We start from the raw sequence: 56,300 nt of genomic DNA on the forward strand, positions 1-56,300 counted from the left end.
TTGCGGCATGAAGCGGTCCTCATCCGCGAATGGCTGTTCACGCCCCCCGTTCAGAAAGAACGTGACATGGGGGTATTTCTCCGTCTCGGCCAGCCGGAACTGGGTTTTGCCCTGCGCTGCCACCCATTCGCCCAGGGTGTTCACGATGGATTGCTTGGGGAAGGCCGAGGCCATGTAACGGTCATGTTCAGACGAATAATCGACCATGCCGATCATGCCCGCCCAATTCACCGCACGGCGCGGCGCGGCCTCGAATGATCATCGGCGTCCTCGTGACGCGCGCCCGTTTCCGGCCTCGCCGTCGTTTCACCGAAAGCCCTTCCTCGCGATAGATGCGATACAGCTTCTTGTGGTTCATGATCATGCCCTTGCGTTCCAGCAGGACCCCGATCCGGCGATACCCGAACCGACGCCGCTTGCCGGCGATCTCCTGCATCTCTTGGCGGATATCGGCACTGTCCGGCGGGCGTTCACGCCGAACGGTCTTGGGATCGACACCAACCAGCCTACAGGCCCGGCGCTGCGAGATGTCATGATCCCGCATCACCCGGAGCGCCGCATCTCGCCGCTTCGTCAATGTCGTCAGTTCTTTCCCAGCAGGTCTTTCAACACGACATTGTCCAGCATGGTGTCCGCAAGCAGGCGCTTCAGCTTGGCATTCTCGTCCTCAAGGGCCTTTAGCCTGGCAGCCTCGGACACCTCCATGCCGCCATACTTGGCCTTCAGCTTGTAGAACGTCGCAGTGCTCAGCCCATGCCTACGGCACACTTCCGCAGTCGGCATCCCGGCCTCCTGCTCCTTGATCATTCCGATGATTTGCGCCTCGGTGAAACGGCTCTTTCGCATGTGTCTGCTCCTTCAGAGTTGGCGCAGACTCTACATTACGGTGAGGGATTTCGCGGGGGGCAGGTCAACAGCTTTTCACAGATTTTTCTGAAAGCTGGCGCGTGGATTTTCTCACATCTCTTAGGGATTTGGTTTACCTCCCTGAACTTCTGGATGCTGTGGAAAATGAAATCGTCGTTCAGAAGTCACTTTTGCGATCCGTAAGAATTGATGAAGTGAGGGATCAGTTTGCCAGTGTGTTGCGCGGCGACGTTCTTTTGACCAACTTCGACTTCGGGTTTTGTTTACCGCCGTCAGATAAATTTGCGGGCTTCGACCTACAGTTTGAAGTCAGAGCAAACTCCATGCCAAGCACCAACATGCATGCGTTGATAGGAAGAAATGGTGTTGGAAAAACAACTTATCTTAATGCAATGGTAAAGGCAGTATCACCACACGCGCTTACAGATGCATCGTTCTATACAACGAAATCGATTTTCGGCCGGCAGAAATTAGACCCCACAGGTTATTTCGGAAGTTTAATTTCTGTAGCTTTCAGCGCCTTTGATCCATTTGATCAGCCACCGCCGACTCAAATCCAAGATAGCGAGTTTCGCTATTCTTACATTGGCTTAACCGATCATACCCGAGATCGAGAAGTTCATTCGGGAAAGCATTTGAAAACAGATGAAATGCTTCACGAAGAGTTTGCCGAAGCTCTCAAAGTATGTTTTTCGGATGCGGACCGAAAAAATAGGTGGAAGCAGGCAATTAAAACGCTTGAAAGTGACCCAAATTTCTCTGATATGAAACTCCAAGATCTAGAGAATTTTGCTTTCGATCAGCTTAAAGATGCAGCACTTAAGCGTATAAGGAAGATGAGTTCTGGACATACAATTGTAATCCTTAGCTTGACACTTCTAGTTGCAAGGGTGGATGAAAAGACCCTCGTATTGTTTGATGAGCCGGAAAGTCACTTACAACCGCCCTTGTTGTCAGCTCTAATGCGAAGCTTGGCTCAGCTACTCAAAGCTAGAAATGCCGTAGCAATAATTGCCACACATTCGCCAGTAGTTTTGCAGGAAATACCTAGATCCTGCGTTTGGAAGGTATTTCGTTCAAAGCTCGCTTCGGAAAATATACGGCCGGAGATTGAGACATTTGGTGAAAACGTAGGCACTCTGACAAGAGACGTTTTTAGGCTAGACGTTGCGAAATCTGGCTTTCATCTTGTTTTAGAAGACCTAGTTAAAGCCGGGGGCACTTATGAAAAAATTATGGAGAGGCTAGGAGGCAGTCTAGGCTACGAAGCAAGAGGTATCCTGAAGGCTATGGTTGCCAATCGTGATGAACGAGGCGATCAATAATGAAGAAAATACAACCGCCGACCTGTAGCCCGTCCGAACTGTTCGACGATTGTGTGCTGGGAATTTCAGACCCGACCGTGCAGGCGCGTCTTATTGCGCACAAGGGTTTAATTGAAGATGCGAATGCTAATTATGCTGCCAGTTCTGCTACGCAGACGTGGTGCCATCTCCCACGAGCACGGCATGCAAATCCCGATCAATTTATAGTTGGCAACTTAACCAAAGGTGATCTCGTTTCACTATACACTGAGGGCATGGTTGGATCCAGTGGAGCCGCTAGGAAAAAGTATGATGAACTGAAGCTTCTTGCACATGATGAATGTCCTTATTGCGGAGGTTGCGGAGAAATGGTTGACGAGGAAGGAATTGGCACCATTGATCATTTTCTTCCGAAAGCGCGCTTTCCCATTTTCTCTATTCTTCCTATAAATCTCGTTCCTTCTTGCGCAACATGTAACGGCGGGATGGGGAGTAAGTTTCCAACCAGTCCTGAGCTTCAACCACTTCATCCATATTTTGATGCTCCACACTTCTTCGAAGAGAAGTGGACTACTGTTACTGTGTCTGAAGATGAACCGATCTTGGTAACCTTCGACGTCGCCGCTCCCGCCACGTGGAGTGAGAAAGACCGCCTACGTATCTTAGAACATTTTAAGTGCTGTAAACTTCGTGGGCGCTACCGAACAAAAGTTGCTTCCGATATTTCATCACTTGTCGAGCAAAGGAAGACCGTGCATCGTAATTTAACGCCCGAGGAGTTTCGGGAGGTGTTGAAAACGGTTGCAGATAACGGTGCTCTACCAATCAATGGTTGGAAGCGCAGTCTTTATCACGGGCTCGCAGAGTCTCTCTGGTTTTGCACAAATAATTTTGCAGCGTGAATCTGCGTAAAACCTAGTGCCTCGGCTGAAGTGAAATTTTTGACTAGTTGTTATTTATGGTCTGCGCGGTAGATCATCGGATCCCACCCGCGCAGGCCATGAACCCTCACTGTGCGGATCTGATCAAATGGCAGTATCGTTCGAAGGTTAAGCCGCTGCGCTGCCAATCGTCGGTTTTCCGTCCGGCGGCCCCGATCGGCCGCGATCTTGCGTCATCCTCCAGCACACGTGCAAACGGCAGCTTCGTCCCACGGGCCGCCCAGGATGGCGGCCCTTCGAAAATGTTACTCGCTTGCAGTCCGCTCCGGCAATCAAAGATCGATGGCCTCTGAGATGGCCAGCGCGTCATCCACCTCGATCCCGAGGTATCGAACGGTGCTGTCCATCTTCGTATGACCGAGGAGCAGTTGCACAGCACGTAGGTTGCCGGTCTTCTGATAGATCTGCGCGACCTTGGTCCTCCGCATCGAGTGCGTGCCATAGCTGCTGACCTCTGAGCCGATCGAACTGACCCACTCGCGAAGCAGCCGAGCATATTGCCGCGTCGACATATGCGGCCGGTCATGGAACCGGCTCGGCCACAGATACTGCATGCCGGTCATCGACGGACGGGCGATCCACTGCTTGAGGCAGGTGCGGGTGGTCTCGGTGATTTCGAACCTGACAGGGCGTCCGGTCTTCTGTTGAACAACCGACGCCCGTTCGCGGACCTGTCCGGCTGCGAACACATCGCGCACCTGAAGACGGACCAGATCACAGCCCCGCAGCTTGCTGTCGATCGCCATATTGAACAGCGCAAGATCCCGGAGGTCGCCGGACACCTCCAGCCGAATTCGGATGGACCACACGTGCTTCGGCTTCAGTGGTCGTTTCTGGCCGACGATGCGGCCCTTGTTCCAGGCGATGCGTGGTGGTGGTAGAGGGGTAGTGATAAGTTCGGTGGACATGGCAGTGCCTTCCGATCCACCGCTCCCGCCCGCCTTTCGGAATGATGCAGGCGAAGGATAGCACAAAAGGCCAGTCCCGTCGCGTCGAGCCCAGAGCGGGCTTTCGTGGCGGCCTTGCGCGAACCTTGAGGATGACGCGGACGTAGAGTGTCAGCCATGGAGGAAGGCGTGGGAATGCTTCGGATTTATATGCGATACCTCAACGCCTACCGGAAATGGGCATACAAGGATCGAAACTCGATTTTGGTATCGTTTTTCGCGATCATCGCCATGATCTCGCTTATGCTTGCATCCAATTATCTATCGGAGCAAGCCGAGACCATTCTTCGATATGTCTTGCTTACCCTGATAATCGCATTCTTCCCGTTTATTTTTGTGACTTGGCGCGGCAACCGGGGCTTCGGTTCGAAAAAGCACTGAGCCTACCGCCAAGGGCGGCCCCGCACTACAACCAGCTGGGAATGTCCGCATTGTCCCACTATCGTCGTTCGGAGCCCTAAGCCGCCATTGCCCACTCTTGGCTGTTCTCCTAAAGTTCTGATGAACAGCATGGAGGGTGCATGTCGGCATCAGCGAGGAACATATCCCACGACCGCATTCCTTTAGCCGTCGTCTCGATCATCCTGACGGTCTTGGCACTGTCTCTCGGGGATGCCCTGATAAAGATGACCAGCGGCAGCTTTGTCATCTGGCAAATCTTCGTCCTCCGATCACTGATCCTGCTTCCCGTCCTTGCGGGCATCGCCCTCATGCTGGGCATCCTTCGGATGCCAGCGGCTTGGGGTTGGGTCACACTGCGAAGCCTGATGCTGATAGCCATGTGGGTGTGCTATTATCTGTCCCTGCCAAAGCTTTCACTCTCGGCAGCGGCGGCGGCCTATTACACGCTCCCGATCTTCATTACCCTGTTCTCTGCTGTGTTCATTGGGGATCGCATATCGAGGACCGGCTGGTTCGCCGTTGTTCTCGGTTTCCTTGGCGTTCTGCTGATCCTTCGACCGAGAGCAGGTGATTTCAACGCCTATGCCCTTCTGCCGCTGATTTCCGCCATGCTGTATGCAGGGGCCATGATCGTGACGCGAACCCGGTGCCGCGATGAACATCCGTTGGGCCTGTCTTTAGCTCTGAACATCGGCTTCATCATCGTCGGAGGTGTTGCGGCCGCGATCATACTTCTCCTGCCGATGGAGCTTAGGCAGGGTTTTCTGCTCTCGCCTTGGACGCCAATGGGGAAAGCCGAGTGGATCTCGATGGGGCTTCTCGCCGCCGCGATCTTGATCGGCAGCATCGGCGCCGCCATTGCTTACCAGAACGGCTCGCCCGCGATGATCGGGGCCTTCGACTTCGCTTATGTCGGCTTCGCTGTCATCTGGGGCATCGTGTTCTTTGCTGAGACGCCCGACTTAATCGCGTCCATCGGTATGATCATAATCGTCGGGGCGGGGGTGCTGTCGTTGCGGCAATGAACGGCAGGAATGTCCCACGATCGACCTCACCGGCCATGCCGTAGACGACAGATGTGGCAAGGACCACGGTGTGCATGGTTTCATAAAGGCTGTCATCAATGGCCGTCCTTATCGGCGCGGCCGCGAGCCTGACGATCCCGCGCGTCCATCTCCCTGAGCCACTCGATATAGACCTGCAACCGGCGATCGATCTGCGCGCGGTCGGGCGGCAGGAACGGCGCAAGGTAGGGATGGCGGCGATGCACATATCCCTCGCGCGGGTGGTGGCGCCGGAGTCGATACCAGCTCGACACCGTCCGGGCCCAGCGGTCGTCGGGATCGAGGGCGATAACGGGCGACGTGATGATAGTATTGTTCCCTAATATGGGATGGCCGCGGACGTCACCTTCCAGCACCAACTCGCCGATGACAGTGATCTGCGGCCGCCAGAGATCGAGGTCCGGTGCGCTGTCTAGTTCCAGGGCAGATGGACCTGCCTCTGCGGCGGTGATCGAGATCAGGGCGCGGTCAAGCCACGCGCGCTTATAGGGCGACAAAATGGTCATGCCGTTCTCCTTTATTAACGGTGGTGTGCGTCGTTTTGAGTAAACCCGGGTTGCAAGACGGCGCGTGGGTTGGCTGTCTTGCACCATCGACACTCGGTCGACGGCGAAGAATTTTGCCTGGTGGATCCTCCCGGTCCTTTGNTTTTTTATTTTTGTTCTTTCTCGTCTTCTCTTCTTCGTGCCGGGGAATGGAGATGGGCGGCGGATGGGACCCGCCGCAAGAAGTGCCGTTTTTTGGTCTTGGGTTTTTGAGGGCGGCTCCGCCGCCTTTCTTCTTTGTTTTTGTCTTTTTTGTTCGGTGATGACGGGTTCGTGGACGCGAGTGATTGCCCGGGGCTGGCGCGGGTGTCTGTAGCTATCGGGATTGCTGGGCAAGGCGCGTGGGTGGGTCTTCATCCGGTGCCGTAGGGCGCAGGCGCGCGAGCCAGTTTTGGGCTTCGGCCTGATCCATGTCGCGCGACTTCATCAGGGTGCTGGCCATGTCTTCGAGTAACGGGCGGTGGGCTGCGAGGATTTGGGTTGCGCGTTGCTCGGCGTTCTCGAGCTCGCGTCTGACCCGGACCAGAGCATCAGGGTCGAGGACGATCATCGTCTTGGGATCCGTGCTCCAGACCGGCCCTTGGGCGCCAAGCCCATATCGCGTCTGGATCGATGTGGCGATCGTCGTCGCCTGTGCCAGATCGGAGTCCGGACTGCCGCCCGCGCCGGCCGAGACATCGCCGAGGATCAGGCGCTCGGCCGCGCGACCGGCCAGCATCTGCACCATTCTGTTCTGCATATCCGCCAGGACGCCATGTTTGGCAGTCGCCGTGAACAAAGTGCCGCCGCCACCGTCGCGATCCAGAAAGATACGGCGGACCGGACCGAGCTTGAGCGCAGCGCAGATGATGGCGTGGCCACATTCATGGAGGGCCACGCGGCGGTCGATCGAAGGGTCGTGCGTGATCCGAAATAGCTGGCGCAGGTCGTTGAGGGTCATGTCCCGCTTTTGCCCCCGCGCCATCGCACGCGTTTGGCGGATGACCGCGTCAATGTCCGCCGCCGAGCAGCCAACGGCTCGGGTCGCGAGATCGCGCAAGTCAGCTTCGTTCCAGTCGGGTAGGCAAGTGCGGAACACGCCGAACAAGGTGTCCGCATCCGGCAATGGCACGTTGATGTGCATGTCTAAACGTCCGGGCCGCCGCACAGCCGGATCGATCATGTCCCTGTGATTGCATGTGGCCACGACGATCACCCCTTCTTCCCGCGCGATACTGTCCATTTCGGCGAGGAAGCTGTTGATGACCTGTGTCCGATAAGACCGATTGTGCTGATCGCGATCTTCGCGTGAGCCGACCGCATCGATCTCGTCGATGATAAGCACCGACGGGGCTCTAGTGCGGGCCTCGGCAAAGCTTTTGCGCATCTCGCGCAGCATGTCGCCGAGATGACCCGCCGCCTGCCAAGCACCAAACGTTCCGGTGACGACGCTGAACCCGGCGCTGTTGCCCATGGCGCGGGCGATCCATGATTTGCCGGTGCCAGGCGGGCCGTAAAGCAGCAGCGTCCGCGTTAGGTCTGACCAGGCGACTGCGCCGGTCTTCCATCCGCGCAAATCACGCACGATCTGCCGCGCGGCGCGCAGCGCCGGTGTGTCGCCGTGAATGTCTTCCAGCCAGGGGCCGTCCTTGGCCACGCGCGGAACTTCTGTGAGGGCGGCGATCCGTTCGGCCACGGCTTTGGCGGTGGGCGCCCGCATCGCAAGGCTCAGGGACAAGGCATCAACGTCCATTAGTGCGGCGTCGTTGGCCAGCACCGCGCGCACCGCCGCCTCGTCGATCCGACCTGTGGCACTGTGTGTCGCGCGCAGCGCGGCGATCAGGATGTCCACGGATAAGGGCGCATAGGTCCGCTTTTGGATCGGCGCCTGCTGCGGGATTGGCAGGCCTTTCGACTCCTCGGGCAGCAGGACGAGAATCGGGGCGCGCATATCGACAGCCCGCGCGAGGTCATCGGTGAATGCAGACATCGCGCGTTCTGTCACTCTGCCGTTCATGGGCTCCGGGTTCAACACGAGCATATGCGGCTTATCCTTCGGGAGACGGCCCAGTGACATGGCCAGTGACCAGCCTGCCGGCACCAAGAGCGGCAGCAGCTTCTGCAGCATGTGGATCTCATCGCCCGGAACACGCCCGATCATGGTGATCGCACCGGGGGCCAGCATCGCATCGCGATCCGGAATATCGCCAATGCTTGCTACCAGGCGCAGGAGGGGAATGAGCTTGCCCGACGGCAGGCGAATGCGAGGCTGCCACGTGCCATCCGACGCCGTGGCGGCGGGATCGCCACCGGCTTCCTGGACGGCGTCGTAATCCTCCGGGCAGATGTTTTGCGCAGCCGGGCTTCGGTTCAGCCCGTTGAGTGCGGCGGACCCCGGAGGTGACATTGTGGTCACCAGGAGTTCGGGCAGATCCATATCCTCCGGGTCCAATGCGGGATCCCAGGCCGGCGTCAACCGGGCCGCCAGATCGTCCTGCAGGTTGTGGATGGCCTGATGTGCCAAGGGAAGCCAAGTCGGGGATTCAGGAAATCCGGAATGGGGTTCAGGGTTGCGGGGCGTGGTGGAGGGTGTCTGAGTCATGGCGGGATTCCGGGTGTGAGGGGGGGGGACCATCCGGCGTTCCGGATGGCGATCAGGGGTGCGCGGCGAGAGGTGCAAACCCACGTGGCGAAGGGCGGCGGCGGTGTCGTGTCCACGGCGAACGGACATCCGGAAGCCTCGTCGGATCCGCTTTATCGGGACCCGTGCAAGCCAGACTCCGGGACGTCGGCTGCAGGTTGCCTCGGCCGCCCGGTGTGCGGGTTTGTCCTCCGGATTGTAGAAGCATGCGGCTGCGACGCGGGTTCGCAGCGTCATCCGGATCCGCCGACACAAGGTCGGCCGTGATCCAGAACCACCGCGCTGCGTGGCGTTATCCGGGTCGGCCCGGATGGCGGCGCAGGATCGGAGATCGGTCCCTCGATATGGTTCTGGGCTGCGGTTTGCGCCGGGCGTGGGTTCGTGCCGAAAACCTGCGGGGCGATACGGTCGACGGACGTGAATCCGGGTCGTCCGGCATGATCTCCGGATCGGGGAGGCCCGCCGTTCGGGACAGCGGGGAGATCAGATCCGGAGTCCGGATGCGCGCCGCATCCACGATGTCCGCCTCGATCCGGTCGAGAGTTTCCTGGAGGAAGGGCAAGCTCTCCGGCCTGTAGACTTCGGACACGACATTCATCAGATCCGCGTAGTCCGGGTGCGGCACGATGGATTCCGGATGGGTGAGGCGAAGGTCCGCGTGGGCGGCCTTCTCGCGAGTGCAGGCGTCGTGGCCCGTCGGCATCGCCACAACCCGGAGCACCTCGACGAGCGCGTCTTTCGGTAACCCGAGCTGGTGTTTGTGTCTCTTTACCGGACGTGCCGAATATCCAATTTTGAGAACGTGACGACCGGTGCCAGAATGACGGATGTCGAGCAGGTAAATGTAGCTGGGCTTTGCCGTCCACGATTGCCCGCAGCCGGCGCAGTCGCATTGCCCCCACCGCACATTGGCAACCGCGATCCGCTGTTCATGTCCGCACGTGTGTCGGTAGAGGCGGTAGCTTGCGTTGCCCTGCGGATCGCGGCCAAGGCGCGACCAGCCGAACCGGGCGGCCTCGGCTTCCTCGCGTTGGACGAGACAAGCCGCGCAACGCACAGCGACGGCGCCAGCTGCGATCCGTTCGATGAAGGCGAACTGGCGCCGCACTTCATGGCCGCAAGCTAGGCGATAACGGCCATAATGGCGATGATCTTGATCCCGCCCGAGCCAGGTCAGATTGGCGGTCAAAGCCGTCTGGCGCCAACGGGCCTCGATGCAATGCGGACACAAGGGCTGCGCCGACATGACCACGGAATGGCGCGCAGTGTGGATCCCGCCGCAGGTCTGGCAGCGCAGCGCGACATGCAGGCGGTCCCGAACCCGGGCAATCAGGTCAAAGCCTTTAGTGCGCGCCGCCTGGGTCCAATGGTCGTGGATCGGGCCGGGGTAGATGACAAGGGGGAGATCGGACACGGCAAGCGGGGTGCGGATGTTGCGCGGAGACAGGATGGTCGTGGACATGGAAGGTCCTCCCGAAAAACAGGATGGGGGCAGCCACAGGCCGAGCTTGCGCACGCAAAGCGTGCCGCCCAGAGGCCGGAGGCAGAGGAAATTTGGTGAGACAGGGCAACGGGCCTGCGTCCGATGTCGGCTCGCGGGCGGCCAGCTGTCAGATCTGCGAAGGGGTCAGGCGGCTGGCGCCATCAAGTGACCAGGATCATCCTGCTCGGTCTCGGCGTGATCCGCCTCGATGGCATCCGTGAAATCCGGCAATGTGCGCAGTGCGTTCAAATGCTGCTGGAAGGCGGCGACCATCTGATTGGTGCGGCGCCCCATGGGGCTGGTATTTGCGCAGCGAAAAAGATCAGGAAAATAGCCCTGCAGCGCAAAGGTGTTCCGGAACGCTTCAGGCGTATCACTTTCGATCAGCATCTGTGCCATTTTGCTGAGGCGCTTCAACGGCTGATCTTCCCGACGTTCGAGTGGCGTGGCGTCAAGCTGGGCGAGGCTGTCCAGCGTCCTGGTCCGGGCCCGTTCGGCGTCGCGGATCCACGCATCGCAGGCGGGATCCCAACTCCCGCTATGCTCAAGGTCGCGCTCCGCTTCAACGTAGGCGGAGAGGTTACGCATCATGGCGCCAAACAGAACAGTGACGGGGGAAGGGCAAAACGATGGCACCGCTTCCGAATGGCACGGCGGGATGATAGGCGTGTGAATAGCCATGAGTGATCTCCTAAGGATCAGTTGTGGTTAGGACCGGGCAAGGGGGTAGGAGCCCTTGCCTGTGTCCGATTTATATGAAACCATTAAACCGTAAATCAAGCATAGATTCGGACAAATGGAAAAAAAACGCGGGCGCCCTCCAATCGACTCGGAGGCGGTAAACCTCCGCCTTCCGCGCGACCTTATAGAATCTATAGATAAGCGCCGCCGCGATGAGCCCGATCTACCCACACGCCCCGAAATGATCCGTCGCGCTCTGGTCGAGTGGCTAGAGATAACAAACCAAGAGAGCTAATCTGAATCGGGCACTCTGTATTTAATGCCTACGCGGCGACGTCCTCATGAATAAGCCGACCGATCTGGCCAACGGTCAAAAGCGGATCACCATTCGGATCGACGGTCAGACCAGCGTCGGGAATGATCGACGGCGTTGCCATGCAGTCGATGAGCCGCATCGCCGCCGCACGGTTTTTAGGATCGAGATGGCGCAATTCGAACGCCGGAATGGACCCGTTTTTGCGGTGGAGGGCACAAAGCAAGTCCGCCGCGATCCTGGCGGCCCCGGTGCTGTCGATCGCCAGCGGATACAGCCTGCGCACATCGTCGCCGTAAGTGCGCTTCAAGCGCGTCCAGCGATTGATCGCCTCCGCCTCCGCCACCATTTCCTCTGCCGCCGCGGCGGCGAGCTCTTCGTCCGTAATCGTGCAAGTCATCGTAATATCTCCGGTCTACGCTATGAAATTATAGTCTGAATTCCGAATTCTCGCTCCACAGAATGCGCTGCGGAATAGGGGTTATCCCCAAAAATCGCCCCCCTGAATGGGATCGGCACAGTTCACATCCCAGGGCGGTTTTCATCTTCGACAATAGGTGTCACACCCCCCGATAAGGCCGAGGCTGCGCGGACCAGAAGCCCCGCGAACTTGGCAACGACGCGTTGCATCGGCGAGCGCCGGTCGGCCGGTGTGCCGATGGCGTGTCCGACGAAGGCATGGATGCGACCGAGACGGAGGTTTCCGTCTTCAGCGGTCAGCATTCCTGTATCCAGCTGGTCAACCATGTCTTCCATGGCGGACGCGGCCTCTGCCACCTCAATTTGTTGATCAGCAACCTTCCGTTCGCGGGAATCCAGATCCGCCTGTCGGGCGGCGGCGTCGCGTCGGAATGCCTCCATCCTCATGGTCAGGTTCTGTTTCTGCTTCTCAAAAACTCTTTCCCTTTCCCTCATCGCCACTGCACGCTGTGACAACGTCCTGTCTGCTTCCTCCTGCACCTTCTCCTTTTTTCTCATGGAATCCTCCGCCGCCCCCAGGGCGGCATCCCTTCGCGCGATCTCATGTTCACGCTCCGCAAGAGCGTTTTCCGCCGCGTCCAATTCCGCGTGCTGATGCGCAAGAGCAGCTTTCTCCTCAACGATGCCGGTGGCATCGACGGTGATCTCAGCGCGCTCGGCCCTCTGCCGCGCGACCTGCGCCCGCATAGCGGCGTCGTGATCCGCGTCAACGCGGGCCTGCTTCTTGCGGGCGTCATATTGCTTGGTGGTCAAGCGCTCCGCACCGGGGCCGCTTCTCAAGAGGCCCGCGCGTTTGCCAACCGCGTCATGATACCGCGACTGAAATGCGGTCATTGCCGCCTCATAGGCTTCGACATCACCGGTCTTGGCCTTTCTGGCTTTCCGCAACACCCGCAGGTGCGCGTTGTTATCGATCTCCCACCTTTCCAGTGCCAAGGCATTCGCCTGCTCGACCCGATCGCACTCGGTCTCCCACTCGGCCAGCACCTCGGCGTGTTTCGCATCCCGTTTCCGCTGGGTCGCAGGGGTTTTGCTTGGCTTGGGTTTTTTCGGTTTCTTTGGCCGATCTTGAAGTTGGGGTTTCGGAAGCCCTGCCAAGGTGTCCGATGGGCCATGTGCCTGTCGCCATTCTTCGGCGGCAACCTTGCCGACATGCAACTTGTTCGCACTCAGCTTCGGATCATGCATATTCACGCCCAGGATGTGGATGTGAACATGCCCTTCGTCGAGGTGCAGAACAGCCGAGAACGCGACTCCCTCCGGCATGCGCCTGGAGAAATCAGAAACCGCAAACTTGGCCCACTGCTGAACACGAAGCTTTTCTTCACGGGGTGCGGCCTTGTAATCCTCCGCCGTCATCGGATGGGAATGGATTTCAGTGTAGAGTGTGGGCGCATCGGTCTTGAGCCGGCGCTGGTAGGTGCTGCCACCCGACAGGGTGACGGTTTCCCGGATTTGAGCGCGACGTTCGTCATGCATTTTCCGAAGCGCCGAAACCGGAATGGCGCCAAACGCCAGGATCGGAACAGGAGGTTCAGGGTCGGCAACATGGCTGGAATACCGAGGATCCCGGCCCACCTCGAGAAACACCTGATTGATGTCGTTATACTGATCCTTGGTGCCCTCGACCCTGGTCAGCTTGTCGCTGTAGGTCTGGATATGGACGAACTGATAAGCCATCTGGCATCCTCAATAAAGGGTATGCCTGTTCATTTATGCTGAGAATTGGACAATCCCGAGAGGGTGTTCTAAGTAATCCGGTTGGTTTATGTGGATAACCTAACTACAGGAATTACTTATCAATATAGTATTTCGCAAACCGGAATAGGAAAGCTAGATACAAAGACAGACTGTAGGTAGCTAAAGCTACCTCGTCTGCCCCTTACGCCGGGGAGGCGCTCCGTCAGCTCGATAATAACGCACGGCATTATTATCGAACCGACTGCGCGGGCTTTGCCCTTGCCGGTCCGCCATCATTCCAAGGCGCAAAGCGCCTCGTCATGATATCGGATCCCGGGGGATACCCCCCCCGCACCCCCAACCGGATCCCGTGCGAATTGCTTCGCCGACATCCGGTTCAGATCGGCTTGCCGATCCGGATTCCTTGAAACCGCAGGACGTGCCCCGCGGCCTCGTCGTCATACCGTCCGCCCCTATCCGTTCCGAGCCCGTCTTCCTTCGGCGGTCCAAACTCCTGTTCCATCGGCCACACCTCAGAAAACGCGCGTGAGGCTCTCGATCGCGGATTTCATCTCCACCATCAGGCTCTGCTTGCGATAGGTCTTCTGGTGTTCGTCCTTGCCTTCATGCCCGACAACATCGCGAACCACCTTGTCGTCAACACCGTTGCGATCAAGGGCGTTCTGGACGTAATGCCGGAAGCCGTGGAACGACAGCGGGGCACCGTCTTCGCCCAATTGTTCGTCGATGGCGTCACGCATGAATCGACCAAGCCTGCGGCCCCAGATGCGGCTGCGCGCCTCACCCTGATCCGGGAACATGGCAACGCTTCCACGCGCCCGCATGGCCTGAACATACTGAAGCAGGCCGAGGTCGAGAAGGTGGCTGTGGATCGGCAGGATGCGGTCGGACGCCATATTCTTGATGCGGCGCAGTTCGTTGTGCCGGATATGGATGCACGGGATGCCATCCACCTCGATGAAGTCCGACGTCGCGATGCCCGCGATCTCACCGCGCCTGGCGCCGGTATAGGCCCCGAGGATCGGCGACCAGAAGTTTCCGTCCCGTGGCTGGTTCGGTTCGCTCCAGAGGGAATGCCGGAAAAGCCGACGCATGTCATCCTTGGTGAACGCATCCCTTTTGTCGCGGCTGCGTTTGGTTTCCTTGCGGCGCAGTTTAGAGGGCTTGAGCTTCGGATCGACCGCAATGCCTTCGTCCGCCGCCCAGCCGATGATCTGATCCAGATGTTCGAGATGCCGATTGATGGTTCCCACAGCGAGGCCCACCTTGTCAGGCTCCAAGGAGGCGGCGCGGGCCATGATCTCATCACGGGTGGCAGTTGCATCCTTCGGGCTTTTGCCCAAGCTCTTCGGCAACCTATAGAGGTCGGAGCGGAAGGCGCTGGCATGGCTTTGCCGGATAAGGCGCACGTCGCTCACTCCCGTCAATTTGGGGAACAGGGTCGCGAAGCTTTCATACTGGCGCAGGGTTTTTTCCTCGACACCCTCCGAACGCTTAAGGTCATTCATCCGAGAAACGACGGCCGCGATGTCCGGGTCGAACGGCGGGGTGTCGGCAGCCGGGTCGATGACCTCCAAATCTTCTACGCGATCACGCGCGTGCCGAAGCTCTTGGTGGACCGGCGGCATCTCGACACAAGCCTGTCCTTCCCCATTAGAGGCTTCGTCGGAAGAAGTGGTCCACGCCTCATGCTTGCCTTGGATATACATATCCAAGACTGCCAAAGTTTCTCTGGCGGATGCGACGTCGCGACCGATCAGGTCCTTGAAATCCCGCAGGATGATTCGACGCCGCGCATCACTGGCCAGATCGCGGCGCAGCATATCGACATTTTCCGCCTCAAGATCATCAGCATCTGCGACAGCGGGGGCATTTACGCCGTTTGCCGCGATGTGCATCCAAGCCGCCCGCATGGCACAATCATGCCGCAGGTCATCGCCCGGATCAGCGGAGTCGACCCGCCGCATAATGTTCAGATTGGCGATCTTGTCCCGTTCGCGCGCGATCACCGCCGACAGCCACTGCCGGGCCTCGGCATCCGTCATCAGGTTCTGGGCAGCACGGGTCATCACGACATCACTTTCGGCACTCAGCTTCCTGGCCAGTATAACCGCAAGACGAGGATCAGCGGTATGCAATGACAGCTTGATGTCGACGAAACCTGTGGACAACCGCTTCAGGCGCCTGCGCCAATGCAGGGTCTGTCCGCGCCGAAAAAGGTGAGGGTGTCCGCTTGCCATCTCATCCGCTCCTTCAGAACGGACAGGCGCGGGCAGCTGCGGTGTATGGAACACCTGTATGCCACACCATCTGAGCCATAAGCTCAAAATCGTAGCAAGATCAACAGATTACGTTGATTATGGCTCCGGCGGTAGGGATCGAACCTACGACCAATTGATTAACAGTCAACTGCTCTACCGCTGAGCTACGCCGGAACACAGGGGGGTATCTACCCAGTGTTTTCGGTGCTGTCTAGAGGCCTTGCGCAGTTTTTTTCCAAATTGACAATATTTTTGTCATAGTCGGGACAAGCCGCAGATTTCATGATGATATTTGTGCCGGCCGGGGTGAAAATTCCGCCGTTATCTTCTTGGATTTTCCCCTGTTCGCGCAGATGTGCCAGATGCGCTGCGACATTTGCCGTGGCTGCACGGATAAGACCGGGGGGGAGGGTGCGATAGAGGGCATCTGTCAGGTCGTGCAATGTCTGCCCGCAGGTTTCCAGCTGGCGCATGATGGATGCCTCCCGCGCCAGTCGATGGCTGCGCAGTGTTGCGATTCTGCGGGACGGCGTCTCTATCGGATGCCCGTGCGCTGACAGGAACCGGCGCCACGGCCTGCATGCCAGCTTATCCAGCGAGGTCAGGTAATCCGCAATCCGCCCCCGCGGCGGGATGATTGCACTGGAGGCCCAGCCCATGATGTGATCGGCGGTCAGGCAGATGTCGTTCATGGCAAAGCACAGGTGGTCATCGGAGTGGCCCGGCGTATGAATCGCTTCCAGCTCCCAGGTACTTCCGCGCAACCGCGCGCCATCCGAAAGGCTGATGTCGGGGCAATAGGTGGCCAAGTGCGATGCGTAACCGTAGATCGGGGCGCCAGTGGCCTTGGCAAGGCGTGGAGCCAGTTCCAGATGGTCCTTGTGGTCATGGGACAGAATGATGTGGCTGATGCGTTCCGCAGGGGCCAATGCATCCAGAATGGCTGCCAGATGCTGCGGGTTGTCGGGGCCGGGGTCCAGCACGGCCACATCGCCCGTGCCGATGATATAGGTATTCGTTCCCAGATACGTCATGGATGAGGGATTCGGGGCCAAAATGCAGCGGATGCCCGGCTCCGGGTGGGTCACGATTCCATAGGGGGGCGTCTTTGTCATTTCGCTAGTATAGCCGGCAGGACCGCAGGATAAAGGTTGCTGCAGATGCCGCAGAAGATGAGACAGTGATGATGACGAAGTTCCGGACTCCTTTGCCGCGCAGCCTGTACGGGCGGGCCGCGCTGATCCTCATCGTGCCGATCCTGACAATCCAGTTGGTCTTTTCGCTCCAGTTCATCCAGCGGCACTATGAGGGCGTGACCGAGCAGCTTTCCCGCGGGGTGGCGCTGGAGTTGGGATATCTGATCAATATCTACGAAACGGAGCCCGAACGCGCCGGCAGCGTGGCCGATGCTCTGGATTTCGAACTGGTCGCACCGGCGGACTGGGGGTTCACCACGGATCGGCGTGATTTCTGGGATCTGTCGGGGCGGGCACTGATACAGACGCTGGATGCGACACTGCCGCTCCGGGCAGTCGATCTGCAGTATGACAACCGCGAGGTCCGGCTGCTGTTTGAAACCGTCCGCGGCCCGATCAATATCGAGGTGAACCGGCGGCGGGTATCGGCCTCCAACCCCCACCAGCTGCTGGTGTTGATGATCATTACCTCGATCCTGATGACGGTGATCGCCTTTCTGTTTCTGTCCAACCAGCTTCGCCCGATTGCCCGCCTTGCCCGCGCGGCCGAGGCGTTCGGAAAGGGGCGCACGATTCCCTATCGTCCGCGTGGCGCGCTGGAGGTGCGGGCAGCAGGAAATGCCTTTCTGGACATGCGCCACCGGATCGAGCGGTATATCGAACAGCGGACCTTGATGCTGTCGGGTATCAGCCATGATCTGCGAACCCCTTTGACGCGCATGAAGCTGGAGCTGTCCATGATGGATGATCCGGGGGCGGCGGACCTGCTGAATGACGTTCAGGAAATGGAACGGCTTGTTGACGAGTTTCTGGCGTTTTCACGGGGTGATGCCACCGAGGTTGTCACCCGGGTCGATGTTTCGGGACTGGTGGATCAGGTGGTTGCGAACGCTCGCCGCTCGGATCAGCCGGTCACGGCAGGGCATATCGAGCAGGGGGCAATGCTGCTGATCCGCCCGCAGGCCGTTACCCGGGCGCTGGAAAATCTGGTCAACAACGCCACACGCTATGGCACCAAGGCACGCGTCAGCCTGTTGCTGAGTGATCGTGCAATGCGTCTGGTCGTCGAGGATGATGGCCCGGGCATTCCTGCCGAGCGGCGGGAAGAGGCGCTGACGCCCTTTTCCCGGCTGGGGTCCGAACGTGATCCGAACCGGGGGGGCGGTGTGGGCCTTGGCCTTGCGATTGCGGCCGATATAGCCCGCAGCCACGGCGGGCATTTGCGCCTGTCGGAAAGCCCCGATCTGGGGGGGCTCAGGGCCGAGATCGTCCTGGCGCGTTAAGGCAGGATGTGGAGCCACATCCAGATGGTGAACAGAGATCCTGCCGTGGCAAGCAGGACGCTGGAGGCACTGACCCGCCGTGCGACGCCGTAGATATTGGCGAACAAATAGGCATTCATTCCCGGCGCCATCGAGGCTGTCACCACGGTGGAGCGCATCTGGTCCACATCCAGATGCAGCAGGCGACTGATCAGATAAGCGATGCCCGGATGGACGATCAGCGACAGGGCGCATACCATGGTGATGATCTTCATGTCCCCCTCGGGGCGATAGCGGCACAATACGCCCCCAAGGCCGAACAGCGCCGCGGGCAGGGCGGCGCGGGTCATCATCTGCAGACCACCACCCACGACATGCGGAATGGCAAGCCCTGTCATGTTCCACGCGAACCCAAGCGTGATTCCGATGACTAGTGGCTGCCGCATCAGCGCGGTCACGATTTTCCGTACCAGCTGCGCAGGCGAAAGATCCGTGCCGCGGGCCCGCACGATTTCCATTGTGGCGATGCCAAGACCATAGAGAATGGGCGAATGCAGCGCGATGATTGTGAAGTTCCCCGCCAGAGAGCTTTCGCCATAGGCGCGCTCCATGATCGGCAGCCCCAGCAGCAATGAATTGGAAAACAGGCAGCAGAAGCCGATCGCAACAGAATCCTCGGCAGGGCGTTTGAAGATGAAACGGGCTGCAAGTGTTCCGAGGATGAAGCAGATGACTGCTCCGGAGTAGAAGGATGCGAAAAGTCCGATCTCGAAATTATCCGCCAGATCCAGCGTTGCCATGTTGCTGAACAGCAGGCAGGGCACCGCGAAATTCTGCGCGAACCGCATGACGCCATCCACTGCGCTATCTGTAATCAGGTTCGTTCGCCTGGCGAAATATCCGAAACCGATAACAAGGAAGACAGGAAGGATGACGTCGATCAGCGCGCTCATGACAAGTCCAGTTCAAGCCCGTCAAAGGCGGGAATGATGCCGGGTGGAAGCTCCCCGGCAAGTGTTTCGTAATCCAGATCGACATGCATGTTGGTCAGTACGGCGCGTTCGGGCGCAGCACGTTCGATCCACTCCAGCGTCAGCGCCAGATGTGCATGCGAGGGGTGGGGCGTGTAGCGAAGGGCATCCACGATGAACAGATCCAGCCCTTCAAGAATGGGCCAGCTCTGTTCAGGAATGACGTTGGCATCCGGCAGATAGGCGGCGTTGGCAATCCGAAGGCCCAGCGCGTCGATGTTTCCGTGGTGCGCTACGAAGGGATGGATCGGGATTTCGCCGCCCGCGCCGTTGATGCTGAACGGCCCCTGTATCCTGTGCAGATCGCAAATCGGGGGATAGCTGGACCCTTCGGGCTGTACAAAGGCGTAGCCGAAGCGGCTGAGCAATGCCTCCGATGTAGCTGCATCCGCCCAGACAGGCAGGCGACGCCCGGTATTGAACACGATCTGCCGCAGATCATCGATTCCATGCACATGATCGGCATGGGCATGGGTATAGACCACGGCATCCAGATCGCCGACCCCCGCATCCAGCAGTTGTTCGCGCATGTCGGGAGAAGTGTCGATCAACACCCGGGTGGTGCCTTCGGGGCCGATCCGCTCTGCCAGAAGCGAGCATCTGCGGCGTCTGTTCTTCGAATTCTTTGGGTCGCAAGCCCCCCAGTTGTTGCCCAATCTGGGGACACCCCCAGAAGAACCACATCCAAGGATCGTCAACCGGATCATGACGCCGCCTTTGTGAACAGCCGGTCGAAGTTTGCCGTGGTTGCCTGCGCGAATTCCTCCAGCGATAATCCGAACACCTCGGCGCCAATTTTTGCGGTATGGGCGGTATAGGCGGGTTCGTTGCGGCGGCCGCGGTGGGGCGGGGGTGCCAGATAGGGGCTGTCGGTCTCTACCAGAATACGGTCAAGCGGGGCCGCTGCAAAGATATCGCGCAACTCTGTCGATTTGGGGAATGCCGCAATTCCGGACATCGAAAGATAGAAACCCAGATCCAGTGCCGCCTCTGCCAACGCCGCCGAGGAGGAGAAGCAGTGCATCACGCAGGAATAGCTGCCCGCTTCATGCTCTTGTTTCAGGATGCGGGCCATATCGTCATCCGCGCCGCGTGCGTGGATAATCAGGGGCAGCCCCGTCCGGCGCGAAGCCTCGATATGCACGCGAAGGCTGTCCTGCTGGGCTTCGGCGCTTTCGGCACTGTAGTGATAATCAAGACCTGTTTCGCCGATTGCTACGAACTTGGGGTGGTCTGCAAGACCTACAAGATCCTCGATGCTGACTGCGGGATCGGTGCCTGCACGCATGGGATGAACACCCGCGGCATAGAAGACATTGTCATAGGTTTCGGCAATGGCACGGACACGCGGCTCCTGATCCATGCGTGTGCAGATCGTTACCATGCGCGTCACGCCTGCCGCGCGCGCGCGGGCAATGACATCGGGCAATTCCCCTTCGAAATCAGGGAAATCAAGATGGCAGTGGCTATCAACGATTTGTAGGGTCATCGCTCTCTCTGGGCGATCTCTGCCGCCGTTGCGTCGATCTTCAGGATCATATCCATCAGCAGCGCCGCAGGGTCAAGGTTCACGGCCCGGCCGCGACGTGCGCGGAGGCCAAGCGTTTGCTGCAATTCGGCCCAGATAAGACCTGCGTGCGGCGACGGGGCAAGACGGGCCATCAGGTCCGCCTCATGGGGGGCTGCCTCGATTGGGGGATGGCCAAGCGTTCCTGTACGGGCCAGCCGGGCAGACAGCCTGTCCAGCAGGCCAACCAAGAGATCGAAGCGTGGTTCCGCACCCCGACCGGCACCGCTGTCGGCCAAGGCAAGCGCACGCATCCGGTCCAAGCGGGGATGGCCCATGAAAAGTTTGACCAGATCGCCATAGGCGCCCAGTCCGCCCAGCTTCAGAAGGCGGACAGCTTCACCGACCGATCCACCGCCCAGTTCAGCCAATGCAACAGGATCCTCCACCTCCAGCCCCGCCTGTGTCAGCGCGGCCCCGATCGCATCCGCAGGCAGGGGGGCAAGCCGCAATTCCCGGCAACGGGAACGAATGGTCGGAAGCAGGCGCGATGGCTGATGGCTTATCAGCAGGAATGTGACGCGAGGTGGTGGTTCTTCCAGCAATTTCAGAATGGCATTTGCTGCAGGCCCGGCCATTTCATCCGCAGAATCGATGATGACCACGCGGTGGCCTCCATCGGGCGCGGAAAGCGTAAGGTATGATTTCAGCTTTCGTACCTCACCCACGCGAATGTCGGCGGATAGGGCACTTCGGGTGTCATTCGGGCCGCGGCGCAGCAAGAAAAGTCTTTGCTCGGCGAGTGCGGCCATGCGGCGGATAACCGGCGCGTCGGTGGGGGTGTCAAGTGTGGAACCCGTGCCATCCGACAGCAGGAAACGTGCGATGCGCCATGCCAACGTCGCCTTACCCACGCCGCGCGGTCCTGTCAGCAGCCAGCCGTGGTGCAGCCGTCCGGTGGCAAAGGCCGCCACGAAGGCCGCCTCGGCCTCGGGGTGGCCAAAAAGGGTGGTGGTTTCGCGCGGATGGGGGGCGCCCTCCACGCGATCCGGTTCTGGAAGTTCGACCTCGGCCATTACAGGTTCCGTTTTGTCATAGGCGCTTGTCGGACAAGGTGCGCCGGATGAAAACCCCTAACAAGCGTCCAGATAGGCCATGGCGGTCGCAAGGATATCGGCAGCGATGGTGCCCTGGTCCCTTGCGCCATCGATTATGCGAAAGCGGGGGGCTTTGGCCAGTTCCAGAAAGCCGTCGCGCATGCGGCGCTGAAGATCAAGGCCCATATCCTCGAACCGCTGTTCCGTATCCGCGCGGGCCTGCGCACGGGCAAGGCCGATTTCTGCCGGAATGTCGATCAGGAATGTCAGGTCGGGATCGATGCCGATCATGGTACGGTGAAGGATATCAACCGTATCGGTCAACTCGCCCCGCAATCCCTGATAGAGCCTTGTACTGTCGGCAAATCTATCGGTGATGACGATATGGCCCGCCTCCAGTGCGGGCAGGATCGTTTTTTCCACATGGTCACGCCGCGCGGCAGTAAACAGCAGCAGCTCGGTTTCGGCAGACCACCGATCAGGGTCACCCTCCAGCACAAGGCTGCGGATTTCCTCGGCACCGGTGCTGCCGCCGGGTTCACGGGTAAGGGTGACCGGAAGGCCGGCCTCCCGCAGGCTTTGTGCAAGCAACCGCGCCTGCGTGGACTTGCCAGAGCCGTCCACGCCCTCGAAGCTGAAAAAACGTCTGCTTGGTGTCACGATGCCGGTTGCTCGGGTGCGGAATCATCAGCGGCCAGGAACCGGTGCGCCAGAACACGTGCTGCGGTCAGCAGGCGATTGCCGAAACCGCCCTGTTCCACGTTGGTTTCCGCCACCAGTGGAACGCTGTGGTCGCCCATGCCGGGAACGTGCACGATCATCGTGGCGAGTTCCTGCCCTTTGGTGATCGGGGCCTGTACCGGGCCGGTATAGACGATGTCAGCAGTCATTTCGGCCTGTGATTGCACGGGCACCAGCAGCTTGACCTCTTCCGGAACGACAAGGCCTACGCTGCCCACTTCACCCATCCAGACCTCGGCGGTGCCCATCTGCTGGTTGGGGGCGGCAAAGCTGCGCTGGGCGAACTGGCGGAACGCGTAATTCGCCACCGCTTCTGATTCCGTGGCCCGGTCCGAGGCCGAGGCCATGCCGTTCAGCACGAAAACGATCCGGCGGCCGTCAACGCTGGAAACGGCCGAACCCGTCAGGCCATAGCCCGAATCCTCGGTATGGCCTGTTTTCAGGCCATCGGCTTTCCAGTCACCTGCGTCCAGCTCCAGCAGCGGATTGCGGTTATGCGCATTCGACGGCACACGGTTCTTGTAGTTGAATTGCGTGCGCGAGAAATTCTCGTACAGCTCGGGGAATTCGGTGATCAGCCGCGTGGCCAGAACACCCAGATCGTGCATCGACATCAGGTGTTCGGGGTTGGGCCAGCCCGAGGCATTGGCGAAATGCGAATTGTCCAGACCAAGCTGGGCAGCCCGTTCATTCATCATGTTGGCGAAATTTTCTTCGGTTCCGCCAAGGCCTTCGGCCACCACGACGCAGGCATCATTGCCAGAGTTGATGATGATACCGTGAATCAGCTCCTCGACCGTGGGACGGTCGGCAGGCTCCACGAACATCTTGGAACCACCCATGCGCCATGCCCGTTCGGAAACCGGGAATGTGGTTTCCATCGTCACACGCCCGTCGTGCAGTGCTTCGAACAGCATGTTCAGCGTCATCAGCTTGGACATGGAGGCCGGTGCCTCGGGGGTTTCCGCATTTTTATCCAGAAGAACCGTGCCAGTCGTCACGTCATAAACCCATGCGGAGGTCGCGCGGGTTTCGAACGCAAAGCTTGCAGCCGGAACGGCTGTGATCATCAGTGCCAGCATCAGCCGTTTCATGGGCAAGTCCTTCTAGTCGTGGGTGCCATGCCTTCAGCATAAAAGGTGTGCCCCGACAAGGAAAGGCTTGCGGATCACATCACCGTGCCGTCATTTTCGGGTTTCGCCGTGGCCCGCCAGTCGCTATGACACAATCGGTTTGACCAAAAACCGGAGAGGACCCGCAAATGGCCAATGTTGTCGTCGTCGGCGCCCAGTGGGGCGACGAAGGAAAGGGCAAGATCGTTGACTGGCTCAGCGAACGTGCCGATGTGATCGCGCGCTTTCAGGGTGGCCACAATGCGGGCCATACGCTCGTAATCGGAGAAGCCGTCTACAAACTGTCGCTGCTTCCTTCGGGAATCGTACGTGGTGGCAAGATCTCGGTGATCGGGAACGGCGTCGTTCTGGACCCGTGGCATCTGATCATGGAGATCGAGAAGCTGCGTGGACAGGGTGTGACGATCAACCCCGAAAACCTGATGATTGCCGAAAATGCCCCCCTGATTCTGCCGCTGCATGGCGAATTGGACCGCGCACGCGAAGGGCAGGCCGCTGTCGCCAAGATCGGTACCACAGGCCGTGGTATCGGCCCTGCCTATGAGGACAAGGTTGGCCGTCGGGCGATCCGCGTTGCCGATCTGGCCGATGATGCAACGCTGGAATTGCGGGTTGACCGTCTTCTGGTGCATCACGATGCACTGCGTCGCGGATTGGGCATGGAGCCGATCGACCGGGACGACCTTCTGGCCAAGCTGCGCGAAATTGCACCGCAGGTATTGCCCTATGCCGCACCGGTCTGGAAGGTGCTGACGGATGCACGCCGGGCAGGCAAACGGATCCTGTTCGAAGGGGCGCAGGGCGCGCTGCTGGATATCGATTTCGGTACTTACCCCTATGTCACATCCTCGAACGTGATCGCGGGGCAGGCCGCCACCGGTACGGGCATCGGTCCGGGTGCTATCGGTTTTGTTCTGGGGATCGTCAAAGCCTATACGACGCGTGTCGGCGAAGGTCCTTTCCCGGCCGAGTTGCATGACGATGACGGCCAGCGGCTGGGAGAACGTGGCCATGAATTCGGCACGGTGACAGGGCGCAAGCGCCGCTGTGGCTGGTTCGATGCCGTATTGGTCCGTCAGACCTGCGCCACTTCGGGCGTATCCGGAATCGCGCTGACCAAGCTGGACGTTCTGGACGGCTTTGAAACGCTGAAAATCTGCGTCGGTTATGATCTGGATGGCACGCGGCTGGACCACCTGCCGATTGCGGCCGATCAGCAGGCACGCTGCACCCCGATCTATGAGGAAATGGAAGGGTGGAGCGAATCTACCGCTGGCGCACGTTCGTGGAACGAGCTTCCGGCCGCGGCGATCAAATACGTTCGCCGGATCGAGGAATTGATCCAGTGCCCGGTGGCGATGCTTTCCACCTCACCGGAGCGGGACGATACAATTCTGGTTACGGACCCTTTTGCTGATTGAGGCCCTTCAGGCCCTGATTTCACGAAGATAAAGAGAGCGGGGCGTCAGGGTGAACCGGCCTCGCTCTCCTTTTTCCAGAACGCCTTCCCTGACGTTCTGTTCAAAGGCCGCGATCAGGCTTTCATGGCTGAATGTCCGCAGCGTGGCGGCGTGCCGCAGAACCTGCGGGCGTGTGGCCGAGGCACGATTTTCAATGCACAGCACCCAGACAGCGGCGGCTTCGATCAGTTCGGGGGCGGTGTCAGCACCCAGATGATCGGCAAAGCTGCTGAATCCCATGGATGACGGGGGAACATAGGCTGGTTCCACCGGCGGTTCCGGCGCAGGGGGGGGCGTATCCAGTTTGCGGGATACGGTGGCCGCAACAGCAGCCTTCAGATGATAGATGGCCGACTGGCGGCGTTTGGTTTCAGGGGCACTCATATGGCTGTCGGCTTTGCGAATCAGGCGGTCCACCGACGTCTCATCCGGGGGTGTTTCAGTCGTGAACGGTGTGGAGGAAGTCATGTTCGGTTCTGCGCCGAAGTGACGGTCTGCGGCGGAGAGGGCGCGAAAATGCCCCGTAATTTCCTGCAGGATATTGAACGGATCGTCAAACCCCTCCAAAGTACAAGAAAAGGTTCCATACGAAACGGTCATGATCTTCTTCTGAACGCTCATGTGGTGCCCGCCTCTTGGGCCCGATACGGGTCATTGTTTTTGGTTAACAGGACGGGTGTGCTATCACTATGATGCGTCATCGTCCTATGTTGTTTTTTTCGTGAGTGGCACAATTTCTCGCATGACCGGACCGATTGTTCAATCTGCCGCGGCGGTGACGCTTGTGGCTGGTGGTCCGCTGACACGGCAGGAATTGGAGCTTTGCCTTGGCTTTGCGCCCTATCTTGTTGCCGCAGACGGGGGTGCTGACAGGGCGATGGCATTGGGCTTCATGCCGGAGCGGGTGATCGGGGATCTTGATTCCATTTCAGGCGAAGCCCGGTCGCGGCTGGCTGACCGTCTTGTTCACGTAGCGGAACAAGAAAGTACGGATTTCGAAAAGGCATTGAGCCGGATCGAGGCGCCCTTCATTCTGGCCACTGCTGTGGCGGGTGCACGGATCGACCATGGATTCGCGGTGCTCAATACGCTTGTCCGGCATCGGGGGCCGCCGTGCCTGCTGATCGGACCGGATGACGTCGTCTTTCATGCCCTGCGGCCTTTGGATCTGTATCTGACCGCCGGGGATCGGGTGTCCCTTTGCCCGATTTCAGGAGTGCAAGGCAGGAGCGAAGGGCTGGAATGGCCGATAGATGGCCTTCAGTTTGCACCGGATGGCCGAATCGGCAGTTCGAACGCCGCGTCCGAGGATCATGTAAGGCTTGAATTTGACGGGCCGGGGATGCTTGTGATCCTGCCCCGCACGCGTCTGAAGGCGGCATTGCGTGCTATCGTTCCATGAAAACCGGGTATTTGAGCGGGGACGCAGCTACCGGCGCAACAGGGCCCATGCGAAAGGATCAGCTATCCTCGTCTGCCTGAAGCCGTTCCGATTTCTTCCGGACCAGCACGGACCGCAGATCATGCATGGCCATCAGCAACCGGTCTGTTACCGCGTCCAATGACTCATCGTCAGCGCGGCTGTTTGCCCACTGCGTGGTCATGTTCATATGCTCGATCGTACGCTCGACGTAATCGGCCTCACGCTCTGCCATGAGGGCCTTGCGTTCGATGATCCATTGCTGGATCACCGNTTTTTCTTCGGGAGTCGGAATACGGTCCCCGTGGTTGCGAAACTCTGCCTTCGCCAGGTTTATGACGGCGATCTGATCCATATCTATACGGCGCAGGCGGTTCTCGGTTCCGATGCGGAACACGAGCGCGCCATTGTCGCGGATACGGAAATAGAGATCAGGCAGAGCGTTCGACATTGTTTACTTCAGCGATGCACAGAAACGCTGGATGCGGGTGCATGCCTCGCGCAGCGTATCATCTGCAGTGGCATAGCTGACGCGGAAGTTCGGCGAGAGGCCGAATGCGGCACCGAATACCACGGCGACGCCTTCCTCATCCAGCAAGGCGGTTGCGAAAACTTCGTCATCCGAGATGACGGTGCCTGCGGGTGTCGTTTTGCCAATGCAGCCGGAAATATCGGGGTATACGTAGAACGCACCCTCGGGTGTCGGGCAGATGATCCCTTCGGCATCGTTCAGCATGCCGACGACCAGATCGCGGCGACGCTGGAACAGCGCCTTGTTGTCGGCAAGAAAATCCTGCGGCCCTGTCAGCCCTTCGAGTGCCGCATATTGCGAAACGGAGGAGGGGTTCGAGGTGGATTGCGATTGCACCGTGCCCATTGCCTTGATCAGCGCAACCGGGCCTGCGGCATAGCCGATGCGCCAGCCGGTCATGGCATAGGCTTTCGAGACGCCGTTACAGGTCAGCGTGCGGTCGTAAAGGCCGGGTTCGACCTGGGCCGGGGTAACGAATTCGAAATCGTCGAACACCAGATGTTCGTACATGTCATCGGACATGACCCAGACGTGCGGATGTTTCATAAGCACATCTGTCAGTGCCTTCAGCTCGTCACGGGTGTAGCCTGCGCCGGTCGGGTTGGACGGAGAGTTGAAGATGAACCATTTGGTTTTCGGCGTGATGGCAGCTTCAAGCGCCTCGGGCGAAAGCTTGAAGTTCGTTTCAATTCCCGCCACGACCGGAACGGGTGTACCGCCAGCCAGAAGCACCATGTCCGGGTAGCTGACCCAATAGGGGGCCGGAATGATGACCTCGTCACCGGGGTTCAGCGTGCATACCAGCGCGTTGTACAGGATCTGCTTGCCGCCCGTGCTGACCGAGACCTGCTCGGGTTTGTAGGTCAGCCCGTTTTCGCGGGAAAACTTTTCACAGATCGCTTTCTTCAGCTCGATGATGCCGTCAACAGCGGTGTATTTGGTCTTGCCCGCGTCGATTGCCGCCTTTGCCGCATCCTTGATATTCTGGGGAGTGTCGAAATCCGGCTCTCCGGCACCCAGTCCGATAACGTCACGGCCAGCGGCCTGCAGTTCCCGCGCCTTGTTCGTGACAGCGATCGTGGGCGAAGGTTTTACACGGGAAAGGGTGTCGGATAGGAATGCCATGTCGGCTCCTCGGTTTGAATTTCACGCGAGACACTCTTAGGATGTCATATCAGTGCGATCAAGCGGATCGTGGAAAAGCATGCATCTTGCCCATATAAATCAATATGCGCTGCATGATTGGCCGGTTTGAATGAAATTTGGGCGCGGCGATAATTCATGGCAGGCCTTTGGTTCCGGGCTTGCATCCCGGCTGCATGCGGATGACATGGAATGCGCGGGGTGGTGCAACTGGCGCGAACCATCGCATCGCGGTCGGAACCGGTAAGATCGAATCGTCATTGAAGGAAATTTCATAATGGATAACCAGAAAAAGCGGCTTTCGATGCGGTCCTGGCGTCGTGGCATGAAGGAGATGGATCTGATCCTCGGGCCATGGTCCGACACGCATCTCCCGGATCTGGGCTCTGAAGATACCGCGCTGTATGAAGTGCTGCTGGAAGAGAACGATCAGGAACTGTTCGCCTGGATGCTGGGGCAGCGTCCCATTCCAGAAGGTCCGCTGCATGATCTGACGGCGCGGATTGCGGAATATGCCCGTATCCGTTTTGCAAAAGTTTGATAGTTTACGTTTTGTTTCACTTTTGAGTGGATTTTGCTCTGAAAGCATATGGAGCAGGGTTCATGGACGACGGTTTTGCGCGAATGGCGCCTCAGGTCACGCCGAATGCGTATCTTGAGGCGCTTGGACTGATCGAGCGGATGCACCGGCTGCTGCTGGATGTCGTGAAGGATGAGTTCGAGCGTATCTCGTTGATGGAAATCAACGCCGTTCAGGCGCTGCTGCTGTTCAACGTCGGCACACATGAGGTGACCGCCGGGGAACTTAAATCCCGCGGTTTCTACCAAGGCTCCAATGTCAGCTATAACCTGCGGAAGCTGGTGGACCTCGGGTATATGCATCACGAGCGTTCACCGCTGGACCGTCGCTCTGTTCGGGTTCGCCTGACACAGAAAGGGATCACGGCGCGGGGTGTTCTGAGCGCATTGTTCGAACGCCATGCCCTGCATCTGAATGGCGAGCAGATCCTGGCGACTTCGGCAGTCGAGGCGATGAATGCTTCGTTGCGCCGGCTGGAGCGGTACTGGACCGAACAGATCCGATACATCTACTAACGTCGCCAGATACCTGCATAGGAAGCCATTGCCCCCTGCAACTTGGCCAGCAGACGGTTCGCATGGCCGGGATGGGGAAGCGCACCCTTTGCCAGCCGTTCGGCAACCACCTCTGCAGGGCATGCCTGCCGGGAAACCGGATCATAATAACGGGGATAGGTGATCAGCGCGGCATGTGCCACCTGCCACAGCGGTCGCGGTAGGCGGCGTGAGGGTGTGGGGGCAAGATCGGTCGTGAACCCCCAGCCTGCATAAAACGGTGTTCCGGCGCAGGTGACGGGCTTATTGCGGATCAGGGCCTCAAACCCCAGAAGGGAGGTCATGGTCCATATCTCGTCGCAGGCTGTGATCAATGCGATCGGATCTGCATTTCGTGCAATGATATCTGCCTCGGTGGCTGGAATGGCGCCTTGGCGCAAGCCGGCCTCCACATCGGGATGAGGTTTGAAAACAATCACCGAATTGGGGTTGGCCTGCCGCGCCGCTGCCAGCAGCCCGGCATTCGTATTGATATGCGACGCACCACAGCGGATAGAGGCATCATCCTCCACCTGCCCGACAACCAGCACCCTGTGCCCCGACGGCAGATCCAGCGACGCGCCCCCGAGATTGTATTTCGTGAGGCCCGCGGAAATGAGCTGATCCAGAAGCGCCGAGATCCGGGCCTTGGCCCCCGGTGGCGGGGGGGCGATAATCAGCCGCTCCAACGCGCTCTCGTGGCGAGGATCATAGTAGATGCCGCTATCATCCGTGACGAGGGAAAGCGGCGGGACCAGATCTGCGCCCAACCCTTTCGACCGAAGGAATCCATCCTCGACACGGCGCATGACTGGTGGCGCTATGTGTGCCTCGGGGGCTTTTCCTGCCCAGACAAGCAGGTCGCGGCCCGTCTTTCGGGCCTCATCCTGCGCCGCAACGGGATCGTTTACAAATCGCAGCCGCTTTTCCTGACCAAAGACAGCCTGCAATCTTCCGCGTTTCCACAGGCGCATGCCGGTTGCAATATGGCCATGGCGATCCTCTCGGAATGCCCGTACCTGCGATTCCAGATAATCGATTGCACCTTCGAACGTTGTCAGATCATCGCGGCAGGGGTCATACCACAGCGGCGCTTCGATCATGGATGCCGCAAATAGCTGACTGACGCTGAGCTTTGCGGTGCGCCTGGGGAATTTCTGCTCATCATCACTCAGGCCCCATCCGGCATAAAACGGCTGTCCGAAGACACGCGGCCGGTGGCCTGCCAGAATAGCCTCAAATCCCAATTGGGATGAAACGGTGTATACGTGCGCCGCAGCTTCAAGCAACTTCCACGGGGAAACCGCATCTGTCAGCAGTTCCACATCAGGCCCGAAATGCCCGCGACGGACACCGGCCCGGGTTTCGGGGTGGGTCTTGACCAGAATGCGGCATGTTGGGTTTTCCCGTCGTGCGGCCTCTAGCATTTGCGTGAATGTCGTTGCATCAGCATTGCCGTGCCGGATGGAGGCATCGCCACGTACCTGGTCAACCACCAGAACGAACCCATGGTCCGGCACCGGAAGCTGGGGGTCGAAGTGGTTATATTTGCTGATATCCAGGTATTTCAGCCGTGCAATGCCGTCCTCTGCCCGCCGGAGCAGGTTTGCATCTGTGGCAGGGCGGCACAGTCGTGCCTCCAGATCCGACGGGCGGGTTCCGGCAAAATGCGCGCCGTTGTCCAGAAACAATCCGATTGGACCTTTGCCACCGGCGCGGGCGGGATGGATCGACCTCAGGAAGGCGTCTTCCAGCCGGAACAGGGGGGCATTGAAGTGGCGTGCGACAGCTTCACCCCGAGCCGCATAGGGAGAGTGGCCCCAGACCACGACGCCATCGCCTGCCGAAGGGATGCCAAGCCGCAGCTGATGCCCGGCAAGGGTCAGGATACGACGAACGCGGGCCTGCCTGAGCAGACCCGCGTTATAGTAGTATAACCGGTTTGGTATTGACGTGGTGATCAATTGCCCAGGTCGGTTATGTCGTTGGCAGCACCGGCAGTGCCCGTGATGGCTGCAATCGACTTGCTCCATTGTGTGAATGGCGCTTCGGTTACATAGATCGTGTCGCCGTCGCGGATCTGGAAATCCCGCGCTTCGAACATGCCCGAAGGTTCGGTCAGGTCCAGAACATAGGCCACACGTTGGGGGCCGGCAAAGTCCGTGCGACCGGTCAGGCTGCGTACCGTGGATTCATCCTCATCACGGAACACGAATACGCCCTTGGGGTCGGCAAGGTTGGTTTGAAGGCCACCGACCTGCGCAATCGCCTCCAGTGCGGAAAGCTGTGGCTTCTCGAAATGAACAACCGACTGACCTGTAGCACCCAGCGACATGAATGTCCGGCGGTCACGCTCTACGGAAATCACATCGCCGTTGCGCAGGGCAATATCGAGAGAGGGGTTGTCGTAGAGATCCTGAAGCCAGACCTGTCCGCTTTGGCCGCCGCGGGTTACGCGGACCAGTGTCGCATTCGGCTCGCTTGTCACGCCCCCGGCCAGCGACATGACGCGCAGAAGGGTGCGCGATGGCTGTGCCAGCGGATAGATCCCCGAAGCGCCGGCGCTGCCCGTTACGGATACGGTCGCCCCGTCACCCGCAACGCGCTGTACCAGCACCTGTGGATCCGGTGTCTGTGTCTGCAGGGCACGGGTGATTGCACCACGCAGGGCATCGGGTGTCTGGCCCGTTGCGCGAATACGGCCAGCGTAGGGAACGAAGATATAACCGTCCGAATCGACCTGAACCTCGCTCAACGACGAAACCCGCTGGCCGCTGTTGCCCAGAAGCGGATCGTCCCGCACGTTTTCATAGATGGTCAATGAAAGCTTATCGCCTGCAGCGATCGTATCCGCACCGATTTCGGCAGCATTGCGGAAGGATGAGCTGAACCCGTAGGAAATGTGCTGATTTACGATGCGGTTTACCTGGGGTGTGACAGTTACGATAAACGAATCGCCGCCGTTCTCCACCGATCCGGCAAAAATCTCTTTCTTGTTTGGACCCGAGCGAGGAAGGCCACAAGCCGCCACGCTGGACACAAGGATAAGAAGGACGGCCGATCGGGCCAGCCTTGATGCACTCAACGTCACTATCCGCTCCAATGTCCCATTTTTCTTTTAATATCGCAGATGCGTTTGCAAAACGCGACAATAAAAAATCTGTCAGCGCACAACACGCAGCGGCTGGCGGGGGGCCGAAAGACCGGCGGGCAGGGCATCGTAGGGATCTTCCGGGGCAAGCATCATATCAACCACCTGCCGCAACAGGGCATGCCGCCCCTGTTTGGAATAAAATCCGCCCGGGATCTGCGAGGTTTCCAGCAGGTAATGCCGGTAATCGCGGTAGGCGCGGCCATCCGGGCGCTGGGGCTGTGCAAAGAATTCGTGCAGTTCCTGATTGGCGATCAGTTCGGGCTTGCCATAGACCGCCTGCCCAAGCGCCGCGAGTGGCAGCCCGCGCCACAGGACCTGCTGCCCGGCGGTGGAATTGACCGTAACCGCGCTACGGGCATCGTTCATCAGCGCTGCCAGCTTGCCGCCGCGAACGAAATGTACCCGATTTCGGATGTTGTAGTGCTTTGCCAAGCGTATCACGTCTTCGGCAACCGGGGTACGGCCATCTTCCAGCGGGTGTGCCTTGAACACGAGGTGGTGGTGTTGAGGCGCACCTTCGGCAAAGGCCGAACACACCACATCCAGAAATTCGGACATCGTGGAGAAGGGTGAATGCATCTGGAAGCTGGAATCATGTTCCAGCTGCAACAGCACCAGATGATAGGGGAAGCCGCCCTGCATGATGCGCCGCGTTGCAAGGCGGCGTTCTATGTGGTGGGCGGGCATCCGTATCAGCCGCTGCATGTACAGGCGGAATTCGTCGCGTACGGTCAGGTGGCGATGGGGGCGGAAGTTCCTGTATTTCTTTCCCGCCCAGACATGCCAGTGATAGGCGGCCCCCCAGAACACATGCTGTTTCATATCCCCCCAATGTGCGGGGGCATCCGGCAGATCCATGTCCGAATGCACAAGTGCCTCGCGCATATCCTCGATGGTCATGTTCATCAGGCGGGAGTGTCCATTCGAGCCGCCCCGTTCATAGGTCACCCAATGGGGCCGGAGGTATCCCTCTTCGAATACGTGGATAGTCAGACCCAGAGCGCGGGCGTTCGATACGGCCTGTGCATGTATGGGCCGAGTGTCGCCATAAAGCACGATATCGGTCACGGATTTCTCACGGACAATCTCGTGGAACCGGTCATCCCACTTTTCTATGGGGTCATAGAAGGGAAGCAATGTCTCGGCGGGCCAGAACGCTTCATCCCCATGGTTGAAGGAAACGCGCCATACGCGTGCCCCGGAGCTTTCAAGGCCTGCGCCCAACGTGCGGAACCACGGCCCATGCGGCCCCTGAAGAAACAGGAACGTGCGTGGTTGGTCCCGTTGAATGTCGGCGTCAGGCATATTTACTCCATAATATTGTGGCGAGCACGGGCCTTGCCTTGTCTCGATACCGCTCCGAGGGTAATCCAAACGAAAGATGAGGTGCCAGACATGTTTACAGGAATTGTGAGTGATATCGGTCGTGTTGCCATGCTGGAGCAGCGTGGGGATCTGCGGGCGCGCATTTCCACGGCCTATGATACGGCCAAAATAGATATGGGCGCATCAATCGCCTGTGATGGTGTGTGCCTGACCGTAGTGGCGCTGGGCGATGACTGGTTCGAGGTGGATATCTCTGCCGAGACGGTAGGGGTGACCAATGTTCGTAGCTGGACCAAGGGCCACAGATTGAACCTGGAGCGGGCGCTTCGGGTGGGCGATGAACTGGGGGGGCATATCGTGTCGGGTCACGTGGATGGTCTGGCCGAGGTGGTAAAGACAGTACCGGACGGAGACAGCCTGCGCGTGACCTTCCGTGCCCCCGATGCGTTGGCGCGGTTTATCGCACCCAAGGGCTCGTTGGCGCTGAATGGCACCTCATTGACCGTGAACGAGGTAGACGGTGCGACCTTTGGCATCAACTTCATACCGCACACACAGGTGGCTACCAATTGGGGTGATGTTGCCGTGGGGCAGATAGTCAACCTCGAGGTAGATACGATGGCCCGCTACGTGGCCCGTTTGCGTCAATGGGATTGATCCGGCCGTCATACGCAACGCGGAACATTCCGAATGGGGTATGGTCATTGAACCCTCTGCGTTATAAGGCCAACACAGCGCGCAGGGGGATCCGATGAGCGGCACAAACGAATTTCACAGTGCAATCTCGACAGTGGAAGAGATCATTGACGACGCCCGTAACGGGCGGATGTTCATTCTTGTTGATCATGAGGATCGCGAGAATGAAGGTGATCTCATCATTCCTGCCCAGATGTGCACACCGGCGGCAATCAACTTCATGGCGACGCATGCGCGTGGCCTGATCTGTTTGGCGTTGACGGCAGAGCGTATCGAGGCGCTGGGCCTTCCGTTGATGACGCCGAAAAACGGCAGCCGTCACGAAACGGCCTTCACCTTGTCGATCGAGGCACGCGACGGTGTGACCACGGGGATTTCGGCACATGATCGGGCGCGGACAGTTGCAGTGGCAACCGATCCGTCGAAGGGACCTGCCGACATCAACTCGCCCGGGCATGTGTTCCCGCTTCGTGCGCGTGACGGGGGTGTGCTGATCCGGGCCGGCCATACCGAGGCGGCTGTCGATGTCGCGCGTCTGGCGGGGCTCAATCCTTCGGGCGTGATCTGCGAGATCATGAACGAAGACGGAAGTATGTCCCGTTTGCCCGACCTGGTTTCATTCGCGCAGAAACACGGGCTTAAGATCGGCACGATCGCAGACCTGATCGCCTACCGGCGTCGTTATGATAACTTGGTAAGCGAGCGTGAGGTCCGTCACGTCCATTCCGTCTATGGCGGTGATTGGATGATGCGGATTTATACCGACGAACCAACCGGAACGGAGCATATTGTTCTGTCCAAGGGTGATATCACAACGCCCGAGCCTGTTCTGACGCGGATGCACGTCCTGAATCCGCTGGAAGACATGATCGGGCTATCGGCCGACCGGCTGGACGAGGTTCCCAGCGCCATGCGCGCTGTGGCAGAAGAGGGGCGGGGCGTTGTCGTGCTTTTGCGCGACGTCAGCCGCACTCTGGCCCCGGCAGGGGAGGCTTCGCCCCACACACTACGGAATTACGGCATCGGCGCGCAGATCCTTGCGGCGCTGGGCCTGAGCGAACTGACACTTCTGAGCAATTCCGTTGCTCCGAAAGTGGTGGGATTGGAAGCGTATGGCCTGACCATCGCTGGCACCCGCACGATCAGAAAGGACTGACATGGCTGCCTCGGAACAGCACCATACCCTCGATTTGCCCAGCTTCGACAAGCCGGTGAAAATCGCGATTGTGGTTGCACCTTATTATAAAGATATCACGGACAATCTGGTTGCGGGTGCCACGGCTGTTGCCGAGAGCGCCGGCGCCTCCGTCGAGGTCATCGAGATGCCCGGCGCGCTGGAAGTGCCCACGGCAATCGCCATCTGCGAACGGCAATCGAACTTTGACGGATATGTCGCCCTTGGGTGTGTCATCCGTGGGGAAACGACCCATTACGAAACTGTCTGCAACGATTCCAGCCGTGCGATCGCGCTGCTGGGTCTGCAGGGGGCCTGCATCGGCAATGGGATCCTGACGGTGGAAAACCGTGAGCAGGCTGTGGCACGGGCGGAAGTGGCCGGACAGAACAAGGGTGGCGGCGCGGCCGCCGCAGCCTTGCATCTGATTGCCCTTCATCGTCGCTTTGCCGCGCCGCGCCGCAACATGGGGTTCCGCGCCGATGAGCTGCACCTTGCCCAGGGTGAAGGAACGCTCGCATGACCCAGAACGAAAAACGCCAGCGTAAATCGGCATCGCGCCTTTATGCGGTTCAGGCCTTGTTCCAGATGGAAGCCCGTGGCCAAACCATCGAGGCCGTCGCGCATGAGTTTACCGAATACCGTTTCGGCGCTGTTTATGACGATGCCGAAATGGTAGATGGCGAGCCGAAGCATTTTCTGGCCCTGCTGTCAGAAGCTGTGGAGCGTCAGGGACGTATCGACCAGATGACGGATCGGGCCCTGGTTGCAAAATGGCCTATCGACCGGATCGATCCGGTTCTGCGGGCCTTGTTCCGCGCAGCAGGGGCCGAAATGGTTCTGGCGCAGACGCCACCCAAGGTCGTCATTTCCGAATTCGTGGATGTGGCGAAGGCGTTTTTCCCAGATGGGAAAGAGCCGAAATTCGTTAACGCCGTGCTGGACCATATGGCCCATGAGGCTGCTCCGGATCGCTTCTAAGAAACGCACCCTCTTCGGAGGGTGTTTTTATGTGACCCCGATGCAACATACTTAGCCTCGAAACCTTTTCCCTTGGATTTTTTGTTCAGCTGTTAACGTGTAGTGCTGTACACAGATCGGCGGATCTGCGCCGCTTGAATGCCGAACAAATCACATTTTCGAGTGAAAATTGCGGGAAATTGCCCGATTTTGGGGCAAAAAGCACCCAAAAGTGATTACAAGAGGATGGTTCCCTCGGAACGCAAATTTTTTTTGCCCCTTGGCTGCTCTCGCCTTCACGGCTCATTCGTATATCTTGTGTCTTGTCAAGATTGACGGCCACCCCCGGCTCTGGGCTTGGGGACCTTGATTTGGAAGGACAGTGAATGAAAAATAAAATGCACATCGCAGGCGTATCTGCTCTGGCGCTGATGATCGGCGCGGCAGCTCCGGCATTCGCGCAAACAGCGTCGGACAGCATCGTTAACCCGAATGCAATCGACGACCAGATCGACCAACAGCGTTTTGACGTTGAGCAACAGTTCAGCCGTTCGTCGGACGAATACCGTTACGGCGCACCGGACGAGCGTCAGGGCCTGTCGGGCAGCGCATCGGTAGGCTACTCGGGCAACACAGGTAACGACGAAGGCCAGAACCTGAGCCTCGGCGCACGCCTGAGCCACGCAGCTGGTCCGTTCACGCAAAACCTGTCGTTCTTGATGCAGTACGAAGAAGACGACGGTGAGTCCGAAAAAGAAAAAGTTTTCGGTGTCTATGACGGCATCTACAACTTCAACGAGCGCTTCTACGGCTTCGTAATGGGCCGCGTCGTAACCGACGGTCTGGCAGACGAAGTAAGCTCGGACGAGCGTGACGATCTTCCGAACCTGACCGATGACGAAATCATCGCACAGTCGGTTGAACAGGATGCCTTCATCGGTGTTGGTCCCGGTTACCGCGTATTCAACCGTCCCGACCTGACATGGCGTATCCAGGCCGGCGTTGGTCAATCGTACCTTGAGTACGGTGACGGTCGTTCGGTTTCCGAAGTTGGCTACGTTCTGTCGTCGCGCTTCTACTGGGCAATCAACCCGAACGTATTCGTAACCATGGATACCGACGCGTTGAACTCGGACGAAGCACTGCGTGCGAACAACGATCTGGGCATCAACTTCCGCGTTTCGGACTCGTTCTCGACACGTATCAGCTACCTGTCGGATTACAACGAAGGCCGCGCCATCCGCACGGACAACACGTTGGGTGTCTCGCTGGTTTACGGGTTCTAAGAAACCCGATCAGTCATCTGATCACGAAAGGGGGAGCGTTCGCGCTTCCCCTTTTTTATTGCGCTGATTTTGGGAAAAGTGACGGGCCCGCAGCGGCCGTGGAGGGAGAATTTTCCCGAGAGCCTGATTTAATCAGGTGGGAGCCAGGTACCAAGACCAGGATCTTGGCAGAGCCAGCCCCCTCGGAAGTGCTTATCGGCCACTGGAAAAGAGCCTCACACGAGAAGAGCAGAACCCGTCACACCCCAGATAGGGGCTGACGGGTCCGCATGCAAGGCAGGGTCAGATATCTTCGAACACTTCGGGAATGGCGCGGGGCGCCTTGTCGAGCCATTCGGGAACCGGCAAGCCCTTTTCCTTCAGGAATTCGGGGTTGAACAACTTCGACTGATAGCGATTTCCGTAGTCGCAAAGGATCGTGACGATCGTATGGCCCGGCCCGAGTTCGCGTGCCAAGCGCATGGCACCGGCAATATTGATGCCCGAGGAACCACCCAGGCAAAGCCCCTCATCCTCCAACAGATCGAAGACGATCGGCAGGGCCTCGGCGTCGGAGATGCGATAGCTGTAATCCGGAGTGAAGCCCTCGAGGTTTGCAGTGATCCGCCCCTGACCGATCCCCTCGGTGATGGATGATCCGGGGGATGCGAATTCGCCTGTCGTATAGAAGGCATGCAGGCCCGCGCCTTCAGGATCGGCCAAGGCAATTTTCACACCTTTTGGCTGAAGTGCCATTGCCACACCAACCAATGTGCCGCCGGAACCTACGGCTGCGGCAAAGCCATCGACCTTGCCGCCGGTCTGTTCCCAGATCTCGGGGCCGGTGGTTTCGATATGGGCCTGACGGTTTGCCACGTTGTCGAACTGGTTTGCCCAGATGGCGCCGTTCTTTTCGGTCAGGGCCAACTTTTCGGCCAACCGTTGCGAGTAGCGGACATAATTGTTCGGGTTCTTGTAGGGCGCGGCAGGAACCTGAACGAGTTCGGCACCCGCAAGGCGCAGCATGTCCTTTTTTTCCTGGCTTTGCGTTTCCGGGATCACGATCACCGTGCGGAACCCCATCGACGCGCCCACCAGCGCAAGGCCGATACCTGTGTTGCCAGCCGTTCCCTCGACAATGGTGCCGCCGGGCTTCAACGCACCGCGGGCAATCGCGTCACGAATGATGAATAGCGCTGCGCGATCCTTGACCGACTGACCGGGGTTCAGGAATTCGCATTTTCCCAAAATTTCGCAGCCGGTCTCCTCGGATGCGCGGCGCAGCCGGATCAGGGGCGTGTTGCCGATCGCGTCGGCCAGATCTATGCGGGCGTGCATCTTCATCCTCCATTATTACCTATAAGGTGTAGGGTGGCGGCAGGGCGAACTCAAGCCATGGCGGTGCGGATGCCCTTGCAACGGGCTGTGTGGCGCGCAACAACTGGGGGAATTCCATAAGGAGAATGCCCATGCCCATGCGCACCCGTGCCGCCGTCGCCGTTGCCGCCGGAAAACCTCTGGAAATCATGGAGGTAAACCTGGCCGATCCCAAGGAAGGTGAGGTTCTGGTTGAAATCAAGGCGACCGGTATCTGCCACACCGATGCGTTTACCCTATCCGGTGCCGATCCCGAAGGAATGTTTCCCGCGATCCTGGGGCACGAGGGGGCGGGAATCGTTCTTGCGGTGGGGCCGGGTGTCAAAACGCTGAAACCGGGCGATCATGTCATCCCGCTCTATACGCCGGAATGCCGGGAATGCCCGTCCTGCCTTAGCCAGAAGACAAACCTTTGCACGGCCATCCGCGGTACACAGGGGCAGGGGCTGATGCCCGACGGAACAACCCGCTTCTCGATGCTCGATGGAACGCCGATCCTGCATTATATGGGCTGTTCAACATTCGCCAACCATACCGTGGTTCCGGAGATCGCATTGGCGAAGGTGCGCGACGATGCGCCATTCGACAAGATCTGCTACATCGGTTGCGGTGTCACAACCGGCGTCGGGGCGGTTCTGAACACGGCAAAGGTCGAAATCGGGGCGAAGGCGGTCGTCTTCGGCCTGGGCGGGATCGGCCTGAATGTCATTCAGGGGCTGCGCATGGCAGGTGCCGATATGATCATCGGAGTCGATACGAATAACGAGAAGCGTGAATGGGGCGAGAAGTTCGGGATGACGCATTTCGTCAATCCGAAGGAAATCGACGGTTCTATCGTCCAGCATCTTGTAGAGATGACCAAGACGCCGCTCGACCAGATCGGTGGTGCGGATTATTCGTTCGATTGTACCGGCAACGTACAGGTCATGCGCGATGCCCTGGAATGCACGCACCGGGGCTGGGGTGTGTCCGTCGTGATCGGTGTGGCCCCCGCAGGTGCCGAAATCCAGACCCGCCCCTTCCAGCTGGTGACAGGACGGGTATGGAAAGGAACAGCCTTTGGCGGTGCCCGTGGCCGTACCGACGTGCCGCAGATCGTGGATTGGTACATGGAAGGTAAGGTGGAGATTGATTCGATGATCACCCATACCCTGCGTCTTGAAGATATCAACAAGGGGTTCGATCTGATGCACCGCGGTGAAAGCATCCGCGGTGTCGTGCTTTACTGACAGATGCGCTGCATAGCATTTGTCGCCCTGTTCCTGACGGCAGCACCCGCCTTTGCCGGTGATGTCGCGCAGGGGCAGGCGCTGTTCCGCCGCTGCATGGCCTGCCACAGCGCCGATGAAGGGGTGAACAAGCTTGGTCCATCGCTTCATGGAGTTTTTGGCCGGACTGTGGGCGCAATGGATGGCTATGATGCATCGTCAGCCCTGCAGGCGGCCGGAAACGGTGGTGCTGTCTGGGATGAGGACCTGCTGAGCGAATATATCAAACATCCCCGGGCAACGTTTCCGGGTACGAAAATGCTGTTCCCCGGCATCTCGAACGCCGATGATGTCGCTGATATCATCGCTTATCTGAAAGAGATTTCACCTGAATGACCAAATATACGCGCATCATCTTCGACCTTGACGGGACCTTGGTAGATTCCCTGCCAGAGATTCATGCTGCTGCCGCCGAGACCCTGCGCGAAATGGGGTATGAGCCGCTGTCCGTGGAAACCATTCGTGGCTTTATCGGGCACGGAGTGGAGGCGCTGGTCGGGGACATCATGCATGCGGTTGGTGCAACGGCTGACAAGGCACGCTGGATCGATCGGTTCGGTGTGTATTACCACAGCCTGAACGGCAAGCTTACGACCCCTTATGCGGGTGTGCCCGAACTGCTGGCCAAGCTGCAGCAGTCTGCAACCATCGGCGTTTGCACGAATAAACCGTTGGATCTGGCCAAGGATGTGCTGAATGCCCTGTCCTTGGGCCCGTTCCACACTATTATTGGTGGCGATAGCCTGCCGCAACGTAAGCCCGATCCTGCTCCATTGCTGGAAGCGGCGCGCCAGATGGGCGAGGGAGCCCTGCTTTATGTGGGAGACAGCGAGGTGGATGCGGCCACGGCCGATGCCGCAGGGGTGGATTTTGCCCTGTTTACCGGCGGCTACCGCAAGGCGGCAGTAGAAGAACTGCCGCACAAGCTGGTGTTCGATGATTATGCCGAGCTGGATCGCCTGCTACACGGCTGAAACCACGATCAGCGGCGGCGGTCACGCCGCGCGCTCATCGGTTGGAACGCAACCCCGACATGGGCCTCGCAATAGGGCTTTCCAGGGGTTGCGGGCAAACCGCAGAACCAGAATTCCTCGGTTGCAGGGTCGCCAATTGGCCATTTGCACGTCCGCTCGGTCAGGTCCATCAGTGTCAACTTCCGGGCACGCTTTTCAACCTCGCGTACAGAGGCCAACGCTTCGGGGCTGATCTCGTTCGCCGAAGGCTGCGGCGGAAGCGGTTGGCCTGCAGGTACGATAGGTTTGCGCATCGGAATGGGCGGAGACGGCGGTGTCGGTGCAGCGGCGGGGGCCGCGCGAACGGGCTCCGGCTCGGCGCGGGCGGGCGCAGGTTCTGCTGCGCGAACAGGCTCGGGCGCAGGCTCGGCTGCCGGGGCGGCGGGCAATTCCTCACCCTCGCTGCCACGGTTCGACAGGCCAAGCCGGTGCACTTTGCCAATCACGGCGTTACGCGTTACGCCCCCCAATACCTTGGCGATTTGGCTGGCCGACTGGCCTTCCCCCCACATCCGCTTCAAGGTGTCTACGCGTTCATCGGTCCAGGACATATCGGTCTTCCACTCAGGGTTCCGCTTCGGGCATATTGTAGCCGGGCAAGCCGCGGAGATACAAGCGAGGGACGCATAATTCAAGCCCGCCGCGCTGAATCTGCTTGTCAAGGCGTAGATGGGCGGCTACCGAATTAGCCATGATCGTATGCAGCCCCCTTGCGAAACGCCCGCGACGTCGCTTCTGACGTCCCATCCCGCCGTTGCGCGGGATCCCACTGCGTATTGTCAGCCATATAATATTGACGTGCGTTCGGGGCCTTTCCATCCTTTTCCGCTATAGTATCAAGGATCCTTCCGATGATTACCCCTGTCTTGCCGACCTATAACCGTGCGCCCATCGCCTTTGTCGAAGGCAAGGGCAGCTGGCTGACTGCGGAGGACGGAAGCCGATATCTTGATATGGGCGCGGGGATTGCCGTGAATGTTCTGGGCCATGCCGCGCCGGAACTGGTCGAGGCCATGACGGCGCAAGCGGCAAAATTGTGGCATGTATCCAATGTGTACCGCATTCCGGAGCAGGAAAAGCTTGCGACTGCACTGGTCGAGGCGACCTTTGCGGATACCGTGTTCTTTACCAACTCGGGCACCGAGGCCGCCGAACTGGCCGTGAAAATGGTACGGAAATACTGGTACGAAAAAGGCCAGCCCGACCGTATCGAGATCTTTGCCTTTGACGGGGCTTTCCACGGTCGTTCTGCGGCGGCGATTGCGGCCTCTGGCGCGGAAAAAATGGTCAAGGGGTTCGGTCCTCTGTTGCCCGGCTTTGCACGGCTGGCATTCGGCGATATCGACGGGCTGAAAGCGATTACCGACAAGACCGCTGCGGTGATGATCGAGCCCATGCAGGGCGAGGGCGGTATCCGTGTTGCCCCCGATGCCTTTCTGAAGGCGCTGCGGGCGGCATGTGATGAAACTGGCGCATTGCTGGTGTTCGACGAGGTGCAATGCGGCGTGGGGCGTACGGGCAAGCTGTTTGCCCATGAATGGTTCGGCGTGACGCCCGATATCATGATGGTTGCCAAGGGTATTGGCGGGGGGTTCCCGTTGGGCGCGGTGCTGGCGACAGAAGATGCCGCCTCCGGCATGGTTGTTGGCACCCATGGGTCTACCTATGGCGGTAACCCCTTGGGATGTGCGATCGGCGCACGGGTGATGCAGATCGTATCCGACCCGGCATTTCTGGCCGAAGTTGGCCGTAAGGGGGCATTCTTCCGCCAGAAGCTGGAGGGGCTGGTCGCGTCCCACCCCGATGTGTTCGAGGAAGTGCGCGGGCAAGGGCTGCTGGTCGGCCTGAAATGTGTGAAGCCTGCCACGGATGTCGTGGCCGCAGGCTATGCACAGCATGTTCTGACGATAGGCGCGGCAGATAACGTCGTGCGCCTTTTGCCAGCGCTGAACATCACGGATGAGGATCTGGCCGAGGCCGTGGATCGCTTGGACCGTGCGGCCTCCGCATTGGCGTGATCCGGCTATTATATTCCGAAAGTAGATTATGAACCATTTTCTTGATATCCACACCACCACTGCATCTGATCTGCGCGGCATGATCGACGGCGCATTGGCCATGAAAACCGCGCGCAACGGCCGCCCGAAGGGGACCGCGGATGATGACCAGCCGCTTGCCGGTCATATGGTCGCAATGATCTTTGAAAAACCATCCACCCGTACCCGTGTTTCGTTCGATGTGGGGGTGCGGCAGATGGGCGGACAGACGATGGTGCTGTCGGGCAGTGAAATGCAGCTTGGTCATGGCGAAACGATTGCCGATACGGCACGTGTTCTGTCGCGCTATGTCGATCTGATCATGATCCGTACCTTTGAAGAGGCGACTCTGCACGAGATGGCCGAATACGCCACCGTGCCGGTCATCAACGGGCTGACGAACCGCACACATCCGTGCCAGATCATGGCCGATGTCATGACCTACGAAGAGAAGCGTGGGCCGATTGCCGGCAAAAAAGTGGTATGGGCAGGTGACGGAAACAACGTCTGCGCCAGCATGATGCATGCCGCCGTGCAGTTCGGTTTCGATTTCACGTTCACCGGTCCCTCGACACTGGACCCGGAGGCTGAATGGCAAGGCATGGCCCGCAAGGCCGGAATCGGCTTTTCGGTGGAGCGTGATCCGGCCAAGGCAATCAAGGGCGCCGATCTTGTGGTGACGGACACATGGGTTTCCATGCATGATCCGGAATCCGCCAAGGAACGGCGCCATAACCAGCTACGCCCGTATCAGGTGAACGAGAAGCTGATGGCTCTGGCAAATCCGGATGCGCTTTTCATGCACTGTCTGCCTGCACATCGGAACGACGAAGCGACGAGCGAAGTAATGGACGGACCGCATTCTGTCATTTTCGATGAGGCGGAAAACCGTCTGCATGCGCAAAAGGCCATCATGCGCTGGTGCCTGGGTGTCTGATGACGATGCGATCCGAAGGGCGACGCTAAGCGCCGTCCTTTGTGTGATCCTTGCCTATGGCCTGACGATCATGGTCAGCGGGATCGGATTGATGCGTCTGGGGGCCATGCCCGATGAGGCGCTGCTTGGGCTGGGATATGTATTGGCTGCAGCCCTGTTGTTATGGGGCAGAACAATCGGGTTCTGGGTGCTGACAGGCACAGTGGCCGCTGCCGTGGTTCTGGCAATTCTGCAGGGCGGAGGCGGTTTGGCCCGCTATTACGCATTGCGCGGCCCCTTCGTCGCCTGTGTGGGGCTGGCAACCCTCGGGTATACGCTGCCATCACGTGTCGCAGTGTCACGGCGAAGCTTCTTCGCCGTGACACTGGGGGCGCCTTTCATCATGGCGACGGTGATCGCCGCCACGATCTAGGCGTGTCTCAGGTTCCGGCCTCGGTCAAGATGGCCATATGATCCGGGCCGAGTTGCAGGTGAACCCCTTTGGTCAGGGTTTCCAGTTGTTCGGGTGTGCGGGCCGAGGCCAATGCACCGACAACGCCGGGGCGGGCGACGATCCAGGCAAGCGCGATTTCGGCTAAGGACGCCCCTGTATCCGCGGCAACACGGTCCATCGCCGCCAGAATTGCCATTCCTTTCGGGTTCAGGAACTTCTCGCCGATGCCTTTGCCGCGCGGGCTTTTATCCAGATCATCCCTTGTGCGGTATTTACCGGTCAGAAAGCCCGCTGCCAACGAATAGAACGGCATCAGGCTCAGGTTATTGCCCAGCATCAGCTCTGCCAAATCGCCTTCGTATAGATCGCGGGTGTACAGGTTGTACTGGTTTTGCACAGTCTGATACTGGGGCAGCCGTTCTTCCTTGGCGATACGGATCGCCTCGTTCAACTGCGGTGCGTTGTAGTTCGAACAGCCGATGTAGCGAACTTTGCCGGCCTTTATCAGCCGGGCATAGGCCTCCAGCGTTTCATGCTGATCAGTATTCGGATCCGGCTGATGGCTCTGGTACAGATCCACGTAATCGGTCTGCAGGCGACGGAGCGAGCCGTCGATGGAATGTTCGATCCAGCGCGCAGACAGGCCTATCTTGTCCGGCCCCCCCATATCCATTCCGACCTTGGTGAAGACATGGACCTTGTCCCGATTGCGACGGGCCTTCATCCAGCGACCGATGATCCGTTCGCTTTCACTGTCATTTCCGGGCACCCAGCGGGAATACATATCTGCCGTATCAAGGGCCGAGAATCCCTTGTCGACAAAGGCATCGAAGGTGCGGAAGGACGTCTGTTCGTCTGCTGTCCATCCGGCGGTGTTCGTTCCCAGAATAAGCGGTTCGATTTCAATATCGGTTTGGCCCAGTCGTCGCATCTTTTATCCTGCCTCGATGTGATATGGCAAAAGGGTAGGTGGGTTTTCGGGCAGCTCAAGTTCCGCGCGGTTTCGCCCGCAGGGTCGGGGCCGCGGCAGTCGGATCTTCGGGCCAGGGGTGGCGTGGATACTGGCCACGCATATCCTTGCGTACATCGGCATATGACGTGGCCCAGAACCCCGGCAGATCCATCGTCACCTGAACCGGGCGGCGGGCGGGGGACAGCAGCGTCATACGCAACGGGCGCCCCGCAACGGTGGGGTGACGTGTCAGGCCGAAAACCTCCTGCAACCGCAATTCAACCGCGGGCGCATCTCCGTCATAATCAATGGGCACACGGTTACCCAAGGGGGTTGTGAAATGGCCGGGCGTGAGGCGATCAATGATCTGTACGCCATCCCAACCAAGGAGTGCGCGCAACGGTTCGGTCAGATCAAGGGCACGCAAATCCGCCTCTGTCCGCTGTTTTGAAAGGAAGGGAAGCAGCCATTCCGGGTCCGCCAGAAGCGCCTCATCCGAAATATCCGGCAATCCTTCGTCCGCACATAAGCGGATACGGGCCCGCAGGCGGGCTGCCGATGCCGTCCAGGGCAGGCCGATCTGGCGCAGACCGTCAAAGGCAGCCCTCGCCAAGTTTTCGGGGGGCGGGTCGGGCCAGATCCGGTCATCCAGCGTCAACGCACCGAACATTTCCTGTTTGCGGGCAATGACGCGACCTTCGCGACGGGACCATTCGCATACCTCACGCCACGCAATCCGATCGGCGAACAATGCCCGCAGTTCCCCTTCGGTCAATGGCGCTGCCTGACGAATGCGTGCATCCCGCTGATCACCATCCAGATCGGTGGCGACGATCAGGCGCTGGCCGGACAATGGCAGGCCTGCATCCATGACGGCACCTTTGCCCCCCGACAGGATCCAGCGGGGTGCATCGCCCTTGCGGCGAAGGCCGATACGGTCGGGATAGGCCAGTGCCGCCATCTGCCCGATACCAAGATCTGCATTGCCCGCCATCCGCTTCAGGCGGCGGGAGTCCTCGCGTATCCGCTCTATCGTGGGGCGGTGTGCTGTGGCGAAACGGGTCGGATCACGCAACGCATCCATGCGTTGCGCCAGATCGGGCGGTGCCCCCCGTAGCGGATCACGCTCGGCCAGCAGCGCCGCAAGAAGGGGAGAGAGGCCGCCTGCCTGCGTCAGCATATGCCCGAGGCGTGGATGCAGCGGCAGCTTTGCCAATCGTCCGCCATGCGCGGTGATACGGCCGTTCGACAGTGCGCCGAGGCTTTCAAGCAGGGTCCGCGCCTCGGCAAGCGCTGCGTGATGCGGGGGGGTCAGGAATGGCAGATCATCACTGCCCCAGAGAGCCAGCTCCAGCGCGAGCGATGTCAGATCGGCAATCTCGATTTCAGCGGGCGGAAAGGCGGGGAGTGCGCCTTCCTCTCCTTTCGTCCACATGCGAAAGCAGGTGCCGGAAGCGGTACGTCCTGCACGCCCGCGCCGCTGTTCCGCCTCGGCGAGGCTGACGCGTTCGGTCACGAGGCGCGACATACCGGAGGCAGGGTCAAAGCGGGCGCGGCGGGCGCGGCCCGTATCCACCACGATGCTGATGCCGGGAATGGTCAAGGACGTTTCCGCAATTGCGGTGGACAGGATGATGCGTCGCTTGTCCGACGGCTGCAACGCGCGGCGCTGTGCTGCAAAATCCAATGCGCCGAATAGCGGTCGTATATCAGCAATTGACCCCAGAAGGGTGGCGACGCGGCGTATTTCTCCCTCACCGGGCAGGAACACCAGGATATCGCCCGTGGCCTGCTCCATGGCATGGCGTATCAAACCCGCCGCGTCCTGTTCGATACGGCCTTGTGCCGGACGGGAAAGCCAATGTGTCTCCACCGGAAATGCCCGACCGGCCGATGTGATGACCGGGGCATCTCCCATCAGCGCGGCAACAGGGGCTGCATCCAGCGTTGCGGACATGACCAGAAGCTGCAGATCCTCCCGCAGGGCATCCCGCGATTCCAATGCAAGCGCCAAGCCGAGATCGGCATTCAAGGAGCGTTCGTGGAACTCGTCGAAGATCAGGGTTCCTACGCCGGAAAGCGATGGATCATCCTGCAACATGCGCGTCAGGATACCCTCAGTGACAACTTCGATCCGCGTTTCCGGACCGATGTTCGATTCACCCCGAATGCGGTAACCGACAGTGCGGCCCAAAGGCTCATTCAGCTCCGAAGCAAGACGTTCGGCAGCGGCGCGGGCCGCAAGCCTGCGCGGTTCCAGCATGATGATCCTGCCGCTGACGCCCGTACCAAGCAGAGCCAGAGGGACACGTGTGGTTTTGCCTGCACCGGGCGGGGCCTGAAGGACCGCCATTCCGCGGGCATCCAGCGCGGCCAGAAGTTCGGGAAGGGCGTCATCAATGGGTAATGGATTTGGCATGGCCCTGTATTGCCCGACTGACCCGCTGCTTCAATGGGTGGTGGTATTCACGGGCAATACGGTTTCAGCCTTCATCCGTTCCACAACGAACTGGCTGGTAAGCCGTTTGATATGCACACGGTCCGTCAACGCCCTGTAGAATGTGTCATAGGCCGACATATCCGGAAGAACGACGCGCAGCAGATAATCCAGATCGCCTGCTATGCGATGCACCTCCATGACCTGCGGAAAGGTAGTCAGCGCCTCCATGAAGGTGTCGCGCCACAGGGGCGTATGTTCACCGGATTCGATCCCGACAAAGGCCGTCAGTGACAGGCCGAGGCGCGCTTCATCCACGATTGCCACACGGCCACGGATGATGCCCTGCGCCTGTAATTTCTGAACCCGTTTCCAGCAGGGCGTCTGGGACAATCCCACCCGATGGGCGAGGCGAGCGATCGGCACGGTTGCATCGGCCATTAGCTCCGCAAGGATTTTGCGATCAATCAGGTCGAGGGTTTGCATGTCATGGCTCCTGTCGTTCCCTGATACAGTGCCACAATAAAACTAAATGTCTATCATATTTATCGTGTATAGAAATATTTGCGTTTTGCGGTGGTGGCAGATAGCGTCTGGCAATGATCTCTCAACGCACCAAATACGCCCTCAAGGCGCTTATGATTCTTGCTGATGCGGCAAGTACCGACCAACCGGCGCTGACCATCGAAGAGGTGTCCAAACGGTCCGGTGCGCCCAAGCGGTTTCTGGAGCATATTCTGATTGATCTGCGGAATATCGGCCTGATCCGGAGCCGCCGGGGGCGGTCTGGCGGGTATATGTTCATCAAGCAGCCGGGTGATGTCTCGATCGGGGAATTGCTGCGCCATCTGGACGGGCCTATTGCCCCTTTGCCCTGCCTTTCGCGCAGTGCCTATCAGCGATGCGAGGATTGCGTTGATGAAGAGGCCTGTCGTATCCGCAAGATGTTCGGTCAGGTTTACTGGTCGTATCTGCTGCTGATCGAATCACTGACGCTGGCTGATCTGACAGGCGGCGTTGATATGATCGACCGGCTGTCGGCCCCCATGCCGGATGTGCAGCAGATCTGACCTGTCTGCGGTACGCCCGTTCCATTCGACGGGCGCACCTGCATTGTAGCAGGGTTATTGCACCCCGAAATTTTCAGCCTCGGCCACGGCAATTTCGGCCATCCGCAAAATTGCATCGCGTGTTGCGGCCACCGCAATGAAACGGGCGTTATGGCAGAATTTGGCGCCTGATACACCGGATGCTTCTTCCAGTGCTTCATCCGTCAGGCCCGCCCATGCGGCCGGAAGATCGGCGCGCAAGGCAAATCCGTCTTCGTCACGGCGGATTCCTGTCAGCACCCAATCGGTGTCGCGCGGTGAAATGACGTACCAAAGCTGATCCGCGCCGGCCCGGACGACCGCCGAGCGGAAGGGCATGCCCGAGGGCAGCTCCAGAACACGGCCGGTCCCGGCATCTTCGATCGCCTTCATCACGACAGCTTCCGCGCGCAGTTTGGCCGCTCTGCGTGCAACGAACGCTTCGGCGAAGGTGCGGGCAATACCAAGGGCGTTGGCAAATGCCTGATCCTCGGCTTCGGCGGAATCATTATCGAAAACCGGCTTCAGGCTTTCCAGAAGAACGGGAAGGGTCAACTCCGTCAGTTCGTTCGCGATGGACGGGCTGAGCGCACCGTTGTCGACTAGGTCAACCGGAAGGACGATGCTTGTATCGAAGCTGGCATGTATATGATCGATATGCGCCTCTGGCAGATCAAAGGCCCGTAGGTAATCACGCCCGAATTCACGCCAGATCAGACCGAAAGAGCTGAGCGGGCGACCGTCGTCCCGCATCGGTGGGTTGGGCTGGTGGTGGTCGAAAATACGCTTCTGTGCATTATAGTCACGACCGACGTCATAGATGATCCGGTCTGCAGCAGGGGTAATCCAGTCGTTATCTCGGGTGCGGACGATTCGGGCATCGGGAAACAGGCGCGTAAGTATGACCGAGGACATAAGCTCATCAGCATGAAAACCACCGGAATGCGTAACAAGATAAGCGACGGTCAAATGTAATTTCCTTAGTTAAACGTGGATTGCCGTCAGGGTGACCGCAAATCTGGAATCGGGATAATTCCTGCGTGATGTACAACTGCCGGGATCATCACCGAAGGTGATAAGTGCAGAACGTACATGGCACCGCAAATTTGTCGATGATTAATGCGAGGTTAACAAGATTGCGTTGCGTAACAGATATTTCGGCCACATCGGTTACACCATGCAGTGACCAATCTCGCAATGCCCTAATAACCCGCGATTATGCTATATAAGGCTATGGATCATCGGGTCTGCAAGCTGCGCAGTTTCTTGATCAGCGGAAACAGCAGCAGCAGAACAGTTACGATGACAAAGCCGCAGGCAATCGGTCGTTCCAGAAATGTCATCGCATCGCCGCGGGAAATAAGCAGGGCGCGCCGCAAATTGGTCTCGATCAGGGGCCCGAGGACGAAACCGAGAAGCAGAAGCGCCGGACTGAACGAGGCCACTGCCAAAGCATAGCCGATTACGCCAATGCCTGCGACCATGATGATATCGAAGGTGGAGCCCCGTACCGAATAGACACCCAGACAGACAAAAATGATGATGGCGGGATAGAGCCAGCGGAAAGGAATGCGAAGCATCGATACCCAGATCCCGATCAGGGGCAGGTTCAAAAGCAGCAGGAAAAGGTTTCCGATACCGAAGCTGACGACCAGACCCCAGAACATATCGGGGTTCGCCTCCAGCATCATCGGTCCGGGTTGAATACCGTGAATGACCAGCGCACCCAGCATCAGTGCCATGATCGGATCACCGGGAATGCCCAGGGTAAGCGTGGGAACAAAGGCGGTGATCGAAGCCGAGTTATTGGCAGATTCGGGCCCCGCAATTCCTTCGATGGCCCCGTTTCCGAACCGTTCCGGCGTGCGGGAAACCCGCCGCTCTAGCGCATAGCTGAGGAACGAGGAAATGGTCGATCCGGTGCCGGGCAGGGCGCCGAAGAAACCGCCAAGCAGGGTTCCGCGTGAAATTGGGGCAAACAGACGGCGTACGTCATCCCGGGTGGGAATAAGCTGTCGCAGTGCCACACCGGCGGGTGGCCCCTGAACCTCGGCCTTGCGGATATTACCGATCACCTCGGCCAGACCGAACAGGCCCATCGCCAAGGCAACTAGATTGACGCCGTCCAGAAGCTCTACCTGTCCGAATGTGAAACGCTGAACGCCGGAGTTTACATCGGTGCCGACACAGCCAAGGATAACGCCTGCAACCACCATGGAGAGGCTTTTCGCGATCTTGCCGGAGCCGATGGTCGAGGCGGCGACCAAGCCCATGATCATCATGACTGCATATTCCGCGGCCCCGAACCGTGTTGCAAGTTGGGCCAACCAGCCCGCAAGGGCGATGAGGATGACAATGCCGAGCATGGAGCCTGCAAAGGACGAGATCATCGCGGTGAACAGTGCAACACCCGCACGGCCTTGTTGTGCAAGCGGATATCCGTCCAGCGTGGTAACGGCGGATTGCGGCGTTCCGGGCAGGCGCAACAGGATGGATGCAACCGATCCGCCATATTGTGCGCCGTAATAGACAGCGGCCAGCATGGCCAAAGCGGCCTCGGGCGAGATGTAATAGGTGATGGGCAGCAGCAGGGTGATGGCGGCCATGGCCCCGATGCCGGGCAATACGCCGACCAATGTCCCCAAAAGCGCGCCAAGCAGGCTGTAGACAAGAACCGAAGGTGCGAGGGCAACCGTCAGGCCGTGGGCCAATCCGTCCAGAGTGGTCATTTCAATTGCTCCATGGCCAGACAGGAAGGGGCATGTTCAGCCCGAACACGAACAGCCCCCATGTCAGTACGGTGACAGCGACGACCAGCAGCGCGCGCCACAGCAGTCCGCGGCGGGGTGCAATGGATGTCGCGACAGATACGGAAATGGCCGTGGTCAGTATCAGGCCGACAGGGTTGAGCAGAACACCGAACAGGATCACCGAGCCTATGACGCCGAGCGTTTCGCGCCACGCGAACATTGGCAGCGCACCTTTTCTGCCAAATGCCGGCAGGGCGATCGCAACCCCCAGACAAGCAAGGACGCCGCCCAGAATTACCGGAAAAAATCCGGGTCCCATGCGGCGCAGGCTGCCGAAGTCGTAATGCTGAGCTGCATAGCCCGCGATCCCCGCACCCAGCAGCGCAATGAGGCCGCCCCAGACAATGTCCTGATAGTCACGTTGCATAGGGCGTCTCTTTGTCTTTATTCCGGCAAGGCTCAGTTGTTGGAGGCGGTTTTGTCGATGACCGCGCCCCACATGGCGGTATCCTGAACAATCCGGTCGGCAAGCTCTTCTGGCGTTCCGGCATGGGCCTCCCAACCGATTGACAGAAGTTTTTCCTGGGTTTCCGGGCGGGCGAGAATGGTATTCAATTCGGCATTTAGGCGCGTGATGATTTCGGGATCGGTGCCTGCCGGGGCGATGAAGGCATTCCACAGCTCGGCCCGAAAATCATCCGGAAGCCCTGCCTGACCTGCCATGACCGGCACATCAGGAACCTGCGGGAATGGCTGAAGCGACGTGATGCCAAGCATTTTCATTGCTCCGGCCTGAACCTGCGGCAAGGCAGCGGACGGGGCCATGAAACCGCTGTCGATATCCTTGGCCAGAATGGAGGTCGTGACCTCGGCATAGCTTTGGAACGGGATATGGAACAATTCGATACCGGCCGCATCTGCGAACAGTTCTGCTGTCAGATGGGCACCGGATCCTTCACCGACCGAGCCATAGCTGATGGCCCCCGGATCGGCTTTGCCAAGATCGACGAATTCGGACAGGGTATCCGCAGGGAAGTCACTTCCCACGGCAAGAACCAGCGGGCTTGTCGCGATCAGGCCGATAGGCGCAATATCCGTTGCAGGATCATATCCGAGATCGGAAATCAGGCGCGGGGCAGTGGTTAGCGGACCGTTGATATTGATGCCGAAGCTGTAATCGTCGGCGCCACCGGCCAGCATCTGTTGTATGGCAATGACGCCGCCAGCACCGGGTTTGTTTTCCACGATCACCGGTTGGCCCAAAGCTTTGGAAAGGGGATTGGCAACCAGTCGCGCGATGGTGTCCGGAGACGATCCAGCCGGAAAGCCGACAAACACGTGCAACGGGGCTGTCGGCCAATCCGCAGCCATTGCGGTGGTTGATAGCAATGATGCTGCCATGACAGTAGCGATTGCTACGCCACGACGGTTGATGTGATCGAACATGACAATACCCCTCCGCAAATCCGGCCATAAAGCACGATGCTTGTTCAACTTTTGTAACCGCGCCGTCAATGCTTATGCGACAGTTAATGTCGCAAAAGCGGCATTCATTGAATGTTTGGATCTGGATATAAGGGAATTTTGTATTTTAATGATAGCACGCGTTTACTGCCATCACACCGCAGGCATGATGGCAGACAAATGCAACCATATCTGCGGGGATCATTGCACCCTGTCAGATATTTTTCGAATGGCGATGCCGGAACATGCATTCCGGCATCGCGGATGATTATTTGCCGAACGACTGTTCAAGCCATTTTTCCAGCCAGTGGATGTTGTAATCCCCCGATTGGATGTCCGGGTTTTCCAGCAGGGCGTGGAACAGTGGGACAGTCGTATCGATACCGTCCACGATCAGCTCACCCAATGCCCGGTTCAGCCGCGCCAAGGCTTCATCCCGATCACGGCCATGTACGATCAGCTTACCGATGAGGCTGTCGTAATAGGGAGGGATGGAATAGCCGCTGTAGAGAGCCGAATCCATCCGGACACCAAGACCGCCCGGTGCGTGGTAGACAGTGACGCGTCCGGGGCAAGGCGAGAAGTTCGGAACTTTCTCGGCGTTGATGCGAACCTCAATGGCGTGGCCATTGATCTTCAGATCTTCTTGCGTGAAGGACAGCGGCAATCCTGCGGCGACACGGATCTGTTCGCGAACAAGATCCACACCGTAGATTGCCTCGGTCACCGGATGTTCCACCTGCAGGCGGGTGTTCATCTCGATGAAGTAGAAGTTGTTGTCCTCGTACAGGAATTCAACCGTACCGGCGCCGGTGTAGTTGATCCGCGATACAGCGTTGGCACAGATCGCGCCGATTTCGGTACGAAGTTCGGGCGTGATACAGGGGCCCGGTGCCTCTTCAAAGACTTTCTGGTGGCGGCGCTGCAACGAGCAATCCCGCTCGCCAAGGTGAACGGCATTGCCCTTGCCGTCGCCAAATACCTGCACCTCGATATGACGTGGCTTCTGCAGGTATTTCTCGATGTAGACTTCGTCGTTTCCGAAAGCGGCCTTTGCCTCGGACCGCGCGGTGCGGAATGCAACCTCAAGGCTTTCGGCGTCTTTGGCCACTTTCATCCCGCGACCACCACCACCGGCGGTTGCCTTGATGATGACCGGAAAGCCGATATTCTTGGCAACTTCCAAAGCGGTTTCATAATCGGGAACGCCGCCGTCGGAACCGGGGACAACCGGAATGCCCAGAGCCTTTACGGTTTCCTTGGCAGTGATCTTGTCGCCCATCACGCGGATATGCTCGGCGGTCGGACCGATAAAGGTAATGCCATGGTCGGCAAGCGCCTGTGCAAAACCTTCGTTTTCCGACAGGAAACCGTAACCGGGGTGGACTGCATCCGCCCCCGAGATTTCGCACGCCGAAATGATTGCCGATTTCTTCAGGTAGCTTTCGGTGGAGGACGCCGGACCGATGCAGACGGATTCGTCGGCCATGCGGACGTGCATCGCATCGCTATCGGCAGTGGAATGCACCGCCACCGATGTGATGCCCATTTCGCGACAGGCGCGGATGACGCGCAGCGCAATTTCGCCACGGTTGGCGATCAGGATTTTGGAAAACATCCTGCCCTCACTCCACGATCATCAGGGGCGCGCCAAATTCAACCGGTGTGCCGTCCGAAACGAAGACACGTTTGACGGTGCCCGAACGCGGTGCCGGAATATGGTTCATGGTTTTCATCGCTTCGATGATCAGCAGGGTCTGACCCTCGGTTACGGTTGCGCCGACGGACACGAAGGGGGCAGCGCCCGGCTCGGCGGCAATATATGCCGTGCCGACCATGGGAGAGCTGACTGCGCCCGGATGCTGTGCCGGGTCCTGAATATCGGCGGCCGGGGCTGCAGCAGGGGCGGCCGGGGCGGGCAGGGCCGCAGGGGCAGGTGCTGCTGCAACGGTGCTGGTCACAATATTGGCTTGCTTCACGACGCGCACATCCAGGCTGTCGTCTTCGCCATATTCCCGCTTGACCGAAAGTTCTGTCAGGCTGTTGGCGTTAAGCAGTTCGGCAAGCGCCTGAATGAAGGCGACGTCTGTTTCTGTGGATTGCTTGCTCATACCGTCCTCGGGATCCGGCCGTTCGGCCTTGTTGCAGAAGATGCGCTGCGCGCACGATTGTGCAGCGTTATACGCGACCATATCCTTGAGGGAAAGCGTCCAAATCCCATGCTTGTCAGCCGCCCTTGCGGGGTTTAGGTCAGATCCAGCCCAATAAATGGCGGAGTTCCCGTGAGCAACCTGATCGACAGCGTTATCGCATTTGTAGAAGCGCATCGTGAATGGGCTTTCTGGATCGCCATGTTCTTTGCGATGGCGGAAACGACACCCATCATCTCGATCCTTATTCCGTCGACCGCCATTCTGGTCGGTGTGGGGGCTTTGGTGGCGACGGGCGGGGTGGATCTGTTCCCGATCTGGCTCGGAGCGTCGATCGGTGCGGTCATCGGATCCTGTGCCAGCTGGTGGGCCGGGCACCGCTACGGCGAATGGGTGCTGCGGCAATGGCCGATGTCCAAGGACCCCGGCCTGGCCGCGCGCGGAAGCCATGCCTTTGCACGCTGGGGCGGGGCTGCATTGCTGATCGGGCATTTCTTCGGCCCTTTGCGCGCTGTGGTTTTCCTGATTGCCGGCATTACCAGAATGCCGTTCCACAGGTTCATCGGCTGGGATATT

The 56,300-nt window shown here is 59.1% G+C and carries 54 protein-coding genes, 1 tRNA gene and 2 pseudogenes (1 of these 57 running past the window's edge); 22 read left to right on the forward strand and 35 right to left on the reverse strand.

Translation table 11 applies throughout. The features are described 5' to 3' along the window. Positions 1 to 237: pseudogene (locus TR36_RS14845) on the reverse strand (2,3-bisphosphoglycerate-independent phosphoglycerate mutase); the annotation flags it as partial. Between the two features lie 22 nt (positions 238 to 259). Then, a pseudogene (locus TR36_RS14850) lies at positions 260 to 846 on the reverse strand (transposase); the annotation flags it as partial. A gap of 101 nt (positions 847 to 947) precedes the next feature. On the opposite strand from TR36_RS14850, the gene TR36_RS14855 reads away from it, so the two are divergent. Next, entirely contained in the window at positions 948 to 2,192 is a 1,245-nt protein-coding gene (locus TR36_RS14855; RefSeq protein WP_082714851.1) for an AAA family ATPase, read from the forward strand. Further along, entirely contained in the window at positions 2,192 to 3,073 is an 882-nt protein-coding gene (locus TR36_RS15445) for an HNH endonuclease (RefSeq protein ID WP_153010489.1), read from the forward strand. Before TR36_RS14855 ends, TR36_RS15445 begins: the two co-directional genes overlap by 1 nt. Before the next feature lie 311 nt (positions 3,074 to 3,384). On the opposite strand, the gene TR36_RS04160 is transcribed toward TR36_RS15445, so the two are convergent. After that, positions 3,385 to 4,020: a tyrosine-type recombinase/integrase gene (locus TR36_RS04160; protein WP_045389938.1), complete on the reverse strand. Its 636-nt coding sequence runs from the start codon at positions 4,018 to 4,020 to the stop codon at positions 3,385 to 3,387. A gap of 560 nt (positions 4,021 to 4,580) precedes the next feature. Between TR36_RS04160 and TR36_RS04170 the strand changes: the two genes are divergently transcribed. Then, entirely contained in the window at positions 4,581 to 5,486 is a 906-nt protein-coding gene (locus TR36_RS04170) for a DMT family transporter (RefSeq protein WP_062762491.1), read from the forward strand. 95 nt (positions 5,487 to 5,581) lie between these two features. Here TR36_RS04170 and TR36_RS04175 read toward each other — a convergent pair whose 3' ends face one another. The 4 genes from TR36_RS04175 to TR36_RS04190 form a co-directional block, all read right to left on the reverse strand. After that, positions 5,582 to 6,031, reverse strand: a complete 450-nt coding sequence (locus tag TR36_RS04175) for a DUF6634 family protein (protein ID WP_045389935.1) — start codon at positions 6,029 to 6,031, stop codon at positions 5,582 to 5,584. 355 nt (positions 6,032 to 6,386) lie between these two features. Further along, positions 6,387 to 8,651, reverse strand: coding sequence for an AAA family ATPase (locus TR36_RS04180; protein ID WP_237763515.1), 2,265 nt, complete (start codon positions 8,649 to 8,651; stop codon positions 6,387 to 6,389). A gap of 331 nt (positions 8,652 to 8,982) precedes the next feature. After that, positions 8,983 to 10,152, reverse strand: coding sequence for a hypothetical protein (locus TR36_RS04185; protein WP_045389934.1), 1,170 nt, complete (start codon positions 10,150 to 10,152; stop codon positions 8,983 to 8,985). A 165-nt stretch (positions 10,153 to 10,317) separates the two neighbouring features. Further along, on the reverse strand, positions 10,318 to 10,854 hold the full coding sequence (locus tag TR36_RS04190; protein WP_052362579.1) for a hypothetical protein: 537 nt from the start codon (positions 10,852 to 10,854) through the stop codon (positions 10,318 to 10,320). Positions 10,855 to 10,969: 115 nt separating this feature from the next. On the opposite strand from TR36_RS04190, the gene TR36_RS14860 reads away from it, so the two are divergent. After that, entirely contained in the window at positions 10,970 to 11,149 is a 180-nt protein-coding gene (locus TR36_RS14860; RefSeq protein ID WP_082714853.1) for a ribbon-helix-helix protein, CopG family, read from the forward strand. Positions 11,150 to 11,177: 28 nt separating this feature from the next. Here the strand turns inward: TR36_RS14860 and TR36_RS04195 are convergent, their stop codons facing one another. The 5 genes from TR36_RS04195 to TR36_RS04215 form a co-directional block, all read right to left on the reverse strand. Next, positions 11,178 to 11,567, reverse strand: a complete 390-nt coding sequence (locus tag TR36_RS04195) for a hypothetical protein (RefSeq protein ID WP_045389932.1) — start codon at positions 11,565 to 11,567, stop codon at positions 11,178 to 11,180. A gap of 122 nt (positions 11,568 to 11,689) precedes the next feature. After that, a complete protein-coding gene (locus TR36_RS04200; protein WP_062762493.1) occupies positions 11,690 to 13,327 on the reverse strand; it encodes a hypothetical protein in 1,638 nt (545 codons plus the stop codon). 533 nt (positions 13,328 to 13,860) lie between these two features. After that, on the reverse strand, positions 13,861 to 15,393 hold the full coding sequence (locus tag TR36_RS04205; RefSeq protein WP_237763516.1) for a site-specific integrase: 1,533 nt from the start codon (positions 15,391 to 15,393) through the stop codon (positions 13,861 to 13,863). 315 nt (positions 15,394 to 15,708) lie between these two features. Next, positions 15,709 to 15,783: transfer RNA gene (locus tag TR36_RS04210), tRNA-Asn, on the reverse strand. A gap of 14 nt (positions 15,784 to 15,797) precedes the next feature. Further along, on the reverse strand, positions 15,798 to 16,724 hold the full coding sequence (locus TR36_RS04215; RefSeq protein WP_052362577.1) for an MBL fold metallo-hydrolase: 927 nt from the start codon (positions 16,722 to 16,724) through the stop codon (positions 15,798 to 15,800). A 68-nt stretch (positions 16,725 to 16,792) separates the two neighbouring features. Between TR36_RS04215 and TR36_RS04220 the strand changes: the two genes are divergently transcribed. Beyond that, positions 16,793 to 18,088 (forward strand): ATP-binding protein, encoded by a 1,296-nt coding sequence (locus tag TR36_RS04220; RefSeq protein ID WP_045389926.1) that lies wholly within the window; start codon positions 16,793 to 16,795, stop codon positions 18,086 to 18,088. Here the strand turns inward: TR36_RS04220 and TR36_RS04225 are convergent. The 6 genes from TR36_RS04225 to TR36_RS04250 are packed head-to-tail and all read right to left on the reverse strand — an operon-like array spanning position 18,085 to position 23,543. Further along, a complete protein-coding gene (locus TR36_RS04225; RefSeq protein ID WP_045389925.1) occupies positions 18,085 to 19,020 on the reverse strand; it encodes an AEC family transporter in 936 nt (311 codons plus the stop codon). The two genes, TR36_RS04220 and TR36_RS04225, sit on opposite strands and share 4 nt — an antisense overlap. Next, complete coding sequence (locus TR36_RS04230) at positions 19,017 to 19,805, reverse strand: MBL fold metallo-hydrolase (RefSeq protein WP_045389923.1); 789 nt, start codon at positions 19,803 to 19,805, stop codon at positions 19,017 to 19,019. The genes TR36_RS04225 and TR36_RS04230 overlap by 4 nt, the downstream gene beginning before the upstream one ends. Next, entirely contained in the window at positions 19,802 to 20,587 is a 786-nt protein-coding gene (locus TR36_RS04235) for a TatD family hydrolase (RefSeq protein ID WP_062762495.1), read from the reverse strand. Before TR36_RS04235 ends, TR36_RS04230 begins: the two co-directional genes overlap by 4 nt. Continuing rightward, positions 20,584 to 21,681, reverse strand: a complete 1,098-nt coding sequence (locus TR36_RS04240; RefSeq protein ID WP_045389919.1) for a DNA polymerase III subunit delta' — start codon at positions 21,679 to 21,681, stop codon at positions 20,584 to 20,586. The genes TR36_RS04235 and TR36_RS04240 overlap by 4 nt, the downstream gene beginning before the upstream one ends. 57 nt (positions 21,682 to 21,738) lie before the next feature. Beyond that, complete coding sequence (gene tmk, locus TR36_RS04245) at positions 21,739 to 22,362, reverse strand: dTMP kinase (RefSeq protein ID WP_045389917.1); 624 nt, start codon at positions 22,360 to 22,362, stop codon at positions 21,739 to 21,741. Continuing rightward, positions 22,359 to 23,543, reverse strand: a complete 1,185-nt coding sequence (locus TR36_RS04250; protein WP_153010490.1) for a D-alanyl-D-alanine carboxypeptidase family protein — start codon at positions 23,541 to 23,543, stop codon at positions 22,359 to 22,361. Before TR36_RS04250 ends, tmk begins: the two co-directional genes overlap by 4 nt. Before the next feature lie 161 nt (positions 23,544 to 23,704). Between TR36_RS04250 and TR36_RS04255 the strand changes: the two genes are divergently transcribed. Next, entirely contained in the window at positions 23,705 to 24,997 is a 1,293-nt protein-coding gene (locus tag TR36_RS04255; RefSeq protein WP_045389914.1) for an adenylosuccinate synthase, read from the forward strand. 6 nt (positions 24,998 to 25,003) lie between these two features. Here TR36_RS04255 and TR36_RS04260 read toward each other — a convergent pair whose 3' ends face one another. Beyond that, on the reverse strand, positions 25,004 to 25,657 hold the full coding sequence (locus TR36_RS04260) for a hypothetical protein (protein WP_062762497.1): 654 nt from the start codon (positions 25,655 to 25,657) through the stop codon (positions 25,004 to 25,006). Positions 25,658 to 25,778: 121 nt separating this feature from the next. Here TR36_RS04260 and TR36_RS04265 point away from each other — a divergent pair, with 121 nt between their 5' ends. After that, the gene (locus TR36_RS04265; RefSeq protein WP_045390073.1) at positions 25,779 to 26,438 is read left to right on the forward strand and encodes a thiamine diphosphokinase; all 660 of its coding nucleotides are present in this window, start codon (positions 25,779 to 25,781) and stop codon (positions 26,436 to 26,438) included. 58 nt (positions 26,439 to 26,496) lie between these two features. On the opposite strand, the gene TR36_RS04270 is transcribed toward TR36_RS04265, so the two are convergent. Together TR36_RS04270 and TR36_RS04275 are read right to left on the reverse strand one after the other, a co-directional pair. Beyond that, positions 26,497 to 26,907, reverse strand: coding sequence for a hypothetical protein (locus TR36_RS04270; protein ID WP_062762499.1), 411 nt, complete (start codon positions 26,905 to 26,907; stop codon positions 26,497 to 26,499). A gap of 3 nt (positions 26,908 to 26,910) precedes the next feature. Continuing rightward, complete coding sequence (locus TR36_RS04275; protein WP_045389903.1) at positions 26,911 to 28,113, reverse strand: pyridoxal phosphate-dependent aminotransferase; 1,203 nt, start codon at positions 28,111 to 28,113, stop codon at positions 26,911 to 26,913. Between the two features lie 295 nt (positions 28,114 to 28,408). On the opposite strand from TR36_RS04275, the gene TR36_RS04280 reads away from it, so the two are divergent. Then, entirely contained in the window at positions 28,409 to 28,672 is a 264-nt protein-coding gene (locus TR36_RS04280) for a succinate dehydrogenase assembly factor 2 (protein ID WP_045389901.1), read from the forward strand. 62 nt (positions 28,673 to 28,734) lie between these two features. Then, positions 28,735 to 29,226 carry a MarR family winged helix-turn-helix transcriptional regulator gene (locus TR36_RS04285; RefSeq protein ID WP_045389898.1) on the forward strand — a complete coding sequence of 164 codons (492 nt, stop codon included), beginning with the start codon at positions 28,735 to 28,737 and terminating at the stop codon, positions 29,224 to 29,226. Here the strand turns inward: TR36_RS04285 and TR36_RS04290 are convergent. The 3 genes from TR36_RS04290 to TR36_RS04300 all read right to left on the reverse strand — a co-directional run bounded on the left by TR36_RS04290 (position 29,223) and on the right by TR36_RS04300 (position 33,703). Next, positions 29,223 to 31,208: a capsular polysaccharide biosynthesis protein gene (locus TR36_RS04290; protein WP_062762501.1), complete on the reverse strand. Its 1,986-nt coding sequence runs from the start codon at positions 31,206 to 31,208 to the stop codon at positions 29,223 to 29,225. The two genes, TR36_RS04285 and TR36_RS04290, sit on opposite strands and share 4 nt — an antisense overlap. Next, positions 31,205 to 32,335, reverse strand: coding sequence for a polysaccharide biosynthesis/export family protein (locus TR36_RS04295; RefSeq protein ID WP_062762503.1), 1,131 nt, complete (start codon positions 32,333 to 32,335; stop codon positions 31,205 to 31,207). Before TR36_RS04295 ends, TR36_RS04290 begins: the two co-directional genes overlap by 4 nt. Positions 32,336 to 32,407: 72 nt before the next feature. Next, positions 32,408 to 33,703 (reverse strand): capsule biosynthesis protein, encoded by a 1,296-nt coding sequence (locus TR36_RS04300; RefSeq protein ID WP_062762505.1) that lies wholly within the window; start codon positions 33,701 to 33,703, stop codon positions 32,408 to 32,410. Positions 33,704 to 33,793: 90 nt separating this feature from the next. Here TR36_RS04300 and TR36_RS04305 point away from each other — a divergent pair, with 90 nt between their 5' ends. From TR36_RS04305 to TR36_RS04325, 5 genes are all read left to right on the forward strand, one after another. Continuing rightward, positions 33,794 to 34,381 (forward strand): riboflavin synthase, encoded by a 588-nt coding sequence (locus TR36_RS04305; RefSeq protein ID WP_045389893.1) that lies wholly within the window; start codon positions 33,794 to 33,796, stop codon positions 34,379 to 34,381. Between the two features lie 94 nt (positions 34,382 to 34,475). Further along, on the forward strand, positions 34,476 to 35,576 hold the full coding sequence (gene ribB / locus TR36_RS04310; RefSeq protein ID WP_045389891.1) for a 3,4-dihydroxy-2-butanone-4-phosphate synthase: 1,101 nt from the start codon (positions 34,476 to 34,478) through the stop codon (positions 35,574 to 35,576). Position 35,577: 1 nt separating this feature from the next. After that, positions 35,578 to 36,117 (forward strand): 6,7-dimethyl-8-ribityllumazine synthase, encoded by a 540-nt coding sequence (locus TR36_RS04315; RefSeq protein ID WP_045389889.1) that lies wholly within the window; start codon positions 35,578 to 35,580, stop codon positions 36,115 to 36,117. Beyond that, positions 36,114 to 36,575, forward strand: coding sequence for a transcription antitermination factor NusB (nusB, locus tag TR36_RS04320; RefSeq protein WP_045389888.1), 462 nt, complete (start codon positions 36,114 to 36,116; stop codon positions 36,573 to 36,575). Before TR36_RS04315 ends, nusB begins: the two co-directional genes overlap by 4 nt. Positions 36,576 to 36,940: 365 nt before the next feature. Beyond that, a complete protein-coding gene (locus TR36_RS04325; protein ID WP_062762507.1) occupies positions 36,941 to 37,840 on the forward strand; it encodes a YdiY family protein in 900 nt (299 codons plus the stop codon). Positions 37,841 to 38,122: 282 nt separating this feature from the next. Here the strand turns inward: TR36_RS04325 and TR36_RS04330 are convergent, their stop codons facing one another. Continuing rightward, positions 38,123 to 39,157: a cysteine synthase A gene (locus tag TR36_RS04330; RefSeq protein WP_062762509.1), complete on the reverse strand. Its 1,035-nt coding sequence runs from the start codon at positions 39,155 to 39,157 to the stop codon at positions 38,123 to 38,125. Positions 39,158 to 39,294: 137 nt separating this feature from the next. On the opposite strand from TR36_RS04330, the gene TR36_RS04335 reads away from it, so the two are divergent. From TR36_RS04335 to gph, 3 genes are read left to right on the forward strand one after another with little or no spacing between them, the layout of a single operon-like run. Further along, a complete protein-coding gene (locus tag TR36_RS04335) occupies positions 39,295 to 40,425 on the forward strand; it encodes an S-(hydroxymethyl)glutathione dehydrogenase/class III alcohol dehydrogenase (RefSeq protein WP_062762737.1) in 1,131 nt (376 codons plus the stop codon). Between the two features lie 3 nt (positions 40,426 to 40,428). Continuing rightward, positions 40,429 to 40,800, forward strand: a complete 372-nt coding sequence (locus tag TR36_RS04340; protein ID WP_045389879.1) for a cytochrome c family protein — start codon at positions 40,429 to 40,431, stop codon at positions 40,798 to 40,800. Continuing rightward, complete coding sequence (gene gph, locus TR36_RS04345) at positions 40,797 to 41,438, forward strand: phosphoglycolate phosphatase (RefSeq protein ID WP_062762511.1); 642 nt, start codon at positions 40,797 to 40,799, stop codon at positions 41,436 to 41,438. Before TR36_RS04340 ends, gph begins: the two co-directional genes overlap by 4 nt. Before the next feature lie 8 nt (positions 41,439 to 41,446). Here gph and TR36_RS04350 read toward each other — a convergent pair whose 3' ends face one another. Next, a complete protein-coding gene (locus TR36_RS04350) occupies positions 41,447 to 42,028 on the reverse strand; it encodes a GcrA family cell cycle regulator (RefSeq protein WP_062762515.1) in 582 nt (193 codons plus the stop codon). Between the two features lie 300 nt (positions 42,029 to 42,328). On the opposite strand from TR36_RS04350, the gene TR36_RS04355 reads away from it, so the two are divergent. From TR36_RS04355 to TR36_RS04365, 3 genes are read left to right on the forward strand one after another with little or no spacing between them, the layout of a single operon-like run. Further along, the gene (locus tag TR36_RS04355) at positions 42,329 to 43,495 is read left to right on the forward strand and encodes an aspartate aminotransferase family protein (RefSeq protein ID WP_045389870.1); all 1,167 of its coding nucleotides are present in this window, start codon (positions 42,329 to 42,331) and stop codon (positions 43,493 to 43,495) included. 28 nt (positions 43,496 to 43,523) lie between these two features. Beyond that, complete coding sequence (gene argF / locus TR36_RS04360; RefSeq protein ID WP_045389867.1) at positions 43,524 to 44,450, forward strand: ornithine carbamoyltransferase; 927 nt, start codon at positions 43,524 to 43,526, stop codon at positions 44,448 to 44,450. Continuing rightward, complete coding sequence (locus tag TR36_RS04365; RefSeq protein ID WP_045389863.1) at positions 44,443 to 44,862, forward strand: hypothetical protein; 420 nt, start codon at positions 44,443 to 44,445, stop codon at positions 44,860 to 44,862. The genes argF and TR36_RS04365 overlap by 8 nt, the downstream gene beginning before the upstream one ends. Before the next feature lie 7 nt (positions 44,863 to 44,869). On the opposite strand, the gene TR36_RS04370 is transcribed toward TR36_RS04365, so the two are convergent. From TR36_RS04370 to TR36_RS04380, 3 genes are read right to left on the reverse strand one after another with little or no spacing between them, the layout of a single operon-like run. Then, positions 44,870 to 45,814 carry an aldo/keto reductase gene (locus TR36_RS04370; RefSeq protein ID WP_045389862.1) on the reverse strand — a complete coding sequence of 315 codons (945 nt, stop codon included), beginning with the start codon at positions 45,812 to 45,814 and terminating at the stop codon, positions 44,870 to 44,872. A 55-nt stretch (positions 45,815 to 45,869) separates the two neighbouring features. Next, the gene (gene hrpB, locus TR36_RS04375) at positions 45,870 to 48,254 is read right to left on the reverse strand and encodes an ATP-dependent helicase HrpB (protein ID WP_062762520.1); all 2,385 of its coding nucleotides are present in this window, start codon (positions 48,252 to 48,254) and stop codon (positions 45,870 to 45,872) included. Positions 48,255 to 48,284: 30 nt separating this feature from the next. Continuing rightward, the gene (locus tag TR36_RS04380; protein WP_045389858.1) at positions 48,285 to 48,758 is read right to left on the reverse strand and encodes an Lrp/AsnC family transcriptional regulator; all 474 of its coding nucleotides are present in this window, start codon (positions 48,756 to 48,758) and stop codon (positions 48,285 to 48,287) included. 113 nt (positions 48,759 to 48,871) lie between these two features. On the opposite strand from TR36_RS04380, the gene TR36_RS04385 reads away from it, so the two are divergent. Beyond that, complete coding sequence (locus TR36_RS04385; RefSeq protein ID WP_045389857.1) at positions 48,872 to 49,342, forward strand: Rrf2 family transcriptional regulator; 471 nt, start codon at positions 48,872 to 48,874, stop codon at positions 49,340 to 49,342. A 54-nt stretch (positions 49,343 to 49,396) separates the two neighbouring features. Here the strand turns inward: TR36_RS04385 and TR36_RS04390 are convergent, their stop codons facing one another. The 6 genes from TR36_RS04390 to accB form a co-directional block, all read right to left on the reverse strand. Next, positions 49,397 to 50,329, reverse strand: coding sequence for an MYG1 family protein (locus TR36_RS04390; protein ID WP_045389855.1), 933 nt, complete (start codon positions 50,327 to 50,329; stop codon positions 49,397 to 49,399). A 269-nt stretch (positions 50,330 to 50,598) separates the two neighbouring features. Beyond that, positions 50,599 to 52,089 carry a tripartite tricarboxylate transporter permease gene (locus TR36_RS04395; RefSeq protein WP_045389853.1) on the reverse strand — a complete coding sequence of 497 codons (1,491 nt, stop codon included), beginning with the start codon at positions 52,087 to 52,089 and terminating at the stop codon, positions 50,599 to 50,601. A 1-nt stretch (position 52,090) separates the two neighbouring features. Further along, positions 52,091 to 52,537 (reverse strand): tripartite tricarboxylate transporter TctB family protein, encoded by a 447-nt coding sequence (locus tag TR36_RS04400; RefSeq protein ID WP_045389852.1) that lies wholly within the window; start codon positions 52,535 to 52,537, stop codon positions 52,091 to 52,093. Between the two features lie 32 nt (positions 52,538 to 52,569). Next, a complete protein-coding gene (locus TR36_RS04405; protein ID WP_052362573.1) occupies positions 52,570 to 53,556 on the reverse strand; it encodes a tripartite tricarboxylate transporter substrate binding protein in 987 nt (328 codons plus the stop codon). Positions 53,557 to 53,842: 286 nt separating this feature from the next. Continuing rightward, on the reverse strand, positions 53,843 to 55,192 hold the full coding sequence (gene accC, locus TR36_RS04410; RefSeq protein ID WP_062762522.1) for an acetyl-CoA carboxylase biotin carboxylase subunit: 1,350 nt from the start codon (positions 55,190 to 55,192) through the stop codon (positions 53,843 to 53,845). A gap of 7 nt (positions 55,193 to 55,199) precedes the next feature. Next, positions 55,200 to 55,685 (reverse strand): acetyl-CoA carboxylase biotin carboxyl carrier protein, encoded by a 486-nt coding sequence (accB, locus tag TR36_RS04415; protein ID WP_045390061.1) that lies wholly within the window; start codon positions 55,683 to 55,685, stop codon positions 55,200 to 55,202. Between the two features lie 171 nt (positions 55,686 to 55,856). On the opposite strand from accB, the gene TR36_RS04420 reads away from it, so the two are divergent. Continuing rightward, positions 55,857 to 56,300, forward strand: the 5' portion of a protein-coding gene (locus tag TR36_RS04420) for a DedA family protein (RefSeq protein WP_045389848.1). It continues 93 nt past the right edge of the window; only the first 444 of its 537 coding nucleotides appear in the window; its start codon is at positions 55,857 to 55,859; its stop codon lies beyond the right edge, outside the window.

The sequence above is a fragment of the Falsirhodobacter sp. alg1 genome (assembly GCF_000739715.2).
Taxonomy (GTDB): Bacteria; Pseudomonadota; Alphaproteobacteria; order Rhodobacterales; family Rhodobacteraceae; genus Falsirhodobacter.

Coding starts and splice junctions, on each gene's coding strand:
- TR36_RS04385 (WP_045389857.1), top strand. CDS start 48,872: ATGATCTCTCAACGCACCAAATACGCCCTCAAGGCGCTTATGATTCTT.
- accC (WP_062762522.1), bottom strand. CDS start 55,192: ATGTTTTCCAAAATCCTGATCGCCAACCGTGGCGAAATTGCGCTGCGC.
- TR36_RS04305 (WP_045389893.1), top strand. CDS start 33,794: ATGTTTACAGGAATTGTGAGTGATATCGGTCGTGTTGCCATGCTGGAG.
- accB (WP_045390061.1), bottom strand. CDS start 55,685: ATGAGCAAGCAATCCACAGAAACAGACGTCGCCTTCATTCAGGCGCTT.
- TR36_RS04400 (WP_045389852.1), bottom strand. CDS start 52,537: ATGCAACGTGACTATCAGGACATTGTCTGGGGCGGCCTCATTGCGCTG.
- TR36_RS04280 (WP_045389901.1), top strand. CDS start 28,409: ATGGATAACCAGAAAAAGCGGCTTTCGATGCGGTCCTGGCGTCGTGGC.
- TR36_RS04275 (WP_045389903.1), bottom strand. CDS start 28,113: ATGGCATTCCTATCCGACACCCTTTCCCGTGTAAAACCTTCGCCCACG.
- TR36_RS04240 (WP_045389919.1), bottom strand. CDS start 21,681: ATGGCCGAGGTCGAACTTCCAGAACCGGATCGCGTGGAGGGCGCCCCC.
- TR36_RS04405 (WP_052362573.1), bottom strand. CDS start 53,556: ATGTTCGATCACATCAACCGTCGTGGCGTAGCAATCGCTACTGTCATG.
- TR36_RS04380 (WP_045389858.1), bottom strand. CDS start 48,758: ATGCAAACCCTCGACCTGATTGATCGCAAAATCCTTGCGGAGCTAATG.
- TR36_RS04180 (WP_237763515.1), bottom strand. CDS start 8,651: ATGACTCAGACACCCTCCACCACGCCCCGCAACCCTGAACCCCATTCC.
- TR36_RS04330 (WP_062762509.1), bottom strand. CDS start 39,157: ATGCACGCCCGCATAGATCTGGCCGACGCGATCGGCAACACGCCCCTG.
- nusB (WP_045389888.1), top strand. CDS start 36,114: ATGACCCAGAACGAAAAACGCCAGCGTAAATCGGCATCGCGCCTTTAT.
- TR36_RS04265 (WP_045390073.1), top strand. CDS start 25,779: ATGACCGGACCGATTGTTCAATCTGCCGCGGCGGTGACGCTTGTGGCT.
- TR36_RS04260 (WP_062762497.1), bottom strand. CDS start 25,657: ATGAGCGTTCAGAAGAAGATCATGACCGTTTCGTATGGAACCTTTTCT.
- TR36_RS04220 (WP_045389926.1), top strand. CDS start 16,793: ATGATGACGAAGTTCCGGACTCCTTTGCCGCGCAGCCTGTACGGGCGG.
- TR36_RS04325 (WP_062762507.1), top strand. CDS start 36,941: ATGAAAAATAAAATGCACATCGCAGGCGTATCTGCTCTGGCGCTGATG.
- TR36_RS04195 (WP_045389932.1), bottom strand. CDS start 11,567: ATGACTTGCACGATTACGGACGAAGAGCTCGCCGCCGCGGCGGCAGAG.
- TR36_RS04185 (WP_045389934.1), bottom strand. CDS start 10,152: ATGTCCACGACCATCCTGTCTCCGCGCAACATCCGCACCCCGCTTGCC.
- TR36_RS04395 (WP_045389853.1), bottom strand. CDS start 52,089: ATGACCACTCTGGACGGATTGGCCCACGGCCTGACGGTTGCCCTCGCA.
- TR36_RS04300 (WP_062762505.1), bottom strand. CDS start 33,703: ATGCCTGACGCCGACATTCAACGGGACCAACCACGCACGTTCCTGTTT.
- TR36_RS14860 (WP_082714853.1), top strand. CDS start 10,970: ATGGAAAAAAAACGCGGGCGCCCTCCAATCGACTCGGAGGCGGTAAAC.
- TR36_RS04215 (WP_052362577.1), bottom strand. CDS start 16,724: ATGACAAAGACGCCCCCCTATGGAATCGTGACCCACCCGGAGCCGGGC.
- gph (WP_062762511.1), top strand. CDS start 40,797: ATGACCAAATATACGCGCATCATCTTCGACCTTGACGGGACCTTGGTA.
- TR36_RS04370 (WP_045389862.1), bottom strand. CDS start 45,814: ATGCGACGACTGGGCCAAACCGATATTGAAATCGAACCGCTTATTCTG.
- TR36_RS04170 (WP_062762491.1), top strand. CDS start 4,581: ATGTCGGCATCAGCGAGGAACATATCCCACGACCGCATTCCTTTAGCC.
- TR36_RS04225 (WP_045389925.1), bottom strand. CDS start 19,020: ATGAGCGCGCTGATCGACGTCATCCTTCCTGTCTTCCTTGTTATCGGT.
- TR36_RS04190 (WP_052362579.1), bottom strand. CDS start 10,854: ATGGCTATTCACACGCCTATCATCCCGCCGTGCCATTCGGAAGCGGTG.
- TR36_RS04160 (WP_045389938.1), bottom strand. CDS start 4,020: ATGTCCACCGAACTTATCACTACCCCTCTACCACCACCACGCATCGCC.
- TR36_RS15445 (WP_153010489.1), top strand. CDS start 2,192: ATGAAGAAAATACAACCGCCGACCTGTAGCCCGTCCGAACTGTTCGAC.
- ribB (WP_045389891.1), top strand. CDS start 34,476: ATGAGCGGCACAAACGAATTTCACAGTGCAATCTCGACAGTGGAAGAG.
- hrpB (WP_062762520.1), bottom strand. CDS start 48,254: ATGCCAAATCCATTACCCATTGATGACGCCCTTCCCGAACTTCTGGCC.
- TR36_RS04255 (WP_045389914.1), top strand. CDS start 23,705: ATGGCCAATGTTGTCGTCGTCGGCGCCCAGTGGGGCGACGAAGGAAAG.
- TR36_RS04235 (WP_062762495.1), bottom strand. CDS start 20,587: ATGACCCTACAAATCGTTGATAGCCACTGCCATCTTGATTTCCCTGAT.
- TR36_RS04200 (WP_062762493.1), bottom strand. CDS start 13,327: ATGGCTTATCAGTTCGTCCATATCCAGACCTACAGCGACAAGCTGACC.
- TR36_RS04340 (WP_045389879.1), top strand. CDS start 40,429: ATGCGCTGCATAGCATTTGTCGCCCTGTTCCTGACGGCAGCACCCGCC.
- TR36_RS04205 (WP_237763516.1), bottom strand. CDS start 15,393: ATGACGGATGCCGAGGCCCGGCAGTGGCTGTCGGCGGTGATCGCGCGC.
- TR36_RS04175 (WP_045389935.1), bottom strand. CDS start 6,031: ATGACCATTTTGTCGCCCTATAAGCGCGCGTGGCTTGACCGCGCCCTG.
- TR36_RS04285 (WP_045389898.1), top strand. CDS start 28,735: ATGGACGACGGTTTTGCGCGAATGGCGCCTCAGGTCACGCCGAATGCG.
- TR36_RS04335 (WP_062762737.1), top strand. CDS start 39,295: ATGCGCACCCGTGCCGCCGTCGCCGTTGCCGCCGGAAAACCTCTGGAA.
- TR36_RS04355 (WP_045389870.1), top strand. CDS start 42,329: ATGATTACCCCTGTCTTGCCGACCTATAACCGTGCGCCCATCGCCTTT.
- TR36_RS04230 (WP_045389923.1), bottom strand. CDS start 19,805: ATGATCCGGTTGACGATCCTTGGATGTGGTTCTTCTGGGGGTGTCCCC.
- TR36_RS04315 (WP_045389889.1), top strand. CDS start 35,578: ATGGCTGCCTCGGAACAGCACCATACCCTCGATTTGCCCAGCTTCGAC.
- TR36_RS04350 (WP_062762515.1), bottom strand. CDS start 42,028: ATGTCCTGGACCGATGAACGCGTAGACACCTTGAAGCGGATGTGGGGG.
- argF (WP_045389867.1), top strand. CDS start 43,524: ATGAACCATTTTCTTGATATCCACACCACCACTGCATCTGATCTGCGC.